The sequence below is a fragment of the Rossellomorea sp. RS05 genome (assembly GCF_039822645.1).
Lineage (GTDB): Bacteria > Bacillota > Bacilli > Bacillales > Bacillaceae_B > Rossellomorea > Rossellomorea marisflavi_B.
Genome location: NZ_JBDKWY010000004.1, coordinates 163,202 through 220,872, shown reverse-complemented (window position 1 = coordinate 220,872; position 57,671 = coordinate 163,202). Strand labels below are relative to the sequence as shown.

The 57,671-nt window shown below is 46.6% G+C and carries 48 protein-coding genes and 1 pseudogene (2 of these 49 running past the window's edge); 13 read left to right on the top strand and 36 right to left on the bottom strand.

Annotated features, from left to right (window positions below):
• The 10 genes from ABJ225_RS13080 to ABJ225_RS13035 form a co-directional block, all read right to left on the bottom strand.
• Positions 1 to 104, bottom strand: partial view of a GntG family PLP-dependent aldolase gene (locus tag ABJ225_RS13080; protein ID WP_347320658.1) — the 5' end (the start) only. It extends 949 nt beyond the left edge of the window; the window shows 104 of its 1,053 coding nt (coding positions 1-104); its start codon is at positions 102 to 104; its stop codon lies off the left edge, out of view.
• On the bottom strand, positions 101 to 1,339 hold the full coding sequence (locus ABJ225_RS13075) for an ATP-grasp domain-containing protein (RefSeq protein WP_347320656.1): 1,239 nt from the start codon (positions 1,337 to 1,339) through the stop codon (positions 101 to 103). The genes ABJ225_RS13080 and ABJ225_RS13075 overlap by 4 nt, the downstream gene beginning before the upstream one ends.
• Positions 1,317 to 2,369, bottom strand: coding sequence for a cysteine synthase family protein (locus ABJ225_RS13070; RefSeq protein ID WP_347320654.1), 1,053 nt, complete (start codon positions 2,367 to 2,369; stop codon positions 1,317 to 1,319). Before ABJ225_RS13070 ends, ABJ225_RS13075 begins: the two co-directional genes overlap by 23 nt.
• Positions 2,369 to 3,289, bottom strand: a complete 921-nt coding sequence (locus ABJ225_RS13065; protein ID WP_347320652.1) for a GHMP family kinase ATP-binding protein — start codon at positions 3,287 to 3,289, stop codon at positions 2,369 to 2,371. Before ABJ225_RS13065 ends, ABJ225_RS13070 begins: the two co-directional genes overlap by 1 nt.
• Positions 3,289 to 4,785, bottom strand: a complete 1,497-nt coding sequence (locus tag ABJ225_RS13060; RefSeq protein ID WP_347320650.1) for a lyase family protein — start codon at positions 4,783 to 4,785, stop codon at positions 3,289 to 3,291. Before ABJ225_RS13060 ends, ABJ225_RS13065 begins: the two co-directional genes overlap by 1 nt.
• Positions 4,786 to 4,797: 12 nt before the next feature.
• Positions 4,798 to 8,736: a non-ribosomal peptide synthetase gene (locus ABJ225_RS13055; RefSeq protein WP_347320648.1), complete on the bottom strand. Its 3,939-nt coding sequence runs from the start codon at positions 8,734 to 8,736 to the stop codon at positions 4,798 to 4,800.
• A gap of 14 nt (positions 8,737 to 8,750) precedes the next feature.
• Entirely contained in the window at positions 8,751 to 16,859 is an 8,109-nt protein-coding gene (locus tag ABJ225_RS13050) for a non-ribosomal peptide synthetase (protein WP_347320646.1), read from the bottom strand.
• A gap of 1 nt (position 16,860) precedes the next feature.
• Positions 16,861 to 18,111: a beta-ketoacyl-ACP synthase II gene (fabF, locus tag ABJ225_RS13045; protein WP_347320644.1), complete on the bottom strand. Its 1,251-nt coding sequence runs from the start codon at positions 18,109 to 18,111 to the stop codon at positions 16,861 to 16,863.
• A 183-nt stretch (positions 18,112 to 18,294) separates the two neighbouring features.
• Positions 18,295 to 19,830, bottom strand: coding sequence for an NAD(P)-binding domain-containing protein (locus tag ABJ225_RS13040; protein WP_347320642.1), 1,536 nt, complete (start codon positions 19,828 to 19,830; stop codon positions 18,295 to 18,297).
• Positions 19,831 to 19,833: 3 nt separating this feature from the next.
• Positions 19,834 to 21,102 (bottom strand): cation:proton antiporter, encoded by a 1,269-nt coding sequence (locus ABJ225_RS13035; protein WP_347320640.1) that lies wholly within the window; start codon positions 21,100 to 21,102, stop codon positions 19,834 to 19,836.
• Positions 21,103 to 21,265: 163 nt separating this feature from the next.
• On the opposite strand from ABJ225_RS13035, the gene ABJ225_RS13030 reads away from it, so the two are divergent.
• The 5 genes from ABJ225_RS13030 to ABJ225_RS13010 all read left to right on the top strand — a co-directional run bounded on the left by ABJ225_RS13030 (position 21,266) and on the right by ABJ225_RS13010 (position 26,446).
• A complete protein-coding gene (locus tag ABJ225_RS13030; RefSeq protein WP_347320638.1) occupies positions 21,266 to 21,964 on the top strand; it encodes a 4'-phosphopantetheinyl transferase family protein in 699 nt (232 codons plus the stop codon).
• Positions 21,965 to 22,082: 118 nt separating this feature from the next.
• A complete protein-coding gene (locus ABJ225_RS13025; RefSeq protein WP_347320636.1) occupies positions 22,083 to 22,814 on the top strand; it encodes an ABC transporter ATP-binding protein in 732 nt (243 codons plus the stop codon).
• Positions 22,777 to 25,260: an ABC transporter permease gene (locus ABJ225_RS13020; RefSeq protein ID WP_347320634.1), complete on the top strand. Its 2,484-nt coding sequence runs from the start codon at positions 22,777 to 22,779 to the stop codon at positions 25,258 to 25,260. The genes ABJ225_RS13025 and ABJ225_RS13020 overlap by 38 nt, the downstream gene beginning before the upstream one ends.
• 23 nt (positions 25,261 to 25,283) lie before the next feature.
• On the top strand, positions 25,284 to 25,781 hold the full coding sequence (locus ABJ225_RS13015) for a PadR family transcriptional regulator (RefSeq protein WP_053428500.1): 498 nt from the start codon (positions 25,284 to 25,286) through the stop codon (positions 25,779 to 25,781).
• Positions 25,782 to 25,795: 14 nt separating this feature from the next.
• A complete protein-coding gene (locus ABJ225_RS13010; protein ID WP_142126877.1) occupies positions 25,796 to 26,446 on the top strand; it encodes a hypothetical protein in 651 nt (216 codons plus the stop codon).
• Between the two features lie 66 nt (positions 26,447 to 26,512).
• Here ABJ225_RS13010 and ABJ225_RS13005 read toward each other — a convergent pair whose 3' ends face one another.
• The 13 genes from ABJ225_RS13005 to ABJ225_RS12945 form a co-directional block, all read right to left on the bottom strand.
• Positions 26,513 to 27,574: a hemolysin family protein gene (locus ABJ225_RS13005; protein WP_079514951.1), complete on the bottom strand. Its 1,062-nt coding sequence runs from the start codon at positions 27,572 to 27,574 to the stop codon at positions 26,513 to 26,515.
• Positions 27,575 to 28,945, bottom strand: a complete 1,371-nt coding sequence (locus ABJ225_RS13000) for a hemolysin family protein (protein ID WP_079514950.1) — start codon at positions 28,943 to 28,945, stop codon at positions 27,575 to 27,577.
• Positions 28,946 to 29,250: 305 nt separating this feature from the next.
• Complete coding sequence (locus ABJ225_RS12995) at positions 29,251 to 29,802, bottom strand: SF0329 family protein (protein ID WP_079514949.1); 552 nt, start codon at positions 29,800 to 29,802, stop codon at positions 29,251 to 29,253.
• A gap of 67 nt (positions 29,803 to 29,869) precedes the next feature.
• The gene (locus ABJ225_RS12990) at positions 29,870 to 30,112 is read right to left on the bottom strand and encodes a DUF2798 domain-containing protein (protein ID WP_079514948.1); all 243 of its coding nucleotides are present in this window, start codon (positions 30,110 to 30,112) and stop codon (positions 29,870 to 29,872) included.
• A gap of 89 nt (positions 30,113 to 30,201) precedes the next feature.
• Positions 30,202 to 31,053 carry a metallophosphoesterase family protein gene (locus ABJ225_RS12985; RefSeq protein WP_079514947.1) on the bottom strand — a complete coding sequence of 284 codons (852 nt, stop codon included), beginning with the start codon at positions 31,051 to 31,053 and terminating at the stop codon, positions 30,202 to 30,204.
• Positions 31,054 to 31,213: 160 nt separating this feature from the next.
• Positions 31,214 to 32,401 (bottom strand): D-alanyl-lipoteichoic acid biosynthesis protein DltD, encoded by a 1,188-nt coding sequence (gene dltD / locus ABJ225_RS12980; RefSeq protein WP_347320630.1) that lies wholly within the window; start codon positions 32,399 to 32,401, stop codon positions 31,214 to 31,216.
• Positions 32,398 to 32,634 carry a D-alanine--poly(phosphoribitol) ligase subunit DltC gene (gene dltC / locus ABJ225_RS12975; RefSeq protein ID WP_056533522.1) on the bottom strand — a complete coding sequence of 79 codons (237 nt, stop codon included), beginning with the start codon at positions 32,632 to 32,634 and terminating at the stop codon, positions 32,398 to 32,400. Before dltC ends, dltD begins: the two co-directional genes overlap by 4 nt.
• A 14-nt stretch (positions 32,635 to 32,648) precedes the next feature.
• Positions 32,649 to 33,806 carry a D-alanyl-lipoteichoic acid biosynthesis protein DltB gene (gene dltB, locus ABJ225_RS12970; RefSeq protein WP_347320628.1) on the bottom strand — a complete coding sequence of 386 codons (1,158 nt, stop codon included), beginning with the start codon at positions 33,804 to 33,806 and terminating at the stop codon, positions 32,649 to 32,651.
• A complete protein-coding gene (gene dltA, locus ABJ225_RS12965; RefSeq protein ID WP_347320626.1) occupies positions 33,803 to 35,308 on the bottom strand; it encodes a D-alanine--poly(phosphoribitol) ligase subunit DltA in 1,506 nt (501 codons plus the stop codon). Before dltA ends, dltB begins: the two co-directional genes overlap by 4 nt.
• A 21-nt stretch (positions 35,309 to 35,329) precedes the next feature.
• A complete protein-coding gene (locus ABJ225_RS12960) occupies positions 35,330 to 35,476 on the bottom strand; it encodes a teichoic acid D-Ala incorporation-associated protein DltX (protein ID WP_048013815.1) in 147 nt (48 codons plus the stop codon).
• The gene (locus ABJ225_RS12955) at positions 35,469 to 36,155 is read right to left on the bottom strand and encodes a response regulator transcription factor (protein WP_347320623.1); all 687 of its coding nucleotides are present in this window, start codon (positions 36,153 to 36,155) and stop codon (positions 35,469 to 35,471) included. Before ABJ225_RS12955 ends, ABJ225_RS12960 begins: the two co-directional genes overlap by 8 nt.
• 73 nt (positions 36,156 to 36,228) lie before the next feature.
• On the bottom strand, positions 36,229 to 37,986 hold the full coding sequence (locus tag ABJ225_RS12950) for a sensor histidine kinase (protein WP_347320621.1): 1,758 nt from the start codon (positions 37,984 to 37,986) through the stop codon (positions 36,229 to 36,231).
• Between the two features lie 349 nt (positions 37,987 to 38,335).
• The gene (locus ABJ225_RS12945) at positions 38,336 to 39,307 is read right to left on the bottom strand and encodes a DNA/RNA non-specific endonuclease (RefSeq protein WP_347320619.1); all 972 of its coding nucleotides are present in this window, start codon (positions 39,305 to 39,307) and stop codon (positions 38,336 to 38,338) included.
• 192 nt (positions 39,308 to 39,499) lie between these two features.
• Between ABJ225_RS12945 and ABJ225_RS12940 the strand changes: the two genes are divergently transcribed.
• Both ABJ225_RS12940 and ABJ225_RS12935 read left to right on the top strand, forming a co-directional pair.
• Positions 39,500 to 41,215, top strand: a complete 1,716-nt coding sequence (locus tag ABJ225_RS12940; protein WP_347320617.1) for a M3 family metallopeptidase — start codon at positions 39,500 to 39,502, stop codon at positions 41,213 to 41,215.
• Between the two features lie 157 nt (positions 41,216 to 41,372).
• Positions 41,373 to 41,507, top strand: coding sequence for a hypothetical protein (locus ABJ225_RS12935; RefSeq protein ID WP_347320614.1), 135 nt, complete (start codon positions 41,373 to 41,375; stop codon positions 41,505 to 41,507).
• Positions 41,508 to 41,534: 27 nt separating this feature from the next.
• Here ABJ225_RS12935 and ABJ225_RS12930 read toward each other — a convergent pair whose 3' ends face one another.
• Positions 41,535 to 42,758, bottom strand: coding sequence for an MFS transporter (locus ABJ225_RS12930; protein ID WP_347320612.1), 1,224 nt, complete (start codon positions 42,756 to 42,758; stop codon positions 41,535 to 41,537).
• A gap of 204 nt (positions 42,759 to 42,962) precedes the next feature.
• Positions 42,963 to 43,343, bottom strand: a complete 381-nt coding sequence (locus ABJ225_RS12925; protein ID WP_218245391.1) for a VOC family protein — start codon at positions 43,341 to 43,343, stop codon at positions 42,963 to 42,965.
• A 252-nt stretch (positions 43,344 to 43,595) separates the two neighbouring features.
• On the opposite strand from ABJ225_RS12925, the gene ABJ225_RS12920 reads away from it, so the two are divergent.
• From ABJ225_RS12920 to ABJ225_RS12910, 3 genes are read left to right on the top strand one after another with little or no spacing between them, the layout of a single operon-like run.
• A complete protein-coding gene (locus tag ABJ225_RS12920) occupies positions 43,596 to 44,615 on the top strand; it encodes an ROK family transcriptional regulator (protein WP_347320610.1) in 1,020 nt (339 codons plus the stop codon).
• A 48-nt stretch (positions 44,616 to 44,663) separates the two neighbouring features.
• The gene (locus ABJ225_RS12915) at positions 44,664 to 45,215 is read left to right on the top strand and encodes a sugar O-acetyltransferase (RefSeq protein WP_218245389.1); all 552 of its coding nucleotides are present in this window, start codon (positions 44,664 to 44,666) and stop codon (positions 45,213 to 45,215) included.
• 29 nt (positions 45,216 to 45,244) lie between these two features.
• Entirely contained in the window at positions 45,245 to 45,493 is a 249-nt protein-coding gene (locus tag ABJ225_RS12910; protein ID WP_160316540.1) for an HPr family phosphocarrier protein, read from the top strand.
• 127 nt (positions 45,494 to 45,620) lie between these two features.
• On the opposite strand, the gene ABJ225_RS12905 is transcribed toward ABJ225_RS12910, so the two are convergent.
• The 4 genes from ABJ225_RS12905 to ABJ225_RS12890 form a co-directional block, all read right to left on the bottom strand.
• Positions 45,621 to 46,655, bottom strand: a complete 1,035-nt coding sequence (locus ABJ225_RS12905) for a flavin-containing monooxygenase (RefSeq protein WP_347320608.1) — start codon at positions 46,653 to 46,655, stop codon at positions 45,621 to 45,623.
• Positions 46,656 to 46,897: 242 nt separating this feature from the next.
• Positions 46,898 to 47,746: a sialate O-acetylesterase gene (locus ABJ225_RS12900; RefSeq protein ID WP_347320607.1), complete on the bottom strand. Its 849-nt coding sequence runs from the start codon at positions 47,744 to 47,746 to the stop codon at positions 46,898 to 46,900.
• 43 nt (positions 47,747 to 47,789) lie between these two features.
• Entirely contained in the window at positions 47,790 to 48,692 is a 903-nt protein-coding gene (bla, locus tag ABJ225_RS12895) for a class A beta-lactamase (protein WP_347320605.1), read from the bottom strand.
• 165 nt (positions 48,693 to 48,857) lie between these two features.
• A complete protein-coding gene (locus ABJ225_RS12890; RefSeq protein WP_347320603.1) occupies positions 48,858 to 49,241 on the bottom strand; it encodes a RidA family protein in 384 nt (127 codons plus the stop codon).
• A gap of 105 nt (positions 49,242 to 49,346) precedes the next feature.
• On the opposite strand from ABJ225_RS12890, the gene ABJ225_RS12885 reads away from it, so the two are divergent.
• A complete protein-coding gene (locus tag ABJ225_RS12885) occupies positions 49,347 to 49,685 on the top strand; it encodes a winged helix-turn-helix transcriptional regulator (RefSeq protein ID WP_347320601.1) in 339 nt (112 codons plus the stop codon).
• 625 nt (positions 49,686 to 50,310) lie between these two features.
• Here the strand turns inward: ABJ225_RS12885 and ABJ225_RS22380 are convergent.
• Both ABJ225_RS22380 and ABJ225_RS12880 read right to left on the bottom strand, forming a co-directional pair.
• Complete coding sequence (locus ABJ225_RS22380; RefSeq protein WP_481900626.1) at positions 50,311 to 50,469, bottom strand: LysR substrate-binding domain-containing protein; 159 nt, start codon at positions 50,467 to 50,469, stop codon at positions 50,311 to 50,313.
• A gap of 34 nt (positions 50,470 to 50,503) precedes the next feature.
• Positions 50,504 to 51,490: a YhdH/YhfP family quinone oxidoreductase gene (locus ABJ225_RS12880; protein WP_347320599.1), complete on the bottom strand. Its 987-nt coding sequence runs from the start codon at positions 51,488 to 51,490 to the stop codon at positions 50,504 to 50,506.
• Between the two features lie 103 nt (positions 51,491 to 51,593).
• On the opposite strand from ABJ225_RS12880, the gene ABJ225_RS12875 reads away from it, so the two are divergent.
• Positions 51,594 to 52,016 (top strand): MarR family winged helix-turn-helix transcriptional regulator, encoded by a 423-nt coding sequence (locus ABJ225_RS12875; RefSeq protein WP_347320597.1) that lies wholly within the window; start codon positions 51,594 to 51,596, stop codon positions 52,014 to 52,016.
• Between the two features lie 398 nt (positions 52,017 to 52,414).
• Here the strand turns inward: ABJ225_RS12875 and ABJ225_RS12870 are convergent, their stop codons facing one another.
• Positions 52,415 to 53,146, bottom strand: a complete 732-nt coding sequence (locus ABJ225_RS12870; RefSeq protein WP_347320595.1) for an SDR family NAD(P)-dependent oxidoreductase — start codon at positions 53,144 to 53,146, stop codon at positions 52,415 to 52,417.
• Between the two features lie 20 nt (positions 53,147 to 53,166).
• Positions 53,167 to 53,612 (bottom strand): annotated as a pseudogene (locus tag ABJ225_RS12865) (GNAT family N-acetyltransferase).
• Positions 53,613 to 54,285: 673 nt separating this feature from the next.
• On the opposite strand from ABJ225_RS12865, the gene ABJ225_RS12860 reads away from it, so the two are divergent.
• Positions 54,286 to 55,332: an HD-GYP domain-containing protein gene (locus ABJ225_RS12860; RefSeq protein WP_347320593.1), complete on the top strand. Its 1,047-nt coding sequence runs from the start codon at positions 54,286 to 54,288 to the stop codon at positions 55,330 to 55,332.
• Between the two features lie 224 nt (positions 55,333 to 55,556).
• Here the strand turns inward: ABJ225_RS12860 and ABJ225_RS12855 are convergent, their stop codons facing one another.
• The 3 genes from ABJ225_RS12855 to ABJ225_RS12845 form a co-directional block, all read right to left on the bottom strand.
• Positions 55,557 to 55,916 carry a VOC family protein gene (locus tag ABJ225_RS12855; protein ID WP_347320591.1) on the bottom strand — a complete coding sequence of 120 codons (360 nt, stop codon included), beginning with the start codon at positions 55,914 to 55,916 and terminating at the stop codon, positions 55,557 to 55,559.
• Between the two features lie 257 nt (positions 55,917 to 56,173).
• The gene (locus ABJ225_RS12850) at positions 56,174 to 56,989 is read right to left on the bottom strand and encodes an alpha/beta fold hydrolase (RefSeq protein WP_347320797.1); all 816 of its coding nucleotides are present in this window, start codon (positions 56,987 to 56,989) and stop codon (positions 56,174 to 56,176) included.
• Positions 56,990 to 57,119: 130 nt separating this feature from the next.
• Positions 57,120 to 57,671 carry the 3' portion of a DUF7003 family protein gene (locus ABJ225_RS12845; RefSeq protein WP_347320589.1) on the bottom strand. It continues 132 nt past the right edge of the window, so only the last 552 of its 684 coding nucleotides appear in the window; its start codon lies off the right edge, out of view; it ends in the stop codon at positions 57,120 to 57,122.

The following is a 57,671-nucleotide window of genomic DNA, read 5'->3' as shown; positions in this document are numbered from 1 at the left end:
ACAGTAGGGTCTTCACCATATACATCGTCCCCGAGGGCAGCATGCTGGATCGAGGCCATCATTTCTTCAGTAGGTTTGGTTATGGTATCACTTAAATAATTCATCTACTATACTCCTTCTCTTCGATTTTCACCTGTTTTGATGCTTCTTGGATAACGGACAACACATTCTTGGCGTCTTTCCCTACAGCAATCGTGTACCCGATCCTCCCATAGGCATTCCTGGCTGATTCAACTTCATCACCGATCTTCACATTCAGCCTGGTCTCTTTGATCCCCTTTACATGCTGATCCTTTATGGGATTGATTTCCGTAATGACACCACTCGTTCCAGGCACAATGAATTGTATACCCGCATAACAGCCTGAAGGGTGGGATAGCGCAGGCTGAATGCCCAGCGAAGCTTTAATCTGTTCCTCCAGAAGGTCGATGCCTTTTGATAACCGGATTAGTTCAGGAATCATTCCACCTGCAAGGCGGCCATTGAACTCAACCAAGAACAATCTGCCCTCTGCGACCTTTACCTCGATATGACTCGGGCCTGTGAACCACCCCAGCGTGTGAAGGATTTCAAATGCCCCTTCCTCGAGGCAATCATGAACGTCCCACGACAGATCATCAGTCGGGAACAGATGTCCTTGTTCCACCCGGAATGGGTCGCTTCCGACTTGTTTTTTTGTTATGCCGATCAGAGTGTGCTTCCCATTAAAAGAGAAGCATTCCACACTGTATTCCTGCCCTTCTACATACTCCTCTACAAGGACCATGTTCACAACGGGCTGATTCCTCGTGTTCAGTTTGATCTTGAGCAGGCGAAGCGAATGATTGAGCAGGTCAGAGAAATCATGACAGACCTTCACACCATTAGAACCGCTGTCATCCACTGGCTTGACGATGCATGGAGTAGGGAACTCATGCTGTTTTTTCACTAGGTCTTCTTCAGTTTTAACCCCTGCATAGAAAGGCTGATAAAGCGTTTTGCTCTGTTTTAATTTTTCCCGAACAGCGAACTTATTCCTTGCAGCCGCGACCGCTTCAGGAGGATTACCTGTAATTCCAAGAGCAGAAGTTAACCGGGCAACGGTATGAATGTAAAATTCACTCGTGGTGGTGATACCCCCGATCTCTCCTGAATGGAAAGCATCTTTGATCACCCTGAGGATCTCCTCATAATGATTCGTGTCGCATATCATGAGTTCACACTCTTGTTCCTCCAGACCTTTGTAGATGCTTGGATCCCTAGTGATGAATACAGGAGATACGTTCAGGGAATGAGCCTTTTGAATTGCCATCATACCCGTACCTGTTGTATTGGCTTCAATAAATAACAGCTTCTTCATTCGAACACTTCCATTGCTTAAAATTAAGGTACGACCACTTTTCCGTGTTCTGGATGGTCGCTACCTCTTCCGGTTGATCATTTAGGGAATATGGGGTTAATCGGTGTTCCGCAAAGAAAGCTTCTTGATAAATGGTGGTGTAATAGCGATCTCCCCTGTCTGGAAACACGCACAGGATTTTCATTGAGGGGTCGACGTGAGAACTGAGCCAGTTGGCGACGGCATATACACTTCCGGAACTATTTCCGGCGAAAATCTTTTCATGTCTTGACAGTTCAATTGTCCAGTTGAATGCCTCTTCATCGTTTAACCAATGCACCTCATCAATGATCGAGTAATTGACATTTTTCGGTTGAAGGCTATTGCCAAGACCTCCTTGAAGCCTTTTCGGCTTGTCCTCCTGAAAAAAGATGGAGCTTCCTGCAGCATCGACTGCCACGACTTTCAGGTCGGGATTTAGTTCCTTCAGTCTTTCGGCTGTTCCGCACAGGGACCCTCCGCTTCCGACCGCTCCGACCACAATGTCTACGTTCCCGATTTCATCCACCACGCTATCCGCCAGTTCATGATAGGCCAAAGGGTTTTGAGGATTCTCATATTGTTTTGGCCAGAAAGCATCTGGGTGTTGTTCAAGCATCTCATAAAGGACATTCAGCCTGGCTTGCTGCCATCCTCCTGCCGGACCCATCTCTTCCACTACATGGATGGTCGCTCCCAGCGCCTTAAGCTTAGTATGTGTCAGCGAATCAATACGGGGATCAGTGATGATATGCACTTCATGCCCAAGATACGATCCAACCAGTGCAACCCCTAAGGCGAGAGTTCCGGAAGAACTTTCTATGATGGGGGCTCCCTCCTTCAGCATACCGCTCGTTTTCGCATCCAAAATAATTTGTTTAGCGACTCGATCTTTCATTCCGAATGGATTGTACATCTCCAGCTTGGCATACACGGGAGCTAAGCCGTTTACATTCCCTTTCAACTGTATTAACGGTGTCTTCCCTATTAAGTCCACCATTGTCATGACCATTACACTGGCACCTCCTTTTTCACATAATGACTCGAGCATGAGTTGAATACCTCGACTGGGTAGCCCAACTGTCTCAAGGATTCCAACCCGATTTCTCTTTTGGTTGTATAGTCTGGGTCATCGTCAGATAGAATGATTCCAATATAGGTTCCGCTATGAGCGGTCACAACTCCTACCCCTCCGATGGAATCACAGATCTCCCTCATCGAATCAAGCGTTTTCTTCGGGCGGTTTTTTTGATTCAGAATGGCACTTCGGGTGGTCACCTTACCGAGTAATTCCAGATCATGATCGCGGAGTGCCGAACTCATATCAGACAGCAGGGACTGATATTCCGTCTTATCCACCTGTGAAACTTCCCGCTCTACCTGATTGTATTTGATCGTATCGATCTCCCCTCCTTCATCCAAAGCCAGAATCGACAAGGGGGGACAGCTTCCAAGGGATTCTCTTAATTCGAGCTTTTTATGATAGTAAACCACGATTCCTGCATGCATGATCCCGTCGGTTGGCTCAATATCCCTGATGAACGACTCCACCACCCCCACTGGTATATCCATACCAAACACATCTTCTATTGCTCTCGAAACGGCAATCATGTCTGCAGTCGAACTGGCCAAGCCCTTCCCCTGCACTAATTCACTATCTATGACCAGATGACCACTGACTGGTTTATCGTAGTAGGATAATAACTTTCTGGCCAGGTCTAAGGACTTCAGCTTTCCTGGAGGGGAAATGGATAACTCCCCTCTCACAGACGGATAAAATTTGCACTCCGAATACCTCTCAATGGGGAAGGTGACAAGGAAGTTCTGTTCATTCGGCAGGACCCCCTGTAGCAGTTCGCCGAATGTCCCGTATGATTTTCCCACCCCGTACCTTTTGGCTGTGTAATCAAGGTGATCCCTCTCTGGGCTCATCATAAGCTCCCTTCGTTAGGTTCCCAGTTCTCCAGCTCATCCAATTTGGACAGGACCCTATTTTTGATAGAGATGAATGTTTGCTGTAACGTTGCTTCTCGCTTTTCATATGACTCCATCATCTTCCCTACAGAATCATCATGGGTGGAACCCTCCGTTATCTTTCGGTCGATTTCCCGGCGGAAGTCAAAGATCTCAAGCAGTTCTTGACCCGATATGTGATTAATGAATCCTTCATCCTTACACATACTTGTCAGGTATTCATTCGACACTTCGTCAGGCTTCCGGTCATGCTCAATATAAAAGGTAATGAACCTTCCGGCAATAACCTGGGCCGTGCGATAGGGAATATGATTTTTTAACGTCAATTGGTTTGCCAGTGAAAAACCTCCGAAAAATTCCGTTGAACATGCGGCTTCGGTTTTATCGACGTTAAATTCCATGTGCTGAACGATCAGGAGAAACAAATCCAATACGTCATCTGCATTGTTTAATAAGAGTGGCAAGCTTTTGGACGATTCCTTTGATACTTCCACAAGATTGCTGTAGGGAGTGTTTCTTTGCCCTAGGATCATATCCATATAGAAGCCCACCAAATGACTTGTCTTTCCCCTTGCCCGTTCGAGAAGGGGGAAATTCCGTTTTTGAGGCATGGAGGATGAAATGCCCGACAGTTCATCTGGGAAGGTGATGAACTGCTGTTCACTGCTTCCCCACATAAGGAAATCGGTTAGGAACCGACTTAAATTGGTTGCGAGATACGACAGACACTCGCCCATCTCCAGTACCCACCCCCGAGATGCCACCCCCGCCAGCGCATGCCCCGTATAGGAAGTGAATCCAAGGGAGGCCGCCATCTCATCGCAATTCCACGGAAGCTCCTGACCGGACATGGCACCTGATCCCAGCGGGCAGCGCCCATTGGTCGACTCTAGGACGTGCAGCATTTTGCTGATGGTGTGCAGGATATGCTCACTGACAGCTGTTAAATAAAACGGAATGGTGATGACCTGTGCCGATTGATAGTGGGTGTACCCAGGCATCATGCAGCCTGAATAGAGAGAGCATTTCTTAAGGATCTGTTTATTAATCTGGAACATTTTATCTAGGAGCCCCAACCACTTCTCCCTGCCGTACATCAGCTGAGCCGTCGCCTGGTAATCATTCCTGCTCCTGTCCACATGCCAATTTACGATTTCCTTGTCCACTTTTTCATTTACATAGCGTTCTATGGTTAAGGCGATATCTGTCAGATTATCGCCTGACAAAGTGACGAGTTCAGTCTTTTTCATCTCATTCAGAGCCGCCAGAATCGGCACGATATCTTCACGTCCGAGTAAATCCATCTTTTCATATCGTTGAAGCAACACTCTCTCGATGGAGATATAATGTTGTAAATAGTGCTCAAGCTCGTAATCGAATTGTGGTTTCAGTACCTTACTAACGTAAAGTTCATGAGGATTCTTCGCGACTCTCCCTGTTACTTGGTTGACCATCTGGATTGCCCCCTATAGAAATTGGTTTAGCTTATCGGCTAAGGATTTCACATGATGCGGTGAGACGACATCATGATGACGACCCGTTATCTCGATGGGGATAACTGTCCCTTTGGTACGTATTTGCCAGTCTTCGGGATGAACAAGATCATGAAAGTGATTCGGATCTTTCTCTACACAATGGAACACGATCAAATCGGATTGTATCGGCCCTTGAAAATGATAATGATCACAAGCAAAATTATTCGAAGCCATGATCTTGATGACCCTCTTAACATCCTCGACCTCCGCAAGTCCAGGGAGTAATTTGTTTTCCTTTGCTTTTGCCAATAACACCGAAAGCTTTGCCTCCATGTTCATTCCCTCGAATTGGACCATATCTTCCCCTAAACTTTGAGCCCAAGCCATCAGTGGCTCTTGCCGACCTTCCACCTCATGGTCTCCGTTGAAAGGATGAGCATCGATTAACCCGATGAATGAGCAAACTTCTCCCATTTCTTCAAGGATCCTTGCCATTTCAACTGTTAGGGTGCCCCCCATGGACCAGCCTGCAAGCCTATAAGGCCCCTCTGGTTGGATTATCCTGATTTCTTCTACGTACTTCTCGGCCATGGAGCGGATGTCTTTCAAGGGCTCGCAATCCCCTTCATATCCAACAGACTGGATGCCGAATATCGATACGTCCTGCTTCAGTTCCTTTGCAAGAGATAGATAACACATGACTCCTCCCCCTCCTGGATGAATGAGGAATAAGGGGGGATGATTGGACGTTGTCTGATTCAATGGCACGACCACTCCCCCGTTATGCCCTTTCACTTCCAGCTTCTCCAAGGCGTCTGATAGTGATTCAATGGTTCGATGCTCAAATAGAATCGACATTGGAATGCTTCGCTTAAGGTCGCGTCGTATGCAACCCACCACTTCGAGCACTTTGATGCTGTGACCGCCAAGGTCGAAGAAGTCTTCATTGATTCCAATATCGTCAAGGCCCAATACTTCCTCCCATATGGCCGTCAAGGCAAACTGGAGTAAGGATTCTGGCTGCTTTTTATGTTCCTGGGAAACCAGGTCGTTCTGATCAAAAGGCAATTCTTTCACCAGTAGCTTCCCGTTTGAATTGACTGGTATGTCGTCCATGAACACGATAGCATTTGGAACCATGTAATAAGGAAGTTCTTCCTTGATGATTGCCTTGATCGTGGCTGCATCAATAAGGGAGCCCTTTTGCTTTACAATAAACGCAAACAGCTTCTTCTCCCCCTCGATTTGATTGACGGCCACCGCTGCATGCTGTACTCCCTGAATCGTCAGGATCACATGCTGGATTTCACCGAGTTCTATCCGGAATCCCCTTATCTTGACTTGAGAATCTTTTCTGGAGATAAAGATAAATTCACCCGAATGGTTTTGCTTAACGATATCTCCAGTCTTATAGAATCGTTTTTCGCAAGATCCTTCCCATTTCACATTCACAAAGGCTCCTTCTGATAATGTCTCATTATTCAGATAACCTTGTGCAAGACCATCCCCTCCAATCCATAGCTCCCCAGGTATTCCAGGAGGAACCAACTCCCCATGATCGTCTACAACTAGTAACTGATAATTTGCAAATGGCCTTCCGATGGGGATGACTTGATCCGTGTCGGAGTCTTTGCAGATATAAAAGGTGGTAGCCACTGTCGCCTCCGTCGGTCCATACACATTGACAAGGGGCGTACGATTCCCCATCGCCCGATAATATTCACCGACTAGATACTGGCTAAGCTTATCTCCCCCTGTGATGATGTAGTGTAAAGAGTGGGAATCGGTGAATGACGGGATGGTGATCAACTTCTCTATCAAGCTGTGGAATAATTGTGCCCTTGTCACTTTTTCCGTGCACATTAAGTCAGCTAAATATTCTACATCAAATTGTCTTGACGGCTCGCTCATGATCAGTGTATTGCCTGACATCAGCGTACTGAAGATTTCAGTCATGGAGGCATCGAAGGAATAATTGATATTATGTAAGACTCTCTCTCCTTCTCCAAGAGGAAACTCAGCAAGATAGCCTGCTATATGATTACTCAGGGAATGATGGCTGATTGAAACACCTTTTGGATTCCCTGTACTTCCTGACGTGTAGATATGATAGGCTGAAAGATCTGTAGGTGAAGATCTCTGGAGCAAGTCGGGTGCAGTGGATGCGAAGGATACTGCTTGTCCAATTGTGCATACCGGTACATCCACTTCTACTCTACCGTCTGTATCTACCAGCAAGAGACTGGATTGGGAGTCCGATAGAATGAACCCCCTTCGGCTCTTAGGGAGAGCTGGATCCAGCGGGAGATAAGAGCATCCTGCTTTCAGGATCCCGATGATACCTGCTATTTGTTCTCTGGACCTTTCCATTTGAATAGCTATAATCGAACCAGGGTCAACCCCACTTTCATGGATCATATTCGCAATCTGGTTCGACCTGTCACTGAGTTCAGAATAGGTCCATTCGCCGTGGTGATCCTTTAATGCACAGATCGTCGGGTGAGACTGGGCAGACTCCTCCACTTGTTCATGTATGAAAGATAGAGGTGTCGGCAAAAAAACAGGAGCCAGCATCCCGGCCTTCTCTTCGTCTGTTAAAATAGCCAATCTGGATATCGGTTTTTGAGGGTCATTCAATATGTCTTCTATCAATCTGATGTAATGATGAATGAATCTCTGAACGGTTTCCTCTTTAAATAGATCGGAATCATATTCAATTTCCCCTACACCCGTTTGATCATCACAGCTCACATAAAGGACAAGATCGAATTTTGATGTCTGGGTGTTAATTTTCTCGTGCTCCATTTCAAACTCATCTCCCCCTTCTGAAGGGGCCTTCTCATGAAAGGTGAACATGACCTGGAAAAGGGGATGGACATTCGGGCTTCTCTCAGGATTCAGTTCTTGAACGATTCGTTCAAACGGTACCTCCCCATAGCCATGGGTGTGAACAAAATTCTTCAACGTACTCTTGAGGAAATTTTCAAATTTGCTGTACGGTTTGATTTTTGACCTGACGGGCATCGTATTCACGAAAAATCCAATTAAATCGTGCGTGAATGATTCTTGCCGGTTTGCAACAGGAGTACCTATGACTATATCCTTTTGTCCAGAGTAGCGATAAAGCAGGACATAAAAGACAGCCAAGAAAAAAGCACTGGGAGTGGAGCCATTGGCCACTGCATATTTCCTTATGGCTGCTACCAGATCATCTGGAAAAGAAAATTTCAAATTGTTTCCGGATTTGGCGGCATGCTTAGGGCGGGTGAAATCGGTCGGCAACTGCAAGGAAGGCGGCGCCCCTTTTAAATATTCCTTCCAAAAATCAATTTTCGGTGTGAGCTGGTCACCCGATAGCCTTTCTTTCTCCCAGCTGGCATAATCCGCATATTGGAGCTCCATCTCCTCCATTTCTGACTCCCTTCCCTGCTTCAGCAATGGATAGATGCTTAAGATCTCGTTCTTCAATACGTCGATGGACCATGCATCGAAAATGGAGTGATGGACGTTGATCAACAAATAATGGAGGTCTTCTTCAGATTGTATGAGTTCAAACCGAATCAAAGGTTCTTTACTCAGGTCAAATGGTTTCAGGGCGAAGTTCCGAAGGTAAGTAGGAAAATCAAGACTCTCCTCCATTTCCTGAATAGACGTTTGGATAAAACTAAATGGAGGGTTAACGAGGGAAACTTTTTGTAAAAGTTCCCCGTCCACCTGACAAAACGTCGTTCTGAGCACTTCGTGTTTTTCAACTATTCTTAGTAGAGTTGCCTTTAGCAGAGTTGGATCAAGACTCCCTTTCATTTTGAAGATAAAAGGGATGTTGTACGTAGGCGTGTTGGGTTCCATTTGTTCAAAAAACCATATTCTTTCTTGTCCAAATGAGGCTGGTAGTAAATAGACCTCATGATCAACGTGTAGTTCGTTCATATTGACACATCCTTTTATTCCTTCACCAGGTGCTTAGTTCTTTTGATTTTTTTGATGGTAAGGGGTCCTGTTATCTTCCCTTGTGTATCTAAATAGGCTGCGAGCGAATGCACGGTAGGATACTGGAATACATCCTTCAGCTGGAGCTCCCGCCCTAGACGATCCTGGATGGCTGCCGCCATACGAATAATAAGAAGCGAGTGCCCTCCAAGTTCGAAGAAGTTATCGGTGTTATGAATGTCGTCCCTTTCAATAAGTCCCTTCCAGATCTCCAGAAGAATGGCTTCAGTAGGTGACGCCATCGGGATTGACCCTTCCCTTTTCAAGGGCTTGTACTCTCTCAATTTCCGCCGGTCCACTTTGCCGCTGGCCGTGACGGGCATGTGTGGAACAGGTATGAATTGACTTGGAATCATCGCCATCGGAAGAACATGGATTAATTCCTGTCTGATTGACGGGACGACTTTTTCATTTTCGACATCTACGTAAGCGGTGATAGTCGTCTCTCCGCTGATTTTGTCGTCCAGGACGTAACAGTCATTCACTCCCGTGAGGTTCTTGATTGCCGCTATGATTTCATTCTTGTTGGCTCGAACACCCCGAATTTTGATTTGATCGTCATCCCTGCCATCGATTTGGATCATACCGTTAGGCAGATACCGCCCCAGATCCCCCGTAAAGTACACGGCATCGTGGGGATCATCGCTGAATGCGTTCTGCTTGAACCCATTTTCAGGAAGATTGAGATATCCTTTTGTCCGATAAGGAGTCCTTACCACGATTTCCCCTAGCTCCCCAATCCCGCATAGTGTTTGGGCTTTATTCAGGATATAGAGCTGGGTATCCGGCAGGACATTTCCGATCGGAAGGTGCTCATATTGGTCCACCATCTCTTTCTCTCTCTGGAACCCTTTTGCAAGAGTGGTTTCGGTTTGCCCATACAGGCAGACGATATCCGCACCGCTCCTTGCCTTCCACTGTGAGACGAGATTCTGTGATAAAGGCTCTCCAGCAAAGAAGATACTTTTCAGAGAAGGGAGCCGAGCTTGTGGTGATTCCTTCAACCACTGTGTCGATAGGGAAGGAACGGCATGGCATCTTGTGATCCCTTCCTTATAAAGGAAGTCCATACTACTCTCTCCGTCCCTTGGTATACACAAAGCAGCTCCGCTGATTAAAGGCAGGAAGGCATCCCTCAAATAAACATCGAAGGTGACATTGGTCAAATGAGCGAAGCGGTCCTCTGGTTGGATGTTGAATTCTTCCCTTTGCCAATGGAGGAAGTGACTCAACCCATCGTGAGTTCCGACGATTGCTTTTGGTTTCCCTGTCGTTCCCGAAGTGAAATAGATATAAGCTTCTTCATTCTGCTCCCGGCTCACTCCCGATTCATTCAGAATGTTTTCAGACGATTCACGTAGCAGGTCATCCATATCCACCACTCTGACTTCGGACTGTCCGAACGCTCTTGTGCTGTGGACCGGCATGGTCGAGAGGATCAGAGAAGCACCGGCTTCTTCCAGCATGCTACCTGCTCTTTCTTCCGGGATATTCTCATCGATTGTCATGAAGATGGACCCTGCCTTTAACACCCCTAGGATGCCGACAAGTGTTCGATAACTTTTCTTCCCATAGACGGCAACTACATCCCCTTGAGAAAGTCCGACTGATGACAGAGTATTGGCAAGATGATTGACTGATTCAACCAACTGCCCGTACGTATAATGGATCCCCTTTTCCTCTATTGCCGTACTGTCCGGAGCTTCCTTCGCTCTCCTCTCGATTAACGATGTAACACGAGGATAAGATTGTCCTTGTAGGTCAGCAGAAAGATCCGGTAGGTGTTGATCCCCTGTCACCAACGAAATCTCCGCCACCCTTTGATCGGGATTCTGGATGGAGGATTCCACCCATCTCTTCAATTGGAGGAGAAAAGCGTCCATTCTTGCTTTACTGAATAGATCATTTCGATACGAGAGACTTAAATGGAATCCATCTCCAGTTTCTTCTATATAAAGGGTCATGAAGAATTTTGATTGGATTTCATCCACTTCCACTTCCTTCACTTCGACCCCGTTGATGACATACGTTTTCTGTTCTTCAAAGCTCCGATAATTGATGAGCACATCGAAAAGGGGATTCCGATTCAAATTCCGTTCAGGCTGCACTTCCTCCACGATCTTCTCAAATGGACGATCGCCATGGGTAAACGCGTTTAGGATCGTTTCTTTGCTTTGCAGGAAAAAATCAGAAGAAGTATGGTCCTCATCCACACTCGTCCTTAGTGGAAGTGTGTTCAAATAGATCCCGACCGACTTTTCCAGCTCCTGAAGATTCCGATTGACGACGGGAGTCCCGACGATTATGTCGCTTTGACCAGCCATCCGGGAGAGCAGAGCCGCATAAGCACTGTAAAACACCATGAAAGGAGTCAGCTTCCTGCTTTTGCTGAATGTCTTAATTTCGTCCGATAACTTACCCTCAAGTGTCATGTGGATCGTATGATTCGTCCCTTCATTTTCTATGTGATCAGTCGGTAGTTGCAAAACGGGTACATGTCCTGACAGTTCGTTTTTCCAAAAGGCCATTTGTGCCTGATTCTCTGGGGAATCTTCGTACTCTTTCTGCCAGAGGGTATAGCTCGGATATTGAACGACCTCCGCATCGTCAGTGAGGACCCCTCCCGCATATAACGTCAACAATTCCTCCTTGATGACGTTTAGGGACCACCCATCACAAATGATATGGTGAAAAACGAGGATCAGGGTGCTTTTACCCTTCTCATTCACTACTGTTCCTTTTACTAGTGGACCTCTGGAAAGATCAAATGGCTCTTTGCATTCCGATTGGATGATCTCTTGGATTTCATCGTTGCTCTCGATGATGTTCAATTCTACTGACATTTCGTGATTCACCTGTTGGACAGGCGATCCATTCTTGTTGTGAAAGACCGTCTTCAGAGCGTCATGCCGTTTCATCAACATGTTAATGGAGGCCTCAAGTTTCATGGCGTCGGTATGACCGTCAAATGATAAAACGAGGGGCATATGATAACTGGTGCCCGGATGTAAATGCTCTAAAAACCATATTCTCTTCTGTGCATCCGACAATGGGATTCCTTCCTGATCACCAACTTTGGCTGTCAACCGTTCGTAGTTGTAGGTGGCAGAATCCGATTGAACCAGTGCCTCGGTAAGACCTGAGACAGTCGGTTTCTCAAACAATTGCTTTAGAGGTACCGATGTCGAAAACAGCTTATTCACACTGGACATGATCTGAACGGCAAGCAACGAATGACCACCAAGCTCAAAGAAATTGTCATGTATGCCTATTTGACTCACTTTCAGTTTTTCTTTCCACACCTCAAGCACCCGTTCTTCTTGCCGGGACCTAGGCTCTGCATAGGTGGAATTGAGAACAAGATGTGCTTCTGTTGCTTCTGGAAGCTGATTTCGTGCGACTTTCCCATTGGCATTCAACGGAAATTCAGTTAGTTGGACAAAGAATCCAGGCACCATATAATCAGGTAATTCCAATTGAATAGATTGCTTGATGACGAGTCGGATATCTTCCTGTGCGTCACTCGTGAAATAGGCTGCCAGTCCAGTCTTTTCATCATTCTTCACCACCAGCACCACTGCATCCTTCACACCTTCGACAGCCCGGATCTTACTTTCGATCTCGCCTAATTCAACCCGCATACCCCGTATCTTAACCTGGTTATCCTCTCGTCCTAAAAACATGATGTCGCCTTGTTTTGTGAGGTACCCCCTGTCACCGGTCCGATACATCTTTTCGCCTGCATGAAACGGATCATCCACGAATGAGGTCTTTGTTTTCTCAGGATTGTTCAAGTACCCCCTGGCCAGGCCAATTCCGCTAATATACAGATCACCCGGGACGGCAAACGGAACAGGATTCAAATGTGAATCGAGTACGTAGATTCGATTGTTATCGATTGGTCTGCCAACCGATACAATTTCACTGACGGGCTCGCCTGCACTCTGATAATACGACTTACAATCGAAACAAGTAGAATCAATGGAGACCTCTGTTGCCCCCCACGTATTAAATAAATCCCCAGGCATTTTTTGATAGAATGCCTCCACAAGCTCTGATTTCAATGCTTCACCGCTTGATACAACCACCCTTAATCGGGACAGCTTCGCTTTTTTCTCCTCTGTCATTTCCTCCACGACCATCTGTAGCATACTTGGAACGAATTGCAGAAGGGAGACTTCGTATGTCATCGCATAGTCGAGAATACTGACAGGATCTTTATGCATCCCTGGGGGAATGAGGGCAATGGTGCCTCCCACCATAAGCGGCCAGAAAAACTCGATCGCCGCATCATCGAACGTAAGAGTCGTTTTTTGCAGTGCCACCTCGCCTTCCTGCATGTGGTGCTTGTTCTGCATCCAGCATACCCGGTTCACCCATCCCTGGTGGGTACTGCTTACCCCTTTGGGGGCACCGGTCGATCCTGAGGTGTAATAGACGGAAACCAGGTTGGTCGGCTTCATGGACACACTTGGCTTTGTCTTCTCAAGGCTTTTGATATGCGCGGACTCATTCTCGTAGTTTAGGATTTCGATGGAATCGGATTGAAGGGTCAATGAGCCTACATTGGTCAGACAAATGGTGGCCTTCGCACTCAACAGAATATCCGTCATCCGATTCTTTGGTATGTCTACATCGATCGGCAGGTAGGCCCCTCCCGCTTTTAGAATCCCCAATATACCAATGACCATTTCCACAGAGCGGTTCATGACAATGCCTACAGGGGTGTCAGGCGACACTCCCTTCCTTACGAGCAAACGGGCAAGCTGATTGGCCCTTTCATCCAGCTCTCGGTAGGTCATCTCCATTCCTTCATAGACCACAGCCCTTTGGCCAGGTGTGCGTACTACCTGCTCTTCGAATAACTCATGTAATAGTACATCAGGAAATACGTTTTCTGTATCATTCAGCCCGTGGATGATATGCTTCTCCACATCCTCTGACAGCAGGGATAATTCCGTAAGTGGCGTGGCAGGACAGGAGACCGCAGACCTTAATAATTCAAGGAACATGGATGTAAGGTCGTCCATATGCTCCTGATTGAAAACGTCCGTACGGTATTCCCATTTTCCGATCATTCCCTCCCCTTCATTCTCTAGGAAGAGCGTTAAATCGAACTTTGACGTACCATTCGAAAGCAAGGTAGGTGCACTGATGGTTACATCATCAGCCGAATGGGTGAATTCCGGGAAATTTTGAAACGCAAACATATACTGGAATAAAGGATGTTGCGTCAGTGTCCTATTAGGCTGTACGGCTTCGACAACCTTCTCAAAGGGTACGTCGCCACGTGCAATTGCCTCTAATGTCGTGGCCTTTACTTCAGAAAGCACGTCCAGGAACGTCATCTTTTCATCCAACAGGTCCCGGATTACTACCGTATTCACAAATAACCCGATTGTTCCCTGATCGCGCTCGTCATTCCTTCCGGCAATAGGAGTGCCAACGGCGATATCCTTCTCGTGTGATAAGCGATAAATAAGCAATTTGTACAGGGCAAGCATCCCCATATAGAGGGTGGCACTGTTCGCTGAGCACATTTTTTCCAACTCTTTCAGGAGTTCAGTCGGAATCGGGAATGTGGTGGTCTCTCCTTCATTCGATGGTACCTTCAGTTCCTTCTGAGTTTTGAATAATTTAATTTGAGGGGTGTCTCCTTCAAGCTTCGCCCTCCAGTAGTCCACATCGGCTTGCATTTCTTCGCTATCCACTGCCAGTGCTTGCCGATTGACATAATCCTGATAATCGGACTGTAGACCTTCCTCATGGGGAGCGAATACAGCATGTAAAAATACCGTCTCAGACCATCCATCAAAGACAATATGGTGGAAGTTGTAATAAAAATAATAATGTTCTTCGCTAAGCTTATATAGGTGGAATCGATAGAGATTGTCTCGGGAAAGATTGAATGCAATCATGGCGTCAGCCTTCATCTTCTCCAGGCAGATTGATTCGGCTTCGGGTTCCCCGGACAAATCCGCAAAGTGCAATTCACTCTTTTTCTCCTGGTCTATTACACAAAGAGGTTCCCCTTGCCTGGAAATGAAATTGCTCTTCAATCCCTCCTGACTGGATAGAAGCGCATCCAGCCTTTCTCTTATCTGCTCAGTGTCTATCTTTCCATGCACCTCTACATAACCAGGCAGATTGTACAGATGACTGTCACCTTCCAGTTCATTGATGAACCACAGCCTTTTTTGAGCGTATGACATCGTTTCTCCCAGGCTTCGATTTCCTTTCGGCTCAACCTCTTTCATCACAGGCAGTTGCTTCCTGCCTTCGAAATAGGCCGCCTGCTGCTGGATGGTCGGATACATGAAAATGGTTTGAAGGTCGACTGGAATAGAATAGGTCTCTTTCAGCTTCCTTGATAATCTGGCTGCGAACAGCGAGTTTCCGCCCATATGCAAGAAATGAGTGTCGGTATCGGTGATGGTATGACCCAAATAAGACTCCCATATATTCTTAAGGTCGGCTTCGATCGGGGTCAGTGTTCCAGACACTGGTGACTTAATCATTTGAAAAGGCGAAGGCAACTGCTTTCGGTCAATCTTCCCGTTGGCGGATAAGGGGAATTCGTCCATCGTGACAAAAAAGGACGGAATCTTGTAATCGGGCAAGTATTCCCTTAACGCTTCCCTTAAACGAACGTCATTCCAATTCGCAAAATCCGTTAGCGTTACATAAGCCGTCAAGTAGGCTTGATCCCGTTCTTCATAAGCCGTCACGATACTATGCTTGATACCGGACTGTCTTTCGATGATGCTTTCGATTTCCCCAAGCTCGATTCTCATCCCCCTGATCTTCACCTGAAAATCGTTTCTCCCTATGTATTCAATCGCCCCGTCTGACCTGCGTTTACACAGATCCCCGGTCCTGTACAATTTTTGGCCATGACAGAATGGGTGTTCAATGAATCGTTCCTTCGTGATGTCCGGCCTATGGTAATACCCCTTAGCAAGGCCAGCTCCTCCGATATACAGTTCTCCCTCTTCTCCATCCCGAACAGGATGGCCATCCGCATCCATGATGAATAATTGTGTGTTGCTGATCGGAAAACCGATAGGAACCTGTGAACTGGATGGATCAACGGTACATTTCCACCACGTCACATCGATGGCTGCCTCGGTAGGTCCATATAAGTTATAAAGTTCAGTCTGACCATATAAAGAGAAAAACAGTTTCTCAGTCGGTTTTTTCAACGCTTCCCCACTGCAAATCACCCTTTTCAGAGGGGTACTGAATTGTGGAGATACCCCTTCCAGGAACAACTGGAGCATAGATGGTACAAAGTGCACCGTGGTGATCCCATACTTCACGATTGTCCTCGCCAGATAGTCTGGATCTTTATGTCCCTCCGGTTCAGCGACAACCAATGCTGCCCCCGTCATGAGCGGCCAAAAGAACTCCCATACTGAAACATCAAAGCTGTATGGGGTTTTCTGCAGGATCCGATCATTCTCCGTCAGTTGAAAGTGTTTTTGCATCCATTGCAAACGATTATTCAATGCGAGATGAGTATTCATGACCCCTTTGGGTTTGCCCGTGGATCCCGACGTATAAATGATGTACATTAACCCGTCCCCGAAATGATTAGAAAGGTCTTCCTTCCCCCGGTTATTCCAAAAAGCATCCTCAATGAATAACGGGGTATTCGCTTGTGCTGCCGAAAGAATGATGGACTGCTCGTATGAACTAATGATCACCGGTGCATCGACTTCCTCAAGGAGCTCCAGAATCCGACGGGACGGCAGGGAAGGATCAATCGGAACATAGGCTCCTCCTGCCTTCAGTACGCCAAGCAATACGGTCACTAATTCTACTGATCTCTCTAAACAAATCGCGACCGGATCTTCACGCTTCAACCCTTTTTCTATCAGAACGTGAGCGATTTGATTGGCTCTTTCATTCAACTCCCTGTAAGTGAGTGAAAGAGAATCAGAAAGGACAGCCGGGTTATCTGGTGTTTTCTTCACTTGTTTCTCGATTAACTGATGGATAAGCAGGTCATGGTCCGGGAAGATATCGGATGGACCACTTATTCCATGTATCATGTTCTTCATGTTATTCTCCTCTCTGCCGCCACTTTTTTATGACCAGACACGCATTATGTCCTCCGAAGCCGAATGAATTACTCAGCACATGCTCCACTTTTCGTTTTTGTGCTTTATGGGGAACATAGTTCAAGTCCATCCCCTCATCCGCTTCTTCATAATTGATGGTAGGCGGAATCAGTTCGTTCTGTATGGTCAATACACTGGATATCAGTTCCGCCGCCCCGGCTCCGCCCAGCATATGTCCAGTCATCGATTTGATGGAACTCACCGGTACATCCACCGATTCAGGCCCAAACACCTGCTTAATGGCAATTGTTTCGGTATAGTCATTTAACTTCGTACTGGTTCCATGGGCATTGATATAGTCAATAGCTGCTGGGCTTAATTCTGCATCCGCCAAGGCATTCATGATTGCTCTTCGGGCACCTCGAGCCTCGGGATCAGGCGCGGTAATATGGTAGGCATCCGTCGTGGCACCGTATCCTGTAAGCTCTGCAAGGATCGGTACCCCCCTTTCCAAAGCGGAATCCAATGACTCCAGTACAACCATGCCCCCACCAGCGGCAATGACAAAACCATCTCTTTGCTTATCAAAGGGACGGCTCGCTCTATGGGGTTCTTCATTATGTGTGGAAAGAGCTTTGATTCGGGAAAAGGACGCTAAATCAAGAGGGGTCACTGCCCCCTCTGCTCCTCCCGCCACGATGATATCCGCTTCACCGTACTGGATGCTCCTCATGGCTTCACCGATGGCGTTGGCACTTGCCGCACATGCTGTCACAAAGGCACCACTCTTCCCCCGTGCCCCCAATAAAAGAGATATTTCATTAGCCGGGGCATTGATCAACATTCCCGAGGCCAGATATGGGCTGATTCTTCTTGGACCTTTCAACATGATCTTCTGATAGTTTTCCAGGATCATTTTTGTGCCGCCCATCCCTGAACCGACCAAGACACCCACTCGAAACGGATCCAATTCCCTAAGTGAAAGGGATGCCTGATCAATGGCCTGTCTGGCTGCGGCCATTGCATACTGGGTAAAGGTATCCATCCTGCTTTGTTCCTTTGAAGAAAAATGATCGTCCGGGTTGAATCCTTTTACCTCTCCGCCAATCCGTGTTTGGTAATCAGTGGTATCAAACGACTTAATATAATCAATCCCACTCTGCCCATTTGATATATTCTCCCAAAACGTTTGGATTGTCAGACCTGATGGGGAGATGATTCCCATCCCGGTAACCACGACTCTTTTTTTCATAAGAAGACCCCTTCTTTTATGATTTCTGTTTACATTTTACAAATAGCGCATTTTTCCTACATCCGTATTTTCCGCAACTTTTCCCGTCGCTCTTCTCTCACAGTGGACGGACCCGTTTTCTTTCAGTCGTTTCCATACGAGGCGCAATCAAAATAAAAAAGCCGGAAGCCCGGCTTTTTCTTTTTATACTGGTTGCTTTGCTTCCACGGTCATGATGATCTTCTTGATCTCTGGTAGGTACACGTCTCTGCTAAAGCGTGACTCGAGATGTTCTTCTAAGTTAAATGCGTGAATTCCTCGGTCACCCTTGACTCTGATTACGGGATGGATATGCACGCTCTTATCAGGATCTCCCGGTTCCCTCGGGATACTGAAAGATTCCTGGAATTGATGAATGTCTCCATACTCCATGGTCAGGAAGAGGAGCGACTCATCCTTCATCTCGACGAATTCATTCTTCGTACGGTATCCCAGTGAAATCCAGTTATTATCCTGAAGCTTCAACAATTGCCCCACATAGCCTGGCTGCAACCATAAATCTGGCGACTCATTGAGTTCTTCCAATACATAGTCCTCCACTGGCATGGTCAACGCTTTCGACCTTGAGTCGATGGCACCGGTCTTCTCAGCCAAATGATGGGCAAGAATCTTCGAATTGTATCTGAATCCATGAATGAACCCGCTTGTGGTCGTGGTTCGATAGTCCAACCCATGTGTCTGAGCCCCTGCGAAATAAAGCCCCTCTACTTCCGTCGATTCAAATGTACCACTAATGGACGGAAACTTATTGTGTAGCCAATTGATGTCAAAATCCTTCACTAAGGATTGAAGGCTTGACTTAAACCCGGTTGCTGCCACCACTTCATTGAAGAATAGTGTCTCGACCTCTCCATTTGCGTGAATATACTCAACCGTCACATCAAACCCGTCTTCCACCTTTTCAATGTTACGGATGTGACAGTCCAGCAGGGCAGATTGATGCTTTAACTGATAATTCTCAGCAATGATCGAGTTGACTGCCCTAATGTTTCCTACGTAATGTGTCTTGAACGCAAGCCTAGCTGACGATGGGCTTGCAAGCATAATGACATTGGCTTCATTCAGGATGTCCTGAGCGCATTCCGTCCCGCTATTACCTTTCCCTAAGATCAGCACCCTCTTGTCACGATAATATTCTTTTGCGTGCATATCCTCATACTTCGTCACGAGATCAATCCCTGGTATATCCGGTGTTACGGGTTCCAATCCAGTGGCTACCACAACATATCTGGTCACGAAGACGCCTTTGCTCGTGTTCACCTCAAATAGTCCATCTTCCGTCTTACTGGTGCCCGTCCATTTGGTATTGGTATGAACAGGAAGTTCATACGCTTCAACCAAGTCGTTCAACATATTGACGACGGCTTCCCTCTCAGGATAAAAGTGACGGCTGTAGTTCCTCATCAAGATTTTCTTCTCTTTCGTAATAAGACTGTTCCAATCAAAGCGCTCAGAGAAGCGACTCTCCGGGGCTTTTCCCGTATATAGCTTATTATTACTGATTAGCTTTCCGTGTACAGGGAACTTCGTAAAGGAATGACCTGCTTTATCTGACGCTTCGAGAATGGCGATATTCGGAGTGATGTTTTGTTCCTTGCATAGTTCATAGTAGGTGATGGCCGTCTGTACTCCGCCAGGTCCCCCTCCAATAATCACTACATCATAGATTGATTTGTTCATAAATTATCTCTCCTTCACTTTGTTATATTTGATAAGCGGGAAGACCCGTCGTTTACCTAGATTCATTGAGTAAGAAGCTTTATATAAAGGCATGGCCAACGCAGTGGTGATGATCGCCATCCATACAAGGATGGTAAATAGATTCTGACTGATCAATCCGTAAGCAAGTCCTACATTCAGCACAATCAATTCCATCAGACCCCGCGCATTCATCAGTGAACCTACAGCAGATGCATCTCGCCAGGAATACCCCATGCGCTTCATTACGAACATGCTACTGAAATATTTACTTGTTACAGCAAGCACCAATATAAGAACGAACAGGAGAAAAATGGTCATGGTTAAACCATTGAAATGCGTGTTGATTCCTGAGTAAGCAAAGAAAATCGGGACCAAGAACACAATAACAAAATGTTCCAAGCGTGTTTTAAGCTGTTCTTGGAACTTCTTGCCCTTAGGCATAACCAAACCAAGCATAAATCCTCCAAACACTGAATACACGCCGATAAAGTCAGTGAGTGCAGCAGCGACCAAGACAAGAACCAGAACCAACGCCATATTCGCTTGTGTCAGAAGGCCAGTCTGTTCAACCTTGTCCCCCATCTTCTTGAGTAAGGGTTTCACAACCAGGAATAAGATGAGTGTGAAGATGGTTGTATAGATGATCGTCATGATGCCACCCGTCACTGAGCTGGTTTCGACCAGTGCAATCAGGATTGCCAGGGCAAGCCAGCCTAAGACATCAATAATGCTTGCAGAAAGCAGTGTCGTTGCACCAATCTTGGTATTCAATATGTTCCGTTCTTGCAGGATCCTCGCCAGCATAGGGAATGCCGTCATGGAGAATGCAATTCCGACAAACAATGAGAAGTACAGTGCGTTCCCTTGCGGTTCAAAGTACGTGATGAAAGCGAAGGAAAGGCAAATCCCTGTGAGTAAAGGTACAAAAAATGCAGATACCGCCAGGGAGCCCGCACTAGTAAAGAACTTCTTGTCGTACCCCTTGAAGTTTACTTCGGCGCCCACCAAGAACATATACAGAGCGAGGCCAAGGTTGCTCAGCATATACAAGATGGTTTTAATCTCCGCTGTAAAGAGTGAAGCAAATGCATCCGGTGCGATGGCTCCAAATAGTGTTGGTCCCAACAGGACCCCTGCAATCATTTCCCCCAGAACCCTGGGTTGACCGATCATCAGGCAAAGCTTTCCTACTATCCTTGCTGCTAAAATGATCAGAATCAATACAACCAACAAATTGACAAACAAATGCATATCCGAACTCATATCTATCCTCTCTCCCAGTTACTTTATTCCCCCTGAATATTACATGGGTACCAGATTCCTCACATCAGTAAATAACGCAAACATTCCTTCTACCTATTGGAAATGGTTCTTAAACCGAGTATTTTAATAAGTAACAGGAGGTGGAAAGTGGATGACAAGATCGCATTACACTTTATCGCAAAAGCATGTGCACATTTGGATGATTGATTTGACTATCTCGAGGGATACGAGCGGAGATGTCTTGAGCCGGGAAGAAATGGTTCGTGCTGAACGATTCATTGACCTACAATCCAAAAGACACTATATGACGTGTCGCAGTGCACTCCGGAACGTGCTGAGTTATTACATGGACTTGGCTCCTGAATCCATCATTTTCACATACAACGCCAATGGGAAACCATACATAGCTCCTTCTCAAAATACCCACCAACTTCAATTCAACCTAAGTCATCATGAAGAGGCATGTTGCATCGCCATCACAGCGTCTCAAGAAATCGGAGTGGATATCGAAAGCATGTCAGGACCGTCATTGGAGGACGCCATGGAGATGTTTATCTCTCAAAGCGAAAAGGAAGCACTCCCAATCGTAACCGGTGAACGCTCGACATCACTTATCCATCTTTGGACACAAAAGGAAGCGTTACTGAAGGCCAGGGGTACAGGACTACAATCCGACCCCAAGCAAATACACGGCTATGTGACCCCTTCCTTTCCCCTCATTAATCGACCCCTGGAAGGATATAAATTAAACTCGTTCACTATGGGAACGAGTATCCTCTCCCTCTGTACGGAGCACGACATTCACTACGACATCAAACCTTACAAATCCTTAGAAAACAAAAAAACGTAAAATAGATACAAGGATCTATTTTACGTTTTTTGCATACTGAGTATATACTTTTGGGTATACTCAGTATATATTTAAGTATATACTCAGTATACAATGAACATTCTTTAGGAGGCTAATCATGATATCCGTAAAGGGACTTGAAAAAAGGTATACCATTGGAGATACGGCTTTTACCATTCTGAACAAAATAGATATGCAAGCTGATAAAGGCGAATTCATTGCCGTTATGGGTCCTTCCGGCTCCGGAAAGAGTACCTTCTTAAATCTATTGGGTGGTCTTGACACACCTGAAGCAGGTGAAATCACCGTCAATGGAAAGAATATCCACAGTCTTAATGAAACTCAAAGAACACTATTCCGCAGGGAACATGTGGGATTCATCTTTCAGAACTATCAGCTCCTCCCGAATTTGACGGTAGAAGAGAATGTGTCGTTTCCCATGTATTCTGGCAAAATGGATAAACAGGAGATAAAAAAACAGGTGAATGATTTGCTCAGATCAGTGAGCTTGGAAGGAAAGGAGAAAAACTATCCTTCCCAATTAAGCGGGGGGCAACAGCAACGTGTGGCCATTGCCCGGGCGTTGAGTATGAACCCTAACCTGATATTAGCCGACGAACCTACGGGGAACCTTGATCGTAGGACGGGAACAGAAGTGTTGCGACTGCTCTCTTCCCTTCACCAAAAAAATCAGCTTACCATCATCATGGTGACTCATGACGTCTATGCGGCAAGCTATGCAGATCGAATCATCTTGCTGAAAGACGGTGTAATTGAATCAGATATTCGTCAAACGGAAGGAGCAAATCAGGATGTTATGGCAAACCTCTTGGCGAAACTTAACTCGTAAGAAACTACGTTCTTTCTTGACGATATTGGCCATCGTTCTCGGAATCTCTTCCATGTTTGCCGTTATCAGTACGGTTCAGACCGCGAAACAGGTTACCATGCAGAGGCTTGAACTATACAATGGAAATGCTGACTATTCGATTTTAAGCGAACGTGATGCCTTTCAGGAAGAGGTTTTAGACCTGGTATTGAAGAATGAACAGGTGTCCAGCGCAACTGGATTGATTCATAAGCAAAGTTATATCGAAATGGATTCCCCTGAGCACTCATTGGATCAGAAACGCATGAGACTGACTGGCTTATCAACGTTGGATAATGAGTTACTCTCATTAGATGCCGTTTCAGGTGACATTCATGAAGAGGGCTTGATCCTCCCTGCCACATCGGCAGAAATCCTTGGAATGAAAGTCGGAGACGAGGTCACATTCCGTGTTCCTGATGGAATGAAGGAGATCAAGGTGGCTGCGATTGTGAAGGATACCCCTTTGTTGGAAGGTCCGAACGACTGGGATGATGCAACCAACAGGAATTGGAGGGGAATTGTCCCATTATCCACCCTTCAGCAATGGTATGGCCTTGATCAGCAAATACAAGAAGTAAGAATGCATCTAAATGATCAGTATGCAATGGATCCTGTCGTGAAGGACCTTCATACAGCTCTGCAGCCCTACGACGGGGTTTATCTTCAAAAAATCGTTCTGGACGAAAAGCAATCCAATCAATTGGAAGATCTCTACTTCATGCTTTATGTCATAGGTGGCTTGGCCATGTTCATCAGTGCCTTTATCCTGTACAATACGATATTTGTGTCGATTGTCGAGAGAAAAAACGAAATCGCGGTCATGAAAACAATCGGGTACACTCCCTTCCAGATCAAGAAACTCTTCCTATTCGAAGTATTGATTTTATCCGTCATTGGTTTGATAATCGGTGTGCCGATCGGCTTTGGTTTAGGGAGTGTCTTGCAAAGCGGCCTATTCAGTTCCTTCCAATCCAATATTGACTTCTCAATGGACTATCAGTGGGCACTTGCCGCATCTATCGTTTTAGGAGTAGCCATACCAGTTGTGGCCTCTCTCATACCTGTGACGCAGGCGAGCAAGATTGATATTATCAAGACACTGAAGAAGGTCCCAGCGACGAATACCAACATGAGCAAATGGAGAAGTGTGGCAGGGGGTATCCTCATTCTCTTATCCCTCTTGCTGATCTTCGTCAACAATGTCTTATCGATTGGCTCTTTGTTGTTAGGCTCCGTTCTCTTCTTCCCCCTTATGGTTAAAGGGATCACAACATTGGTTTTGAGATCATCATTATTGGGCTTTGAAGGAAAGATTGCCGCCAACAATGTATTACGAGCTCTGAATCGGTCTTCTAATATGTCCCTTATTCTGGCTTTAGCCATTTGTTTGGGCTTATTCGTTTCTTCGACCTTCACCTCACTTGAAAAGAACATTGATAAAAGTGTTACCCAATCCTTTGGTGGGGATATGCAAGTCACATCTGAACACTCATTAAGCGAGCAGGATGCAGGCAGGATGGCATCAACCAATGGCGTAAAGGATGTTCACCTGTATAAAGAAAGGAATGTCACATGGGTAACAGAACAGCAAACCCGTCAATTCTCCATCATCCGTACCGACGTGGAATGGAATGCCGAGCACCCTCTCTTCCACTCGATTGATACTGAATCCGATAAATGGAAGGATCGATTGAAACAAGGAGGCATCCTCTTAGGCGACTTTGCATACCGGGAGTGGGGAGGTTCTCCAGGAGAGAATATTACGATTGTCATTGACAATCAGGAGCATGAACTTGAAGTGCTGGGTAAGGTGACAACCAATCAGTATGGGGGTTATACCGCATTTATGAGTGGAGATCCATTTGATGAGCTTTTTCCTGGAGTACTCTCCTATAAAGCCTTACTGACATTGGAAGACGGCTACAAAGAAGATTCGATCAAGAATTCTCTAGTCACGTCCTATCCCTTTGATTTCTCTGAGGTACAGACAGTCGATGAGGAAGTCAACAAGCAAGAACGTGCTCTCCCGGGGGTAAAGTCATTATTTAATGGACTTCTCTTCATCGCCATCGTCGTATCCGGTATCGGAATCATCAATACCCTCGTCATGAATGTGATGGAGCGGCTGAGGGAAGTGGCCATCATGAGAGCTGTCGCCTTTACTAGTTTCCAAGTTTACAAAACCATCTTTTATGAAGCGCTTATTATCGGAATCAGTGGGGTGTTGATCGGGATTGCAATGGGCATCTTCACGATTTTCCTGAATGCGGTCACCACATCAGACGAATTGATCGGGTTCACCATACCTGAATCCACGCTCTTACTCAGCATCATCATGGGAATCATCGTCAGCGCATTCGCCTCATTAGTTCCTGCAAGACAAGCGGTGAAACACAACATCAATCAAGCACTGAAACAAGAGTAATATCCTAGGAATGAGGAATCACTATGTCCGTTAAACATGCCATCTTAATCCTATTATCTCAGTCCTCACGACACCGGTACGATTTAAAGGTCTCGTTTGAGTCCATGGTCTATAATCAATGGGAAATCAATGCGGGACAGATCTATACAACGATCGATCGGCTCGTGAGGGATGGCTTTGTTGATGAAATAACTGAAGAAAACACTGATTTACGTATCTACCATCTAACTGAAAAAGGACGTAACGAGATTGACCATTGGCTGCTTGAACCGGTAGAAAAGCCATTGTTGAAGGATGACTTCTATTTCAAGCTATTATGCGCCAAGCAAGTCGACTTCCACAATCTCGAACGCATGGTCAAAGAGCAAAAAGAGTCAATCATTCGTAACATATTGGAGCTCCAGTTGCTTAGAAGGAAAATAGACATCACACCAGAGAACGAAACCATCTTATACCTGATCGACGGGAAGATCCTGCATTTGGAAGCTGATATGAAATGGCTCGATATGTTACCTAATTAACGGGAGGGAAAACCATGGATTTTATTTTGGAACATAAATGGGCATTCTTGATTGCTGCTGAAGTCTTTTTCTGGATCTCGATTCTGAGCTTCCTGGTTGTACGTTATTGGTTCAATATGAAAACATTGAGCATTGTATTTTTCACATTGTTCATCGTAAACGACCTATGGATTGCCACGATGGGCTTCATGGATTACTTGAGAACCGGGAACTTCACCAGCTACCAAGTCGTCATCCTCGTCATCATTGTTTATGCACTCACTTACGGGAAGACCGATTTCAAGCGATTGGATGTTTTCATTCAAAAGAAAGTAGCGAAATGGAAAGGAGAGCCCATTCCGGATTTGTCAGGACCTATTGGACTACATGGCAAAGCAAAGGCCATCCAGGAGATGAAGCATTTTTCGATTCACTTACTGATCTTCGGTGTAATCCATGGCATCCTCTTCTTCCTATTCGGATTATCCACTGAATTTGACCAAATCAACGGATTGAGCCATTTCTTCTCAGAATGGTTTGGTGGTAAGCAGGCTCTGCTCCCATTTGATAACGCGTCGGCAAATAACTTTAGCAGGATCTGGAGCCTTGTTCTGATCATTGACGGTGTCACCTCCCTCTCCTACACTATCTTTCCGAAGAGCGAGAGGAAAACCGTTTCATCATGAATACAACGAAAAACCCCCATCCTCGAAGCGAAGATGGGGGTTTCCCTTATTCAAAAAACGATCCTATTACGTCCCCACAACCCCATCCAGCTCATCACGGATTTCTCCAACAATCTCTGTCAAGATATCCTCCATGGTCACAAGGCCGACCGGCTTGCCGGTGGCATCTGTGACGACGGCCATGTGGGTGCGGGATTGCTGCATCTTGAGGAATACTTCCTTGATCGATGCGGTCTGTTTGAAGCGAGGGATATCGTGAATGTAGTCCTTGATATCCCCTTTTCGTCCGGCGGCGATGGCGGTCATCATTTCCTTCGTGTTGATGAAGCCGATGAACTGGCCGGCGTCGCCTTTGGTGCGGTCGTGGACCGGGTAGCGCGTGTATTCGTAGCGGTCGATGACGGTGATCATGCTGTCGAGGGACTGATGCCTCTCGAGGGTGATCATGCGGCTTGCCGGGATCATGATGTCCTTCAGCTCGCGCTCGTCAAATGCGAAGATGTTCTTCAGGTAGTCGAGCTCCGTCCGGTTGATCGCGCCGCCTTCATAGCTCTGGGCGACGATGAGCTTGAGCTCTTCCTCGGAGTGGGCCGTGTCATGCCCCGACGGCCGGACGCCGAATGTCTTCAGGAGCAGCCGGGCCGATCCGTTCAATACGGTGATGAACGGACTCGTGACTTTGCCGAACCAGTAGAGCGGCGGTGCCAGGAGGAGCGTCATCTTCTCGGCGTACTGGATCGCGAGGGTCTTCGGTGCGAGCTCGCCGATCACGACGTGAAGCAGTGACACGACTGATAGCGCGATGGCGTACGAGAGCACGGTGATCATGGTGGCCGGAACGTTCAGTTCAATGAACACGGGCTCGAGGATCTTCTGGACCGTCGGCTCACCCAAAGCCCCGAGTACGAGGGCCGTGATCGTGATCCCGAGCTGGCACGCGGACAGGTAGTAATCCAGTCCTTCCACGACCTTCTTGGCGATTTTGGCTTTCTTGTTGCCTTCGGCTATAAGCTGGTCGATCCTCGACATCCTCACTTTCAGGATGGCGAATTCCGCCCCTACGAAGAATGCCGTCAATAAGATGAATACGACGATCAAAAATAGATTAAGTGTAATCATACCGTCCAATTAGCTCCCCCTTCCTGAGGGGTTCACCTCCAGTGAATTCATGAGGGGCTGGGAGTCATCTTCCCTTTCCCCTTTATCCGGTTGAAACAGGATTTGCTTGATTTGATAGTTATCGAGCTCGGTCACCGTCCAGGCGTGAGTGCCCTGGGTGATGCGCTGCCCTTCCTCCAGCCCGTCGAAGCTCTGGGACTGGATCCAGCCGGCAATCGTATCGATATCATCCCGGTCTTCGAATGTCAGGCCGAAGCGATCTTCGAGCTCATCGAGGAGCACGCGGCCGCTGATGAGGTAGTCTTCCTCCCCGCTCTTGCGGATATCGGCAACTTCGTCGGCATCGAATTCATCGCGGATCTCCCCAACGAGTTCTTCCAGGACGTCCTCCATCGTCAGGATCCCGGCGGTTCCGCCGTATTCATCCATGACCACGGTCATGTGGACGCGGTCCTTCTGCATCCGCTTGAAGATCTCCTTGATCCGCGTGACTTCCACCACATGGGGCACGTCGCGGATGAAGTCTTCAAGGACGATCTCCCGCCCGGTCACGATATGGTTGAGCAGTTTTTTCGCATTCACGATTCCAAGGATCTTATCTTTATCGCCGTTTTCCACGACGGGATAGCGCGTGTAGTTGTGCTCATCCATGAGGGCGATGATGTCAGCCGGCTCCATGTTCTGGTCGATCGTGACAAGGTCGGTCCTCGGCACCATAATGTCCTTGGCTACCCGTTCATCGAAGGAGAACACGTTCTCCATATACTTCAACTCGGTCTGGTCGATCTCACCGCCCTGGAAACTTTGGGCCATGATGATCTTCAATTCTTCCTCTGAGTACACCTGCTCGTGATTCGCTGCCGGCACCCCGAACATCTTCAGGAACAATCGGGACGTGCCGTTCAGCACTTGGATGAACGGATACATCACCTTCCCGAACCAGTAGAGCGGCGAAGCGAGAAGCATGGTCGCCTTCTCCGAGAACTCGATGGCCAGTGTCTTCGGTGCCATCTCCCCGATCACCACGTGCAGATACGTGACGACAGCGAGGGAAATCCCGTATGAAATGACGGATGCGACTCCGTCCGATACGCTGAGCCAGTTGAATACCGGCCCCATCAGTTCTTTGACGAACGGCTTCGAGAATGCCCCGAGGCCGAGTGCCGTCACCGTGATCCCGAGCTGACACGCTGAGAGATAATAATCGAGGTCCTGCACGACCTTCTTCGCGATGACCGCCTTCTTATTCCCCTCGGCAATCAGCTGGTCGATCCTCGACGAACGGATCTTCACCACCGCGAACTCCGCTCCCACGAAGAACGCCGTCAATCCAAGCAATACAAGTAACAACACGATATTCGATAGGATATATATGTCCAATTCATCCCCCTGATGAGGGATTCACCTCCACAAAATGATGTCTGTCAGCGCATCATCATGTCCGGTCCATGGAGGGTGAAGCAGGACGTACTGCTTTTCCCCTGGAGCCGATCATGATGAACACTTTTTCCGATTAATCCATGAGCAACAACGGCCCACAACGTATATTTCAGCTTTTCGACCCCAAGGGAACTCCCTCCAAACTGTCACGTGACGGTTATAGTTAGAATTATTATACGATGGTTTGCATGGAGGCACAAGGATAATCTTACGACCCTTTTTTCTCCATAAAAAAAGAACGTCCTTTAGTAAGGAAGTTCTGTCTCACCGGAATGTTTGATCTGGATGTTTTCCACTTCACAGCGTAACATATATAGCCGTTGAACCAGTGGGTGCTCTTCTTGGATGAAGTCCTTCCATCTGCAGAGCGTCCTTTTCCCCACCCGGCGGTCCAGTATAGTTAGTGCTTTAACTAATACATCCTCCGACTTCAAAAGCTCGCTGATCGGGGATTGGATATAGTCATCCACCACCGAGAAAAAGTCATATCGCGCGTAAATCCCTTCATCCAACAACTGCTCATGGGCAATTGCCTGGATTTCCAGGTTGGTCTTCACATCCCTTTCATCCTCGTTCCGCTTCCCTCGGATTTCTTCTTCCCGGTAGTACTCTTCTCGCATAGACGTAATCGAACACATGCTGAACACTTCCTCTTTATCCACCGTCATGACCGCACGCCCCATTTGATCGTGCGCCTTTCGGTATGAAATTACGTGGAAGTCGATCCTGGTTTGCAGCGGTTCACAGATCAGATTCATGAGGCGCTTCTTTGTTTTGCTCCAAATCAAGGAAGGCATAGGAGCCTCCTTTCCCAATGTAGATAATTTTAATAAACCGATCCCTAAAAGAAAACGGGACCGGCTATCAATCGATGGTATTCTCAAAAAAGTGGATCTTACTGATCAAGAACTGAATGAACTTCGGAAAGAAGTACGCTCCGAAGAACGCGCACGCAAATGCTTCAGACCACATTCTTAACCACGTCAGAATAAAATGACTGTCATATCCGAAATTGATGGACACCAGCATGAATGAAATAAAAATCGACATACATAGAGCCGTTACAAATGCCGTAATGACTCTTCTATACTTGGAATGAATTTTCATAGGCTACTTCCTTTTTACATTGTGATAACTGTCTGATGGTATCATAAATGAGAACAGTCGTCAAAGATGCAGGGGATGCCCAAGTGGGGTCATTCCCCACGGGTTCTCAACCTTTCAAAGAAGGCTGAGACGTCCTCATCATAGCCGTATTTTGTGATTAATGCTTGCAATCGTTCCCTGTCGTGGGTATACGTTTTGCCGGTCTCGAGCATTTCTTCGTATAGTTCCACGAAAGGCAGGTTCAGCTGCCGGGCGTTCTCCAGTTCCTGTCTTGCGTCATAGCTCACTTTTCTGAACCTTACATCGGCAACACCTGTGTCGTCGATTTCAAGAATGGCATATTGAGCGCGCCGATCATTCCCGAACGAATCCCACTTATAGAATGGCTGACCGATGCTTCCTGGGTTGATAATCAGCTGATCTTCGCTGCTATAGCGGAGGAGCTGGTGATGAGTGTGAGCATACACCGCAACATCAACCCCTTCTTTGACCAATTCATCAAAGTTCTTCTGATCATTCGTCGGCCACAGATCGCCTCCGTGACTTTTCGTGGGAAGGTGATGGCTGATGCTGATCGACAAGTGATTCACTTGCTTCGTCAGGTGCAGCGGCAGGTTCCTGATCCGTTCTATATACGCTGGTTTTAGGTTCTCACACTGATAGTGTGCAAGCTTTGAAACATAGAGATCGGTAGGATGGTGAAGGTCCACTTCCTTCTTCAGGACATCAAGGAAACTATCTTCCCAGTTCCCCCTCACATAGACAGAGGCACCTGCGCCCTCCAACATCTCAAACAGGTCATTCGTTCCCGGTCCCGGCATGATCAGGTCCCCGAGAAACCAATAATCCGTGACACCTTCTACAATCGAGTCTTCTATCACTGCTTTTAACGCTGTTGCATTTCCATGGACATCAGCCAGCAGGGCAATTTTATGCTTCATGTATGTCTCTCCTTGCGATGGAACGGTAATGGATTGCATATTCTACCAGTTTAGCATGTTTCGTTGCATGCAGGGACTGGAGAAAAAAGAAAAAGAAGTAAGTTCACCACGAATCCACCGAAAAAGGCAGCCAATCAACCGGCTGCCTTTCCCTCATTCCTTACTCTTCCCTAAACGCCTTCCCCGTCTTCACAAACGAATCAATATCCCGGTCGAGATACACCCATCCCTTCCACGCGATGTGGATTGTATCCTTCAGGAAATAGGGATCATATTCGTGATCGGAGTAGTCTGTATACTCGAAGCCATTAACTGCGATTTGCGAGGTGATCCGCTTGTAGTAGTCATCCCTTCCCTTCTTCGGGAAGCCTGTGTAATCGTAGTACTCGCCGTTTACGGGCAGGATGACGAAGAGCGGTTCGGCTTTCGATTGTTTCAATACGTCCATGAGCAGCTGGAAGTCATCATACTCCTTGGATACCCCGTAGGAGTGATCCTTGTTCTTCCCTTTTTTAGCCGCGATCTCTCGGGCTTGTTTTTTGTATACCTTGTCGTCGATGTTGAACCGGCTGTGTTGCGTGTGGCGTTCCCCCGTGCGGTCGGCCATCTTCATGAGGGCGTCCCACGATTGACCTTCGACCTTGTTCGAGGCATTGCGCTGGGCCGATGAAATCGTGAACAATGAATAGTACAGATCCTTTTTCTCCAGCACCTTTCCGTACAGGTTCGACAAGGCTGACAGCCCTTGGTATGTAGCGGTTTTATCATGAAGATACGCATCGTACAGTTCATATACGAGCGTATCGTTTTTCACCGTATTATAGGACATCATCCGCTTCATCAGCTTCGTTTTCGTGTCTTCACCGAGGATGGAATTGGACGGGAGATCCATGGCCTGCAGGGCTGAATAGTTCGGGGCGAAGTGATTTTCATCGGTCCCGTTCTTCACGAACCATTGAGGCGAGACGATGATCACCATCTGCTTCTGTTGGAGCTGATCGGCGTGACTCGCCAGGTTGATGGCGTGGATGATGGAGGTGGTGCCCCCTTTTCCGACGAGGAACGGCTTGAAGCCGGCATCAGTCACCTTGAAATAGTTCGAGGGGTGATACCGGTCCCATCGCGAGAATTCGGAAGATCCATAGATCGGTAGATACGTAGGGTCCTCAAGCATCTCATCCTGCAGGAAGGTCCCGGCAAACATGTTCGAGTTCAGGGAACTCGCTGCCTCATCGAGCCGGCCGTCGGGCATGAGCTTCACGAGCCACTTGTTCGGTACCGATAGCATGCCGATGAACAGCACGAATGCAAGGATCATCGGGCCGAAGACGTGTCGCTTTTTCTTCATTTCAGATTCTTCAGCTGCTTGATGATCGCATTTGGCGTGTTCCATACGTCACGGTCAAACTCCGTGATCGGGACGAGGATTCCGAGCCTGTCCTCGAATTCGACGAGCATTTCCACGGTGCCGAATGAATCGAGCAGACCCTCTTCAAACAGGTCCATATCCGGGGTTTCTTTCACCGCATCTTCCTGGCAAACCTCTGCAATAATGTCTAATACTTCTTGTTCAAAATTCATATTCGTGTTTCCTCCTAGTGGAATGGTTGTCCTGAGAATAGATAGAATCCGAAGCAGATCACATGGAAGGTGATCACAATGGATACGACGGTCGTGAACCGGTTCGCCGGCCACTTCTTGTGCTTCTTGTTCCATTTCTCGAAAAAGTTATAGCTGACCATGACGGCCGCATGATAGAGTCCGTAGACTATGTACTGGATCGCCAGGCCGTGCCACACCCCCATGAGGGTGAACAGCAGGATGTAGCCGAGATTCGACAGCAGCATCTTGTTCTTGATCCAGCGCTTCTTCTTCATGAGGAACATGAAGCGCATGAACACATAATCCCTGAACCAGAAGGACAGGGTCATATGCCACCGGTTCCAGAAGTCCTTGATATTCCGGCTCAGGAACGGCTTGTTGAAGTTCTCAGGGGTCCGTATGCCCATCATGTAGCTGATACCGACGGCAAACGCCGTATACCCGGCGAAATCGAAGAACAGGTACATGCTGTAGCCGTACATATAGAGCAGGTTATAGAGGATCTTGTTCGACGTCATATACGGCAGGTTCATGATGAAATAGGTATTGACCGCATATCCGATGATGAATTTATAAAGGAATCCGATGAAAATCTTATGTAATCCCGAGTACAGGAGGGATTGGTAGTCCGCAGCATCCCATACGGTCCCCTCATCTTTCTCGAATCTCCGGTACCGGTCGATCGGTCCCGAGGAGAGCGATGGGTAGAACAGCATGAAATAAGCGATCCGGTAGACCGGCGGCTGCTCCTTGATCAGGCCGTCCCGGATTTCGATGACCATCTGGACGGCTTTGAACGTCAGGTAGGAGATCCCGAGGAATGTGGCCCAGTTATCGAAGGCTAGAAACGGAAGCACCTTGGATAGAATCAGGGGCAGGAGGGATAGCGCCACCATGAGATAGAAGACGCCTCCTGCATTCCGCTTCGAGCGGTACGCCATATACCCTTTGATCAGCAGCACCTGAAACACGGTGAAGGCGATCAAGGTCGCAAATCCTCTCGCCTCCCCCGAGAAGATCAGGGCCAGGATGACCACCGAGATGATCAGGTTATAGACACGGAAGCTCTTGCCCTTTAAGCCGAGGATGACCGTCGGCAACAGCAGTATTCCGATGAGGATAAAGAATAGAAACGAGCCATATACCGTCATGCAAGAACCTCATCCTTAATGCGCTTGCGGTCGAGTTTCCCATTCGTTGTGATCGGCAGGCTCCCTTTGTAGATGAACTTACGCGGGACCATATAAGAAGGCAGCGTCTTCTGTAGCTCCTTCCGGATGAACGACGTGAGGTGATGCTCCTTCTCGAATGGATGGTCACCCGGGATGATCGTGGCCACAAGATAATCGATCTTTTCTCCATTCTGGTGAGGGAGGACGACCGTCGATTGGACGTACGGGCACTGATTGATCTGGAATTCGATTTCCTCAAGCTCCATGCGGTATCCGTGCAGCTTGATCTGGAAATCCAGACGCCCCTGGTAGAAGATGCAGCCTTCACGGGCATAACCGGCATCCCCTGTGCGGTAAGCCCACGTTCCTTTATACGAAAAGAACGACTTCTCCGTAAGATGGGGCGCACCGAGGTAGCCTTTACTCACGCTCGGACCGGCGATGATGACCTCACCTGCTTCCCCGTCCGCTGCAGGCTCTCCTTGTTCATTCAGGATGAGGATCCGGGTATCGGATTTACTGTACCCGACCGGCAGTGATCCGTGATCGGCCAGGATACGGTCCGTGATCTCGATCGAGGTGACGGCGACCGTTGCTTCCGTTGGCCCATATGTATTAAAGATGACGGCTTTCGGGAATCGTTTGCGGAGCTCCTTCGCCACCGAGACCGGCAGTGTTTCCCCGCAGAACTGGAACAGCTCGACGTTTGGCATCTTCGCTTCATTAAATCCTGGGTCCATGAGGCACATCTGCATGAACGATGGGGTCGATGTCCACACCTGGACGCCGGATGCTTCCAGGGTTTCAAACATTACTTTCGGCTTGTCGACGCAAGCTTTTGGGAGGGCAAATAGGGTTCCCCCGGTCACGAGCGCCGGATACAAGTCCATGACGGAGAGGTCGAAGGAGAACGGTGCCTGGTTGAGGAAGACTTTGTGCTCCCCGATCGGGAAATCCTCTTTCATCCAGTCCACGAAGCTCTCCAGGTTGCCGCCCGTGATCTGGACCCCTTTTGGATTCCCCGTGCTCCCTGACGTGTAGATGATGTAATACACTTCATCGTCTTTGACCCACGTCCCGGGCGTCACGCTCGTCGCTTCGTTCCAGTCGAACGCGTCCAATGCCAGTACCGGAACGGTGGCAAACGGGATGGGTTGCCCCGACACGTTGATTATCAGTCCGGCGCCCGAGTTCTCGATGATGGACCGGACCCGCTCATCCGGGATGGAGGTGTCGATGGGAATGTACGGGAAACCTGCCTTGACGCTTCCCAGGAAGGCGACGGGCATACCCGGCTCCATATGTCCGTAGACGACGATCGGGGTCTGACGCGGAAGGATGTAGGCGTCCAGCAGATAAGAGGCGAGTTGATCGGATCGTCCCCAAAGCTCCCCGTATGATAGTGCCTGCCCATTCGCTGTGAAGGCCTGCTGTTCCGGTGATTGTGTTGCATGCTCTTGAATGTTTAACAAAAAGTCCATAGTTCGATTCCCTTCTCCACGTTAAAAATCATTGTAAATATAGCTTCCGGTATTGGCACTGTGGAAGCTGTATAAAAAGAATAAAATCAGCAGGATCGCCAAGTAGAACGTCGTGTGCACGACCCATCTCACGGCGATCCGTTGATAGAAACGGCTTAATTTATCCATTGTTGTCTCCTTCAAATTTATACCCCGTCCGGATGACGGTGCGGATGTAATGGGATTCCGTCCCGAGCTTGCTTCTCAGCTTCCGGATGTGGGTGTCGACGACACGGCTGTCTCCGTCGAAGTCCATGCCCCACACCCGGTCGAGGATCGTATCCCTGGATAGCACAATATTCTTGTTCTCGATGAGCAAGAGCAGGAGATCATATTCTTTCGGCGTGAGTTCCACTTCGGCCCCGTCCACTTCCAGACGGCGTGCCAGCGTATTCAGGAGTGCAGAACCGAACCCGATCATATGACCGTTCGGCAGATAGCTTTCCTTCACCCGCTTCATGAGGGAATTCGCCCGTGCCACCAGCACCCGCGGACTGAAAGGCTTCGTCACATACTCATCGGCCCCGAGCTCGAATCCGTTGATCTTATCGCTGTCAGCCCCCTTTGCGGTCAGCAGGATGATGGGGACACCCGACTTGAGGCGTACACGGCGGCACACCTCGAATCCATTCACCTTCGGCATCATCACGTCCAGGATGAGGAGGTCCGGAGAGATGGAATCCAGCTTCTCCAGCGCCACATCGCCATCCTCTGCTTCATGGACCTCCCAGCCATCCTGGATGAAATAGTCCGAAATGATCTCCCTGATCCTCGCTTCATCTTCCACAAGCAAAACTGTTTTACCCATTATCTTCGTTCCTCCAGCCTGATTCTTCAATTAGTGTAAAAGGGTCGTATGTCTTTTGTGTGTCCTTTTGCCTTTAATTTGTAAATAGTATAGTAAATTGGACTCCATCCTCGAGGTTCTCGACCTTATACTCACAGTGATGCATATCGAGGATCTGCTGGGCGATCGACAGTCCGAGTCCCGTCCCGCCCGTTTGGCGGCTGCGCGACAGCTCCCCACGGTAGAACCGCTTCCAGATATGATCGAGCGTGTCTTCAGGGATGTTGTCGCCCCTGTTCCGGAGGATGAAAGTTGTGTCGTGGTCATCGCTCTCAATATCTATGGAGATGGTGCTTCCCTTCTCCGCATGGCGGATGGAATTCACCAGGAAGTTCAGCATCACCTTCTCCATCCAGCCATAATCGGCCACGATCGGCAGCTCCTTGGTGGAGCCGATGACGACGTCGAGATCTTTTTCCTTCAGGGAATAGACCAATTTATTCGAAGCCTTATCGATCAGGTCACTCAATAGGAAGGAAGTCTTCCGCAGCTTGATGGTTCTTGCCTCCAATTTGGCCAGGTCGAGCATGTCCGTCAGCAGCCCCTCCATCTTCTCCGCCTCTTCGACGATGACCTCGAAATAATGATCCTGCTTGTTCGCCCCGATGCCATCCTTCAGTCCCTCCGCAAAACTCTTGATGATGCTGAGCGGTGTCTTCAGCTCATGGGAGGCATTGGCGAAGAAGTCCTGTTGGATCTTCTCCATCTCATTCTTCTGCTCCATATCGGCAAGGAGCTGGACGTTCTTCTCCTCGAGCTCCTTCAACGCCTGATCGAGATTCCTCGCCATGAGCAGCATGCGGTTGGACAGATTCCCGATTTCATCTTTCTGACGGACGGGGGAATCGACTGTGAAATCCAGCTTAACCATCCGCTTCGCCATCTTGTCCAGCTTGATCAGGGGCTTGCTGACCAACCGCGAGAAGAAGAACGATAGAATGATAATGAGGAAGAGCCCGCCGATCCCCAGGTACAAGTAGAAGAGCTGGAGGGCATTGTTCGTATCCTGGACTTCCTGCAGGGACGTCACGGACACGAGGAGTTCGGTCTTACCGGCTTTCGTTTTCACCGGATCGATGATGACCATGTTATGCGTCCCGCTCCATGGCTCCGTCCAGTCGATCTTCTGCAGCTTCATGTCCTTGACCTTCTTTTCCTGCGCCGGCTTCAAAGGGAATAATTCATTCAACGCATCGAATAGCAGTCCCTGCTGGGTGTTCCATGCCTTCGACCGGGGCAGGACCCGTTCGACCACTTCCCCCGTCACCTTATCCGCATAGGAGGCATCCACGTCCTCCCCGATCGACGGGAAACCCTTTTGGGTAATCTGGAAGGGATACATCACCGTAGGGGCATCCTTTTGTTCCTGATCCAGCGCTCCCCACACCGTCAACGTACTTCCTTTTTCGATCGCCGCCGCCTTCAATTCCTGCCCATATGTATTCATGAAGAACGACAGCGAAACGACCACAAGCGACCCGTCTTTTTGTTTCAGCGTGATATGATACGGGTCATTCAACGTCAGATCCCCATCCGTGTCCACGATCGTCAGCTGACTCTTATTCTCCGACATGAACTTCACGGCTTCCCGTGACGCTCTATGCGCACTCCAATCCTCATTCACATAATGCTCCGAGAACCTCTCCAGCGCGGACTCCACGCCCTTGATCTTGTACTTCTGATAAAAATCCTGAAAAAAGAGCATATGCGCCAAAATGATCATGCCGTAAAAGCACATGAACACGACAACCGTCAGTAGAAATAGTTTCAATGTAATTCCTTTACGCTTCATAAAGCCTCCTGGGTCCTTGATGATGTTTTTGCAAGTATACGAGTCTGATATGTTCTTTGTGTGTAGACTGAATCGCCAGTCAATAGAAATGCAGTTAATCTTACTACAATTGGGAGCGAGAATCCAGATGGTGTCATATACTTCCAATATGCAAAAATATAAATGATTGATAATAAATATTCAGAACTTTCCCACTTTAAAGTTGTAAATCAATCACATCCATTGTATGATGAAGGAGACAAATTGTCATTGACCCCCTTTTTACCCCTTTGTTTGTGCAAAGGGGGTTTTTTGTGTTTCCACATTAAAAAAGGCCAACCGAATATACCGGTTAACCTGTCATTCTTCTTTATTCCCCGACCATACCATCACCATCGCGGTCATCCATATATTCATAGAGCCATGAATCACTTGTGATTGGCATCTTGAATCCGGCCGCTTTTGCCTCTGCGATTGTCACCCTGCCGTTGTGGTCCGTATCAATCTTACTGATATCGTGAGTAGTCTCCTGAGTTGCGGGAGCGTCCGGAGCCGCTTCAGGCTCGGCTTCTGCACGTGCATTTACGTCATCCGGGTTCACGTTATCGAAGTCATCCGTCACGGTCCGCCCCTTCATAATGTATGTATACGTGTAATGATCAGGAATTTGCGTTTCGGTATCAGGATAGCTGATCTTGGCGACGAAGTCCGTCACTCCTCCGGCATCGCGGATCACTTTTTCCATGTAGGCTTGATCTCCGTGACGATTGAGAGTGCTGTCCTGCGGGGTGATGTTATAGGCATTGGACACTCCGCCCAGTGAGTCGGCGATCACATGCCCCTGGTCGAGGTAGGAACGCTCCGTACCTGGAACATTGGCTTCATCGTAATAATACCTGCCCGACGACTTGACCGGCTCCGTTTTATCATCCTGAAGAATGATTTTCTTCGCCTCTACCCGAATCAGCTGACCGTACTCATTCGTGAACGCCCAGTATTCCCTGTCACCGAATCCGATATCCACACGGACGTTGGGCTCACGATCACCGGACCGGTCCCCGCCATCCACTTCGATCAGTTTATAGTCGCTGTAGTCAATGTCCCCATTGATGCTTGTAGCAGAAGCCGTGGTCGCAGGCTCGCTGGCACGTTTTTCTGGTTCATCCTTGGATTCCTTGGCTTCAGGCGCTTCACTTTTAGCGCTGTCTTTTTTGCTTTCATCTGCTTTCTGTTCGCTTACTGGTTTCGTATCCTCTTTTGCTGACGATTGATCTTGCTCCGGTGCACAGGCCACAAGTGTCATCATTACTAGTGAAATCAGTAAGCATGCTGCTTTCTTCATTTCCATTCCCCTTTTATACAATTCTCTCAAACGATACTAGAATACTACTTATTTACCGTTATCCGCCCTGCTGTTTGTGTCTAAACCATGACGATTTCCAAATTATAGTCCTTTTCCTCTTCCTCATCAATCAAACATTTTGGATGATTATGGTATGGTGAAAACAGACCGACCTTTGAAGGAGGACTATAAATGAGAACGCTTCATACACCGACGCGCTGGAATCTGAACACCCTTTTATCGGGTTTTGATATGGAACAGTGGGACCAACAGTTGAACACGATTGGGAAAACCCTGCGTTCGTTCGATACAACGAAAATGCCCAAGGAACAGGATTTACATCGCCTTTCTGACATCATCCAATATCTTGATTCAGCCGAATCCTTCTATTACTGCCTGACGGTGGAAGAAATCGCCCCCACTACATTATCGTCATTCCACTCCACGATCACATTCTTAACGACAGAAGCCCGTACCATCCGCTCCAACTGGCAGGAGCTGCTTGACACCATGAGCCACTCTCAACGGGAGGGCTGGTCCTACACCATTCCCCAGCGTCGTCTCATAGCTGAACTCACTGGCGGAGCCAGTTCGAATGGTTCCCTCACAGCACTAAAGTCCCTTGAAGATCGGTATCTCGAACAGGTCAGGAACCTGACCGTACATGCCGATCTCGGAGAAGGCGAAACGATTTTGCCTTTTTCTGAAGCCAATAAAATCGCCATGACCCATGCCGATCCCGCCATCAGGGAGCGCGCATTTCAGGGTCTGAATTGTGCGCTACAAGAAAAGGCACCTGAAGCAGCGTCCATTTATAACGAAATAGTCGGGTTGAGGCTACAGGATCACAAGCAGGACCATGTCGACTACCTTGATGACTCCCTCGTCGCGAATGGGATCTCCGGTGCGACTCTTCACGCTATGTGGGACGCAGTCGATGCAAATCTGGATGGGTTCTCCGCATACCTCACCATCAAAGCGAAAGAGCACCGTAAAGAAAAACTGTCTTGGCTGGAGCTTATGACGTCACCTGAAGATGCTTCACCTAAGGTCCCTTTCCCACAGGCAATCGAAGGGATATTGACCTCCCTCAAAACTATCGATCCCAGGATGTCGGACTTTGTAAAAGAAGCCCTCTCAAACGGCTGGGTGGATGCGGAAGCCCGCCCCGGAAAACCATCCGGCGGCTTCTGTGCACCGTTCCTCGCTCAAGGAGAGTCAAGGATTTCCCTCAGCTTTGACAACAGCCTGGATAGTGCAAGACGACTGGCGCATGAGCTCGGTCACGCCTGGCATTTCAAACAGATGAGCAGCAGTCCCACTCTCCGTTCCCTGGATGAGACACTCGAAATGACCACGGCCGAGAGCGCTTCGATTCTATTTGAAACGGCCCTGATCGATGAGGTCATCCAAGGGACACATGACCCGGCCATCAAAAAATCCATCCTTGGCTGGAAAGTGGAGCGAAGCATCAACTATTTGATGTCTATCCGGGCTGCCTATCTATTTGAAACGGCCTTTTATGAAAAGCGAAAATCAGGACCGCTCCCAGCAGAGGAGATGGAAGCACTCCTCCTCGTCTCGCAGCAAAAAGCGTATGGAAACAGATTAAAGGAATACGAACCGTACCTGTGGTTGAAATACCCGCACTTCTTTCGGGCGGACATTTCCTTCTATAACTACCCCTACTCCTTCGGCTTCCTCTTCAGCATCGGCCTACTCGAGCTTGCCCACGAGCACGACGGATTTGCCCAGAGCTTCCAGTCGTTCCTGAGTGAAACCGGTATGTTACCACTGGAAGAACTGACGAAGAAGCACTTCAACATCGACCTGTCCCATCCTGCCTTCTGGGAGCAAACGATGAGACGGGTCGTGGAAGATGTAAACGAATACAAACAGTGCACGTGATGGGCTGGATGGAAGAACAAAAAGTCGATTTCCTGATGACAGGGAACCGACTTTTTCTGAAATTCGATCTTCTACAGCTCTTAAAACCCATTGAACCAATTACCAATATCTGTTATCGTATCCCCTGAATCGAATAATCATAAAGGAGAGGATCGGCATGGGTGTTTTTGATATTATCTTATTATCTACAGTAAGCGCAGTAGCATTCATGGTTTCAGAAGTATCAACTATCAAAAAAGAAAATCAGCAGCTTAGGGGAGAGCTTGATGAACTGAAGAAAAGGATCTCGTAATCTGTTTCCATGAGTCTCATTCTATCCTCACTTTTCACAAAGAGAATCCTGCTTTCGCATCAAGTCATCCCTTCCCGGAGGTTTGGCAGCATGCGCCAACATTCCCGCAATGGTAACGGTCACCAACACCACAAATAGGGCATGGAGTAATCCGATCTTCTCACCGAGAAACCCCAAGAACGGTGGTCCGACCAGGAAGGCAAAATATCCCGCTGAGGCCACTGCACTGACCCTGACCGCCACTCCCCGCGAATCATCACCAGCAGCCGATAACCCTACCGGGAAGCCGAATGCAGCACCTAGTCCCCACATCACAATTCCGATCATGGCAATTGGTACATTTCCCCCGAAGATGACAATCAGTAAGCCTGCAATGGCCAGCAAAGAAGACACTCTCAGCACGAATACCCTGCCCCAGCGATCCAATACACGGCCTCCGACCATCCTCCCGATTGTCATCGCTCCTACGAATAGGCCAAACGCAAAGGAGCCCGTGGCAGGACTTACATCATAGCCATCCACCATAAGGATGTGGAGCCAGTCATTTGCCGAACCTTCTGCAAAAGCCATGCCAAGTACTATCAAACTGATCAGCAACGTCCTAGGTTCCTTCCAAATGGCCATTCTTTCCTTGAACCCCATCGGTACAGCGTTGGGTTGGCTACGATCCTCTTTCCCTGTACCAATTGGTACATACTTAGATAAACTACCCATCACCGCCACTGTGAGGAAAGCGATTCCTAGTAGATGCACTGGTACAGGAATGCTGCTTTTAATCGCTGCAGATCCAATGATGGCCCCAACCAACGTTCCGACACTAAATGCGGCATGAAACCCAGTCAGGAGAGACTTTTGGGTGGCTCCTTCGACCGCTGTCCCCTCAACGTTCATCGCCACATTACAGATCCCATTGCCAAATCCGAAGATCCCAAGTCCGAGGAAGACGAGGCTGCTTTGGGTGAGAACAGAAACACCCAGACTGACGGTCAGGAGCCCGATTGCACTGATGGCTACTCCTGTAACCATGGAGAACCGAGCCCCTTTCTTAGCAATAAGATGACTTGCACACGTCAAACCGATGATGGCCCCAACAGACATACCGAAAATAATCCATCCAAGTTCGGCCGTCGTTGCGCCGAGTGTATGCCGGATCTCAGGTGTCCTTGATACCCATGTGGCCATGGATAAACCAGGAAGGGCAAAAATAAAGTAGATCGACATCCTCCAGGCTTGAATTTGTTGTTTAGTCAACGATTGGTTCACATTGCACCCCTTTCCTACCTTCTCGTTCGTACAAGTGCCTAAGCCCCATCGTCATTACAAGATCACTTGTAAAAAGGACAATAATGCCCAGCCGAACAAAAAGGAAATTAACCCTCCAAATAGGATCAACCCTGCATACTTCAACATCTTCCTCTACCCCATTCCTAACTGTGTCTTGAAAGAGACCGCCTTTCATAGCGTAATCTCCACGTGATTTCCTTCCGGGTCCAATACGACGCTTTCATAGTAGCCATCTCCCGTGATCCGCGGCTCTCCGAAGATGGTATAGCCATCTTCCCTTAATCGTTCCGTCAACTCATCTACATCCTCCTTGGACCCCACCGATATCGCCATATGGGCCCACCCCAGCTGGAAAGGTTCTGCTTTTTTGTCGACTTGGTGCATCTTCATGATCTCTAATCTGGCTGCACCTGAAAACGTGAGGAAATACGATGAGAATCCTCTCATTTCATTGGTATATAAATCATTGCAAGAAGCATGAAAATACTTCATGTAGAAGGCTTTTGTTTTTTCCAAATCATTTACCCAAAGGGCGATATGTTCGATTTTCACTTATCTCCACTCCATTCGATAGTAAATTTTTCTGTGCCTATCCGTTAGCTTCCAATGCACGGATAGGGGTGAAACCGACACTTTTTAAACTCTTTTAATAAGTTGGTGCTACTATATCACAAACGTACTTTCCCTATCTAGTCTTATTTTTGAAAAAAAATGGGTTTGCCATAGCATTCTCAGCCTGTTATAGTATGAATGACTACTTTTTAAACGATTTTAATAAGTTGATATAGAAAGGACTGGGTCCAGATGAAAAGCAGATCTGAAGACTATCTCTACCGCATTCGTCAGTTCTTCTTAGTACATGATTCTGCCACTACAGCCGAGATTAGCAAGCATCTGACCATCAGCTTCCCCACTGCTACCAAGTTACTTGAAAACATGGAAAAACAGGGAGAAGTATCGCTAGGTGGGTTAGATGAGTCCAACGGCGGGCGGAGGGCAAAGCGCTACCGATACAATCCCCACTTCAAGCAGGGGCTCTCCGTCTATGTGGAAAAAGACGAATTAGGATTTATAGTATTCAATAGTTTCGGCGAGGTGTTGGAGGAAGGCATGGTTGCTGATTCACTGGGCAAGGGGAATGTGACCCCTTTGCTTCAATTGGTTTCCGGGCTGTTGGATCGATTTCCCAGGATTTCGGCTGTCTCGCTCGGAGTCCCAGTCTCAGTGAACGGGCAAGGAGACATCCTCTATGCTCCTCATTATGAAGACCTGTATGGGCTTAATTTAAAAGCACTAATAGAGGAGAAGTTCGGAACTCCTACTACGGTTGAAAATGACATGAACGCCGCCGTTTTGGGCTATAGCTACAACGATTCATACGTTGAACCAAGCTCGTCCACCTTCATCTATCTCTATTTTGGCCATAACGGTCCAGGGGCGGGTCTCCTTGTGAATGGAGAGTTGGTTCGTGGAAAATCCCATTTCACAGGGGAGATTTCCTTTGTACCACAGGTTCACGGGAAGAGCTTTGGGCAATCCCTCTCCCAGGAACAAATTTCACCCGGATCATTACAAGGTCATGGAGCGGATGCGGTCGGACAACTGATCGCTGCCTTCACCGCTATCATCAACCCCCATTCCGTAATTTTCTCTGATCAGGAGATTGATGGTTCTGACATCACAACCATCTTACAAAGAAGCCGTACGTTTATTCCAGAAAGCCATCTCCCTGAGCTGGTAATCAGTAATTGGTCCAAGGATTATCTGAGGGGGCTTCAGCGGTTGTGCATAGAACTTCTTCTGGATCAGACTTCCCTTACGTGATGAACGGAACGTCCTTTTTGTAAGCCATTAAACAGGAGGAATATGAGCATGAAGACTGAAAAAGAAAAAATGCTTGCCGGACATTTATATGATCCCGGTGATACCGTTTTGGTACAGGAACGCCAAGATGCCAGGAGATTATTAGATGATATCAGTCAGCCTCCTACAGCTGACCCCAGAAGAGTGGACTTGTTAAAAGAACTGTTCGGCTCCACTGGTGAACAGTTTCATGTTGAGAAAGGATTTCAATGTGACTACGGTTCTAATATTCATGTAGGTGAAAACTTCTTTGCAAACTTCAACTGTATTATGTTAGATGTCTGTGAAATTAAGATCGGTCACAATTGCTTCTTGGCACCTGGTGTTCATATCTATACCGCCACCCACCCCTTAAATTATAAAGAGAGGGTTTCTGGCTTAGAATACGGAAAACCCGTAACCATCGGGGATAACGTGTGGATCGGCGGTGGAGCGATTATCAACCCAGGTGTGACGATTGGGAATAATAGTGTCATTGCCTCTGGTACCGTTGTGACAAAGGATGTTCCCGACCATGTCTTGGTTGCCGGGAATCCCGGTCGCATCATCAAAACCATCTAAAGAAGGAAAAGAAGGTGAAATAATTGCGCGTGCAGAAAGTAAATATCTGTTTGATAAGAGGACTTTCCGCCACCAATACCTCCTATTTCGTTCAAAGAGCACGGTCCTTCTCTTCACACGTTACCCTGTACAAGGAAGGGTGCTGCGCCAATGGAAAAGACCTGATGGAAGTCCTGGACCTGGATGTTCGTTTTGGGAATCATGTCACGGTGATGACTGAAGGAGAAGATGAAAGTCACGCGATTGTAGCATTGGTAGCCCTCCTCTCAGGGAGTTAGGATCTATGAACCTATTCATGACAACAAAAAGAAGCATCTTTCATCTGAGTATGAAAGATGCTTCTTTTTAAAATAATTTCTGCGTATGATAGGTGAAAAAATACCAAATGTCCTTTTCACTCAAAGATCAGCTTCCCCCACATATCTTCTCATAAAGATACCTCGCATCCTCCCCCACACCCTGCAGCAAGGCGGATCCCCTCCTATGCTGCCAAGGAAGTCCGATGAAGTAGAGACCCTTCTCAGGCGAAACGCCTCTGTGGTGGAGAGGCTTTCCTTCTGGGTCCAGTACACCAGCAACGGATATCCAGTCAAAATTCTGTCTGAATCCTGTAGCCCAAACGATATTTGAAATATCCATCGTGGTGCCATCCACAAAAGTCACCCGTTCTTCTTCCATACTCCTGAATCGAGGCTTGACGATGACTCTCCCTTTCCTGATCAATTCCTTCAGTTCCTTTCCGAAGATTGGATCAGGTTGTTTCCGGAGATACCGCCCTGGACCGGAAGACGACGTGACGCTCAACACGCCCAGACGCTTGAACCACCAGAAGATGCTCTTCCCCGCTAATCGCTGAGGCAGAAACTTCATCTTTGATCCGACAGACAGATAGACGGTTCGCGTTTCGGCCAGTTCCACGGCGATTTGCGCACCTGAATTGCCGCCTCCCACCACGAGCACCGACCCGGGAACGAGTTGATCAGCTTGCCTGTAGCTGGAGGAATGCAGCTGATGGATGGTTCCAGACCTTGCTTCCACCGGGAGAGCAGGGTTTTGAAAGGGTCCTGTCGCCACTACTATCTGCTTCGCATGCAGGGCCCCCTGATCAGTCGAGATCTTGAACAATCCGTTCTCCTTCTCCAGCTTCACCACCGTCATTTTCAGTTTCAGGGGAAGATCGAACCTCTCCGCATACTCCTCCAGATAAGAGGCCACCTCATCCTTCCCCGGGTAAACATCCTCCTCCCCACTAAGAGGAAGACCTGGCAGGGAAGACATCGACCGCGGGGTAAAGAGCTTCAGCGAATCATATCTCTTTCTCCAGCTCTCCCCCGCAGAGCTTGCTTGATCTAGAATCAGAAAGGATCCACCCGATTTCTTTAAGTAATGACCCATGGCCATGCCCGCTTGCCCACCACCGATGATGATTGTCTCGTACATCTTTATCCTCCTAATCTTATTATATGATTATATATTCATATAATAAGACATATAAGTGAAATTGTATATATTTATTCCATAAATATGCAAGGAAATCCCGTAACAAAATAAAAACCCAACTCCATACAACGGGGTTGGGCCTCATTCCTGAATTGGTTCTGATTTTAATACGACCTCTCTCAAGTCAGGGCATATTCTATTGCCAGATCTTGCTCTATAGAGATCGATTTGACGTGTGCATCTTATTTTCGTTCAAGAATGTTGGCCATCTTGATGGAAAACTCCTCAAAATGAATTTCTCCATTGGCAAATTTCGTGCTAAGAACAAAGATTTCCTCATTTTTCGTCCTTGCACGATTCGTTGTTCGTTCAATCCATCCGTCTTCTTGATCCACTTTGTCTACCACATTCGTTCGGTTCAAGAATGCTTCATAGTACCTCAATCCGAATTTCCTTTGCGAGATGGCATTCATATGAATGCCGTCGGGATTGGCCGTCAATCCCTTTGAGGTGACAAGATACGTATGTTCTTCGGAATGGGCAACGTCAGCTAACACTTCGTTTAGTTGCTTATACTCCACCGCACTCTTTCCGAATCCTGATTCCCCAAGGTACTCTCCCAATTCCCCCATAATAATGGGGATCTCGGGAGCATTCAATTCCCCCCGCAAGTGGTTGAATAATGAACCTACCTTTTCCTTATACGTTTCATAGCGTCCACCGTAGCTGTCGCTTTCTCCCTGATGCCATAGGATACCGACAAGTTCACTCGTTTCCATGGCAAATCTCGCTTCGGAAATGGCATGTCTGGTCAGGATCCCATCAGACGACCACTCATCTATCGAACTTCCTCCCTCGGCGCAGGGGATCAAACCGATGGACTCACCCGGGTGCTCCTCTGTCCAAGCTTGAGCGAATGACGCTGCCGGGCCCACACCAGCTACGTGGCGATCTACATTCAAGGGCTCAGCCATCATCTGCCACCTACCATTTCGCAGCATGTTGATATGCTCATTGTAGATCGGAGGCACGTCCTCTATGAATCCTCTTCCTGCCATATTCGATTGGCCGATTAATAGTACGGATTTCATCTAATGACCTCTTTCTTCGTTTATTAACATGGTATTTTTGATGTTACTTCAAAGCCTCCAGGGTGACTTCGGCTACCTCGGCAATCAGCGCATCGTCATAGTCTGCATCCTCTGTATCGTGGCGGGTCATGATTGCCATAATGATCGGCTCCCGATCTGGCGCCCAGACCACGGCGATATCATTTCTTGTCCCATATCTTCCGGCCCCGCTCTTATCAGCGACCGTCCAGCCATCAGGTGCGCCGGCACGGATCAGCGTGTCTCCCGTCGCATTGCCTTTCATCCAATCTATCAGAATTTCACGCTTATCGTCCGGAAGCAAACCGCCCACTGCAAATCCTTGAAGACTCGTGGCAAGGGCCGCCGGAGTGCTGGTGTCACGGGTATTTCCCGGGGTGAATTCATTCAAAGCCGTCTCGTATCGATCGGATTGTGTCACGTCATCGCCGATCTCCCTTAGAGATTGCTGGAATTGTTCAGGGCCTCCCAGTTCCTCAAAAAGTAAGTTGCCGGCCGTGTTGTCACTGGTACGGACCGCCGCCTCGCTTAGTTCCGCCAGGGTCATGCCGGTCTCAACATGTTTTTCCGTTATGGGAGAGTACGAAACCAGGTCATCCTCGGTGTACGTGATGACCTCCTCTAGTTCATCCATGGAATTCTGTTTCAACACAAGTGCAGCCGCCAGCGCCTTGTAGGTGGAAGTGAAGGCAAAACGCTCCTCCGATCGATAGTCGATGGTCCGGTCCGACCCCGTATCGATGGCATAGATACCTACGCGAGCGTCATATTTATCCTCGATATTGGCAAAAGTCTCATCGGAAACTGTGCTCTTCTTCTTTTCAGGTGAAGATTCCGCTGATTTCTCCGGCTTCATGCAGGCAGATAGCGTCATCAGGACCAGTAAAGTAAACATCGTGACCATAAGGATTTTCTTATTCAATACCATCACCTCTTTCTTTCTATACTACAGACACGTGTGATGGGATGGCTATCCATAATCAGACCTGCTACCAATGGTTTAGGTGCCTATTATTCTTCTGTGTAGTTCTTCCGAAAGGGGGATGGTGCGTAGATTTAATCTGACATAAGAACCCTTTGTTGAAAATAGAGTTTAGTTAGCGTGTGCGACAGCTTTGACTTCAATCCATTGCTCCGGGAACGCCAGATGAGTCACACCGATGAGGCTGCCGGCCGGTCTGTGCTGCCCCAGGTATTCCTTGAACAGTCGGATGACCCAGTCGGAGTGCTCTTCCGGATGAGTCAGAAAGACTTCCACATACGCAAGATTGGCCTTCGTGACATCGAATTCCTTCAATACCCGATCGAGGTTCTCAAATGTTTGAAGGGTCTGAGCTTCAATATCCCCCTTGCCCACAAACGCTCCATCCTGATCGTGTGAAAATTGACCAGAAACATAAATCGTTCCGTTGACGCTGTATCCTTGGGTAATGCCGTGATCCCATAAATTGTGGTTGTAGGTTTTAACATGTACCATGAAATCCTCTCCTTTATCTCAATGTAAGGTCAGTATAAAATGGAAACAAAGAGAAAAACAGTACGCACAATAAAGATAGGTACTATCAGAAAGGATAGTGTCAACATGAGTATGGCTGAATTTAACGAAAAGGGAACGATTCAAGAGACATCCTTCGGGTATACGTTATCCGTCATTGGAGGTAAATGGAAGATGCTGATTCTGTATCTCCTTGCGGAAAATCAACCCGTTCGCTTTAATGACATGAAAAGAAGGATCGGAGCGATCACCTTTAAAACATTGAGTTCACAACTGAAAGAGTTGGAAGCAGACGGGATGGTCAAACGAAAGGAATATCCACAAATCCCGCCTAAAGTGGAGTACAGTCTTACACCCAAAGGCGAATCCCTATTGCCATTATTGGAGCAGTTATGTGAGTGGGGAGAAAAAAACCGTACTACCTAATGGATGATTGATGATGGTCATCTGAGACATCCACCTTTATTCAAACCCCGTATAGTGCTATCTATTGGAGAATCAAACATCACAGTATCCGCGACATTCCCCGGCGTCACATCGTGTTGATCAACTGATGATGGACGTATTCTTCCTTCCTCCGATCGGGGATGGAGTTCATCATAGGGGGGAATATCCGAATCGAAGGGGAAAATTCATATCACTGCTTTTTTTGTCAATCCCAGTAAGCTAGCCCTTACCCATTGCAAGAGAATCCTTTTGCAATGGGTAAGGGCTAGCTTATTATGTGTTGGTCTTTTTATATACTGGGGGTTGTCCTATTTCATTTCCAGATCGTCGGCAGCAAAAAGAGTAAGAGCTGTTTGAATAAAGGCATCTGTTGCTTTGGACATATATTTACTATCTTGCACGGCTAATTTGGTTCCTCTATACGTAACTGGTTTTAACTCACGTAAAACGACTTGGTCAGGCAACGTCCCACTATTTTTTTAGTTGTAATGGTCACTCCTAATCCTTCTTGTATCATGCTTAATCCTGTCTCGACATACTCCATTTCAAATCGCACTTTGGGAGTCAAGTTACGGGCCCTGAATAGTGTATAAATCAGCTCCTCTTATCCTCCTTTTTCCATTACTATGTTTTCCTCTTGTAGGTCATAGATGCTAATTGTTTCCTTTTGATAAAGTGGGTGCTCTACGTGCATAACGACAACCACATGTTCTTTTAGTAAAGGGATCGTATCGAACTTTTTATCGGGAGGAAAATGGAAAATTCATTTCAAACTTTGCAACCCTCAAATAAACGTCTTAAAATTTTACAATCGTTCTTCCCAAATGAAGACCATTTTTAATCTTCTCTATCGTATCAGGCAATTCCAGAAGCGATATTTCATTTATAAGAGTAGTTTGAGATATATTCCATGTGTTGGCGATCTTGCCCCAAATATGACCACGGTTTTCGATTGGTACATTTACAGAATCAATTCCTAAGATGTTTATTCCCCTTAGTATGAACGGCAACACTGTCGAGGTTAATTTAATCCCGCCTGCATTCCCACACATACTCATGCTTCCACCATATGAAATTTGAGGTATGAGTACAGAAGCAATTTCACCGCCGACAGTATCCAAGACAAAGTCGAATCTTTGCTTTTTCAGCGGTTTGTTTTGTTCTCCTAATTCCTCTGTAAAAATAGTTTCGGTGGCTCCTAAAGACGTTGCTACTTCTATCTGATGTTCTTTTCGCACTAATGCTGAGATGTTTTTGTAACCGATTTTGGATAGTAACTGCAAAGCTATACTGCCTACGCCACCAGTTGAACCAGTCACCAGAATGCTCGGGTTGTTTTCTATATCCATCCCTTTGTCCTCTAAAGCCAAAATAGAGAGGGCAGCCGTAAATCCTGCTGTTCCAAAAACCATAGCATCTTTTAAGGACAGATTGGCTGGTAAAGGAACAATCCAATCTCCCGGAACCCTCGCGTATTCTGCAAACCCACCTGTATGGCTCATTCCTAGAGCAAAACCTGTAACAATCACTTTCTGCCCCTCTGTGTAACGATCATCTGTTGTCTGTACAACAGTTCCACTTAAATCAATTCCAGGAATCATCGGATAATTCCGGATCACTCCACCATCCTTTTGAACTGCCAGCATATCTTTATAATTAATTGAAGAATAGGATACCTTGATTAAAACCTCGCCATCCGAAAGATTGCCAAGATTTACATCTTCCAAACCATACACTATTTGTTCTTGTTCCTCTTTTACAACAATCGCTTTAAATGTATCCATCGACCTTTACCTCCTTTTGGCTACAAAATATTTCTGGTACAAAAATGTTTCATAACAAAAACTAACATGTTATTATAACTATTGTCAATATGGAGGAGATACTATGGAATTAAGAGATTGTATTAACTTTTTACTAAGTGCTAGCCAGAATAAGGTTTTTAAATATTTCAGCAAGCTGCTAGAGGACTGTGGCGTGACACCAGCTCAATATGGTGTATTGAATTGTTTATGGAAGGAAGGACAACTATCACCTAAACAAATTGGAGAAATGGTTTATCTAGAAGCTTCTACCGTCTCGGGGATATTAGATAAAATGCAAAAACTTGCATTAATAGAACGTTCAATTGACCCAAGCAATCGCAGGAATATTTTAGTGAGGGCTACTCATAAATCCGAAGCTATAAGAGATGAAGTTGAAGCTGTTACAAGTAAGATGAATAATAAGATTCTTCAGAACTTGTCAGATCGTGATACAGAAGTGTTGAAAAGGGCACTAGAAGTCATTATAAAATCCGATCTTACCTGAGAATAGAAATTAAAAATCCCATCCTTTTCTGAGGACGGGGGGGTACTGGGGATTGGCATTTTCAAGCGAGGCTTTAATAGTGACACCAATAAAGCTTCGTTTTTCCACAAAATGAATCGTTTTATTTTCACATCTAACCTTAGTCAGCCTGTTGTACCTCGCCCCTGCGAGGTACTTTTTATTTTGGAAACTTAATTGGGTCCGATTAAGCAAAAATATGTACCCTATCAAGTAAAAAACTATCCACCTCAGTTTTGTGTTTAAATCAATCTTCTATCCAGCAGTATAGTAGCCAAGCTATGTCTTCTATATAGAAGATTGATGTTTAAAACAAATCATTTAAATTTGTAAGCATCCCGGCGTTCATTAAACACTATCATCAAGTGCAGTAAGGGTATCTATCTCAGATACCCACCATTATTCAAATCAAATGTCGCCCCCGTATAGTGCTTTGATTTTTCCGAAAGCAAAAACACCACCGTATCCGCCACGTCCTCCGGTGTCACTGGCGTCTTGATCAACTGATGATTGACGTATTCTTCCTTCCTCCAATCAGGAATGGAGTCCATCCTAGGGGTGAATACCATGGTGGGAGCCACTGCATTCACCCGGAGTGAAGGAGAGAAATTCATGGCACTGCTTTTCGTCAACCCAATGAGGGCCGCCTTTGATGCTCCGTACACTGCGTCAGAGCTTCCTTCCATCCCGGATACAGATGATAGATTCACAATGACACCGGTTTGATGTTGTTCAAGGATATTCTTGGCGAAGAACTTCGTGAAGAAGAGAGCCCCATTCACGTTGATGTTCATCACCTGATCGACCTCCTCAGAAGTGTAATCCAACAGATTCTTTGCAAGATAGATCCCAGCATTATTGACCAACCCATTTATGGTCGGGTGTTTCTCGCTCACCCATGCGAAAAAGTCCGAAACCTCCTGATGGCTGCTTACATCAAGTTGATACGTATGTACTTTTTCTGTCCCCAGCTCTTGGATCAATGCTTTGAGCCCTTCTCGATTAATGTCACATCCGATTACGCTGGCACCTTCTTGGAGACAGGATTTCACGACCTCTTTCCCGATTCCTGAGGCGGCACCGGTGACGATGACGGTTAAATGTTTCAACATGATGACCCCTCCTTTACCGTTTATAGACTCAACTCATAATGTAGAAACGTTTCATCTTGTCTGTACCCATTCCGTTCATATAACCGCTGGGCTTCCAGGTTATCGGGTGCGGTGCTGAGGCTGAGTGAGGATGCCCCCGTTTCCAGAGCATGCGCTCTCGCTGCCTAAAGCAAAGCATCCCCAACTCCCTTCCTCCTTGCATCCTTCGCAACAAACAAATCATTCAGAATCCATGCCCTTTTCATGCCGATGGACGAAAAGGTCGGGTAGAGCTGGGTCAAGCCTATTGCCTCCTCCCCTTCAAAGCATAGGAATATGACTGGAATATGACAGAATCATTCCTAGACATGCGATCTTTCAGATACGTTCGTCCACCTGCAAGATCCGATGGCTGATTGTAGAACATGCGGTACTCATTAAACAGGATGGCTACTTCTTCTAGCTGCTTCGTCGTGGCTCGTTGGATATCATGATGGTCTCTCCTTTGAATTAAGATACTTAACGCATGGCCCCTATCAAGTAAACCTACCCCACTTGTATCGATAGAATTATAGCTTCCCATCAACATGTGATGTAGAGCATTTTCCTCTCTCCCCAAATAAACTGCAGTCCATTCCTCCTATAAAACTCACATTATTAGAATTGACTCAAAATGAACCCTGTTCAATTTTTAAGACTAAATAAAAAAAAGGGAATAGAGCTGATTTTCCCATTAAATATACATAATTTCTGTATAATAATTCTCTCACTATACCTTCCATTTTTATATGATAATTGGTCTACAAAGAATTCTATTATTATTCTACTGAAAAGCAGTTAGACAACCTACAAGGTGCATTAGGTAATCGTTAAGGGCTTACAAAACGAAAAAACCACTTTCATCCTAAAATGAAAACCCTTCCTTTTTTCACCTTACCATTAGTTTGATTATGAAAGATTCTGCTATACACTATATTTTTCCCATATTCTTTTAAAATAATATTTTTTTCATATAACTCTTTATAGATAAATATACGAATAATACAAAATAATTCATACTAAGGAAAATTATATTAGCTTGTTTTCAGTTTTTTTTAATGTATTCTTGGGTAAATAATACCTATTTTGGTAGAGGGGGCATTATACTGGAACTGATAAGTATGAAAAACAAAATAGAAAACGTAAGTGCGGGAGATATTCTAGCAAAAGATACGTACCGACATCATTCCCTGGTGTTGAAGAAGAACACAAAGTTAACCCATCAACATATAAAGAGTTTAAAGTCCTTTGGTATCGAAGAAGTTTACATTTTAATTCCAATGGCTCCAATCAGTGAAGGACCTGTGAACATAGAATCAATTTCAGAAGAAAAAATGAACGCTAAGAACGAATTTTTTAATTGTTTAAAGAAATTGAAAGTAGAAAAGCGATACGGCAGATCTTTTAATTCCAGTCGTATATATACACTTACGGAATCACTATTTGTAAAATTCTCACAAAACCCCACCACCAACGCTCTCCTGAAACAGTTAAAGAAGCATGATTACTATACGTATTTACATTCAGTTGACGTATTTATCCTCGGCTCACTAATTGCTACCCACTTAGACCTAGATAATCTTGAGGAATTCACTCTAGGCTGTCTCCTTCATGATGTTGGGAAGTTACAAGTACCCTCAACAATATTATCAAAACCCTCATCACTGACAGATGATGAAAAAACGACAATCCAAAGGCATCCACTTGATGGTTCACTACTGTTATCTGGCTACTCATCCCTTGTTCAAAATCTGGCGAATGAGCATCACGAAAAACTTGATGGATCAGGATATCCTAACAAGTTAACTGGTCAAAGGATCATTCTCGAAGCACAGATTTTATCTATACTAGATATATATTCTGCCCTCACCTCCAACCGGTCCTACCATAAATCTTTTAGCGTACCACTGGCATTGGAAATGATGGCTAGTAATACAAATGAGATAAATGAAAACTATCTTATGGAACTTTGCACTCTATTGGAAATATATCCACTTTATTCAACCGTTCAACTTTCCAGTGGAGTCAGAGCAAAAGTAGTTGATATTGACGATAAAATACCGAGTTTTCCAGTCATGCTGGATACTAAAAAAGTCATAGTGCATTCTCTTCCAATGAACCGAGAAATATGGGTGGATCGAATCGTAAAGCTACCACATAAAAAATGAATAGAGCAAGCTACAAGTATCTAAATGAGAGTAGTAAGAATAAAGGGATTAACCACCATTAACGGTGATTAATCCTTCAATTTAATACACGTATGAACAGATGTCATATGCGTCTCTCCATCTTGATACATATCATCCCTTAAAATAGACATTGACCTTCGAATTCGTATTCAAATACTTTAGTTACCGCTTCACAGGTATATTCCCATTCTACATTAGACTCATCACTTCCCAACCAAAACAAAAACATTACCATCAGGTGCCTTCATCACAGCTACGTGCCCCCCCAGAGCATTTTCAAATGGTTCTTGTATCCACTCTACATTGGGATTCTCACTCAGTTCTTTGTATGCCTTCCGGACATCCTCTACTCTAATCTCCACCTCTGTAAAGTTTAGACTTTCATTATTCTTCAGTACCAGTTCTGTTTCCCCACTTGGAAACCCCATCCCAACTAGTCTCCACCTATTATCTGAATCCTGGTATGTATCCCAATTCATTTTCAACCCTAACGACTGATAAAATTTTATCGATTCATCAATATTTCTTGTGTAGATTGCCACGCACTCTATATATTTCCACATATGCTATCCCCCTCTTTCACATTGTAAATAAGCAGGACTCTATCGTACCAGGGAACCTTGCGTTTAACCGGTCCTTTTGTGGCTTCATTGGACAATAATAAAAAGCCTTGGTATTCCCAAGGCGGAGAGCTTAGGCCATGCTTCCCCAAACAACTCGCTATTCTATGTGTAGATAGCCATTGCTTAATTAAGCATATGCTAGGTATCTAAACAAAAACAGAACTTCATATCCAGAAGTTCTGTTTTCTCACCTCATATCAGATGGTTTCTTTTATCAACTCCAACCATTCCTCCACTAAAGCATTAAAAATCCTAGGCTGCTCAATCTGCAAGTTATGCCCTGCCTGGTCCACTACGACAAATGTACCACGCGGATACTTGTCTTCTAATTCAAGGGCATCCCGATACCCCACCGTTGCGTCTTGTTTCCCGAGGAGGAACAAGCTTGGCTTGGCAAAAACCGATTGACCAATTTCAAATAAAAAACCATAACTCTCCTGGACCTTATCCAAAAAAGCATGATTTGCCACCCTAATTCCACTTATGATTTCGTTGTTGTATCTCTCCCACGTCGACTTATTCAGCACCACATTGTTGCTCCTGAAGTCTTCAAGTTCATTCTGGCTCAGTGTGCTGATGAAATTCTCATCGATCTTCAAAACCTCGTGCTCCGGCACGGTCCGATCCTGATGATGGGGCTTGATCACTGGACAGATGAATGCTGCACCAAGAATGTTATGTTCATCCTTATGAATCAGGCCGTTGGTCAAATAACCACCGTATGACTCGCCCGCTATAGCGTACTTCTGATCAGGAACGACCGTCTGAATGAACTCATGGACCGCTTCCAACATATCATCGGAACTCTTAATCCCGTCATAGTTATCCGTCAAGCCCATGCCTGGAAGGTCTATATAGATCCGCCTCCACCCATCCCGTTTGTCGAATACCGGCTCCATGCACCCTTTCATTAAACGGTGATCAGGTGAATAGCCGTGGATCATGATGATGGGGGTGCCTTCTCCTATTTCTTCATAATAGATATCTGCTATATTTACAGTACAATAAGTCAGTTGAGTTGCCACTCTTTCTTACACCGAGTACTATTTTGAGATAATCATATATAGAATAGCCATACTTTTTTCCAATATATTAATTTAACTAAACAATGGAGATTAGAGTATTTTTAAATCCATTTAAAATTTATTCATTTTCTTCAAAATCCATCTCCCAATCGTCTTGTTTATCAAAATCATATTCAGTCCAATTACTCCAATGGGTATTTTCACTACCTGGTTCAACTAAAGCTATATTTTTTTCGGCTATAGCTCGTTCTAGTGAAATAAAAAAAGGATTTTCACTTGGTGCCTCACTCTCGACCTCCACGTGTTCCCAACATTCGGTGCTGTAAAAAGAAACCCAACCACTACTTTCATCAATTGTTTTTAATACTTTATCACTAGGCATAAACCAATTGATTGAATCAGGGTAGTGTTCATGTAAAGCTCGTAGCAAATATGTGTCGATATAACATGGGTCCAGAATTGAAATATTATTTTCTGTATAATCGTTTTCATTTAAGCTGTATAAGGTTACGTCTTCATTTACAGTAATCGTACCTTCAAATAAAGGATTGGACGAATTTTTATTCAGCTCAATATTTTCACAATCCACAAACCCGTAACTCTCTGGCTTGAGATTTGTATAATAATATATCCACGTTTCAGGACCTCCTTTCGAAACCCCCATCTTTTG

What these genes read in the sequence shown, in the direction of transcription:
- ABJ225_RS12880 (WP_347320599.1), bottom strand. Translation starts at nt 51,490, where the DNA reads ATGGATACATTTAAAGCGATTGTTGTAAAAGAGGAACAAGAACAAATA.
- ABJ225_RS13050 (WP_347320646.1), bottom strand. Translation starts at nt 16,859, where the DNA reads ATGAAGAACATGATACATGGAATAAGTGGTCCATCCGATATCTTCCCG.
- ABJ225_RS13030 (WP_347320638.1), top strand. Translation starts at nt 21,266, where the DNA reads ATGACAAGATCGCATTACACTTTATCGCAAAAGCATGTGCACATTTGG.
- ABJ225_RS13055 (WP_347320648.1), bottom strand. Translation starts at nt 8,736, where the DNA reads ATGAACGAACTACACGTTGATCATGAGGTCTATTTACTACCAGCCTCA.
- ABJ225_RS12940 (WP_347320617.1), top strand. Translation starts at nt 39,500, where the DNA reads ATGAGAACGCTTCATACACCGACGCGCTGGAATCTGAACACCCTTTTA.
- ABJ225_RS12920 (WP_347320610.1), top strand. Translation starts at nt 43,596, where the DNA reads ATGAAAAGCAGATCTGAAGACTATCTCTACCGCATTCGTCAGTTCTTC.
- ABJ225_RS13010 (WP_142126877.1), top strand. Translation starts at nt 25,796, where the DNA reads ATGGATTTTATTTTGGAACATAAATGGGCATTCTTGATTGCTGCTGAA.
- ABJ225_RS13015 (WP_053428500.1), top strand. Translation starts at nt 25,284, where the DNA reads ATGTCCGTTAAACATGCCATCTTAATCCTATTATCTCAGTCCTCACGA.
- ABJ225_RS13020 (WP_347320634.1), top strand. Translation starts at nt 22,777, where the DNA reads ATGTTATGGCAAACCTCTTGGCGAAACTTAACTCGTAAGAAACTACGT.
- ABJ225_RS13060 (WP_347320650.1), bottom strand. Translation starts at nt 4,785, where the DNA reads ATGGTCAACCAAGTAACAGGGAGAGTCGCGAAGAATCCTCATGAACTT.
- ABJ225_RS13070 (WP_347320654.1), bottom strand. Translation starts at nt 2,369, where the DNA reads ATGGTCATGACAATGGTGGACTTAATAGGGAAGACACCGTTAATACAG.
- ABJ225_RS12935 (WP_347320614.1), top strand. Translation starts at nt 41,373, where the DNA reads ATGGGTGTTTTTGATATTATCTTATTATCTACAGTAAGCGCAGTAGCA.
- ABJ225_RS13025 (WP_347320636.1), top strand. Translation starts at nt 22,083, where the DNA reads ATGATATCCGTAAAGGGACTTGAAAAAAGGTATACCATTGGAGATACG.
- ABJ225_RS12900 (WP_347320607.1), bottom strand. Translation starts at nt 47,746, where the DNA reads ATGAAATCCGTACTATTAATCGGCCAATCGAATATGGCAGGAAGAGGA.
- ABJ225_RS13075 (WP_347320656.1), bottom strand. Translation starts at nt 1,339, where the DNA reads ATGAAGAAGCTGTTATTTATTGAAGCCAATACAACAGGTACGGGTATG.
- ABJ225_RS12985 (WP_079514947.1), bottom strand. Translation starts at nt 31,053, where the DNA reads ATGAAGCATAAAATTGCCCTGCTGGCTGATGTCCATGGAAATGCAACA.
- ABJ225_RS12950 (WP_347320621.1), bottom strand. Translation starts at nt 37,986, where the DNA reads ATGAAGCGTAAAGGAATTACATTGAAACTATTTCTACTGACGGTTGTC.
- dltA (WP_347320626.1), bottom strand. Translation starts at nt 35,308, where the DNA reads ATGGACTTTTTGTTAAACATTCAAGAGCATGCAACACAATCACCGGAA.
- ABJ225_RS12915 (WP_218245389.1), top strand. Translation starts at nt 44,664, where the DNA reads ATGAAGACTGAAAAAGAAAAAATGCTTGCCGGACATTTATATGATCCC.
- dltC (WP_056533522.1), bottom strand. Translation starts at nt 32,634, where the DNA reads ATGAATTTTGAACAAGAAGTATTAGACATTATTGCAGAGGTTTGCCAG.
- dltD (WP_347320630.1), bottom strand. Translation starts at nt 32,401, where the DNA reads ATGAAGAAAAAGCGACACGTCTTCGGCCCGATGATCCTTGCATTCGTG.
- ABJ225_RS12885 (WP_347320601.1), top strand. Translation starts at nt 49,347, where the DNA reads ATGAGTATGGCTGAATTTAACGAAAAGGGAACGATTCAAGAGACATCC.
- ABJ225_RS12855 (WP_347320591.1), bottom strand. Translation starts at nt 55,916, where the DNA reads ATGTGGAAATATATAGAGTGCGTGGCAATCTACACAAGAAATATTGAT.
- ABJ225_RS13035 (WP_347320640.1), bottom strand. Translation starts at nt 21,102, where the DNA reads ATGCATTTGTTTGTCAATTTGTTGGTTGTATTGATTCTGATCATTTTA.
- fabF (WP_347320644.1), bottom strand. Translation starts at nt 18,111, where the DNA reads ATGAAAAAAAGAGTCGTGGTTACCGGGATGGGAATCATCTCCCCATCA.
- ABJ225_RS12905 (WP_347320608.1), bottom strand. Translation starts at nt 46,655, where the DNA reads ATGTACGAGACAATCATCATCGGTGGTGGGCAAGCGGGCATGGCCATG.
- ABJ225_RS12945 (WP_347320619.1), bottom strand. Translation starts at nt 39,307, where the DNA reads ATGAAGAAAGCAGCATGCTTACTGATTTCACTAGTAATGATGACACTT.
- ABJ225_RS12955 (WP_347320623.1), bottom strand. Translation starts at nt 36,155, where the DNA reads ATGGGTAAAACAGTTTTGCTTGTGGAAGATGAAGCGAGGATCAGGGAG.
- dltB (WP_347320628.1), bottom strand. Translation starts at nt 33,806, where the DNA reads ATGACGGTATATGGCTCGTTTCTATTCTTTATCCTCATCGGAATACTG.
- ABJ225_RS12875 (WP_347320597.1), top strand. Translation starts at nt 51,594, where the DNA reads ATGGAATTAAGAGATTGTATTAACTTTTTACTAAGTGCTAGCCAGAAT.
- ABJ225_RS12960 (WP_048013815.1), bottom strand. Translation starts at nt 35,476, where the DNA reads ATGGATAAATTAAGCCGTTTCTATCAACGGATCGCCGTGAGATGGGTC.
- ABJ225_RS12860 (WP_347320593.1), top strand. Translation starts at nt 54,286, where the DNA reads ATGAAAAACAAAATAGAAAACGTAAGTGCGGGAGATATTCTAGCAAAA.
- ABJ225_RS12890 (WP_347320603.1), bottom strand. Translation starts at nt 49,241, where the DNA reads ATGGTACATGTTAAAACCTACAACCACAATTTATGGGATCACGGCATT.
- ABJ225_RS12990 (WP_079514948.1), bottom strand. Translation starts at nt 30,112, where the DNA reads ATGAAAATTCATTCCAAGTATAGAAGAGTCATTACGGCATTTGTAACG.
- ABJ225_RS13065 (WP_347320652.1), bottom strand. Translation starts at nt 3,289, where the DNA reads ATGAGCCCAGAGAGGGATCACCTTGATTACACAGCCAAAAGGTACGGG.
- ABJ225_RS13040 (WP_347320642.1), bottom strand. Translation starts at nt 19,830, where the DNA reads ATGAACAAATCAATCTATGATGTAGTGATTATTGGAGGGGGACCTGGC.
- ABJ225_RS12995 (WP_079514949.1), bottom strand. Translation starts at nt 29,802, where the DNA reads ATGCCTTCCTTGATTTGGAGCAAAACAAAGAAGCGCCTCATGAATCTG.
- bla (WP_347320605.1), bottom strand. Translation starts at nt 48,692, where the DNA reads ATGGTATTGAATAAGAAAATCCTTATGGTCACGATGTTTACTTTACTG.
- ABJ225_RS12870 (WP_347320595.1), bottom strand. Translation starts at nt 53,146, where the DNA reads ATGTTGAAACATTTAACCGTCATCGTCACCGGTGCCGCCTCAGGAATC.